This is a genomic window from Flavobacterium sp. XGLA_31, assembly GCF_051547105.1.
Taxonomy (GTDB): domain Bacteria; phylum Bacteroidota; class Bacteroidia; order Flavobacteriales; family Flavobacteriaceae; genus Flavobacterium.
The window spans coordinates 1-55,693 of sequence record NZ_JBPTTM010000004.1 but is presented as its reverse complement, the minus strand read 5'-3'; the positions used below and the strand labels follow the sequence as shown (position 1 = coordinate 55,693).

The window sequence follows — 55,693 nt, the reverse complement described above, 5'->3', positions numbered from 1 at the left end:
AGTCTACATGGTTTCTTTCAAAAGTTTGACTTATGATTTCAGCAATAACTCGGGATGTGTTAGGTGTTAATTCTGAAGGCTTAACTACCACTTGATTTCCGGCGGCTACCGCTGCGATTAAAGGGGATAAGGACAATTGATAAGGATAATTCCATGGAGCAATAATCAGCACTTTACCATATGGCTCTTGGTACAGATAGTCGGAGGAAGGAAAATTCAAAAGAGAAGGCAAAACCCTTTTTGGTTTTGCCCACTGATGCATGTTTTTGATAGTATAGTTTAATTCAGCTAGAATATAACTGGTTTCACTGAAGACCGACTCAAAAGGCGGTTTCTTAAAATCGGCATATAATGCTTGTATAATTTTTTCCTCATACGACTGAAGGGTAATCAACAGTTTGATCAGGGTTTGTTTTCTGTATTGAATATCCGATTTGAAATGCATTGTCCAATTGGGTTTGTCAGGCAAGGGGTGCTTTTTAATTCAACAAAATCTGACTCTTGCTTATAAAAAGGCCCATCGAAATCCGGTATACAAATCGGCCTGCTTGCTGTCGTTGGCGATTGCCGTTATGATTGAACTCGATCCGATGTAGAATCCTCTGAATCTGAAACCAATTCCCACGCTTGTTCCCGACACATCGTTATTAGATATCGGTAAATAGGTTTCGAACATACCTAAATTCAGTCTTGGGGTTACGGAGAAAATATTGAGTGCTGTAACCTGATCGTTGTCATCGTCATTATTCATTTTTCTTTGCAAATAACCTGTAACATAAACTTTGGGCACTATTTTAAAATCACCATACAAACTGATCAATGCGGGCAATTTTACTTTAAAATCTTTTTGACCACCTACTTTAGTCAGGTATCCATCATTGAGTAAAATAGTTTCTACTTCTCTCAAATTATCAACATTATCAAATTGACTTAAATCTAAAGGATTACTACTGGGAATATTTAAAACATAATTAGTTGATTGGTTATTGCTGTCTTTGAAAGTCATGCTTCCCAGATTTTTTAGAGCCAACCCGGCATTAATTTTATAATTTTTACTGCCTCCTTTCCATTGGTAATTGAAGCCAACATCTGTAGCCATACCATTTAGACCTCCAAAAATAGACTTTCCGTAATCGCTAAAATTGGTAAAACTATCGGCCAGATTTCCGGAGTAGGCAATGTTCAAAGTAGCAGGAGCATTGGTCGTAAGGTATGCCCCACTAAGATTTTCGGTAATCTGTCCGTTAAGATGATTCAAACCGAAATTAGAATACGAGCCCGGAAACAAAACCTTTAGCGTAAGTCCGGCGCTGAAACTATGGTTATCATTTTCGAATAAAATCCGGGCGGCCGAAAAGCCAATTTCACCATAGGCAGCACCATTCAAGCGCTGGTTAGTATTGCTGTTGAGAATGGTAGTATTCAAAATTAAATTATTATTGGCAATAGCATCGCCTATAGCAGGGTCAACATCAATGATGTTGAAATTAGCATGTGCTTTGGAAGTGACTGCAAAACCCCATTTCATCCAGCGCATGGCTACACTCGGGCCGGCTATTTCCGCATCAAAGCGCATGTTCACAGGCTCGGTTCCCGTAAAAATTAAATTTTCCAAATCAGTATCCGAATTTAAGTCGCTGAAACCAATTTTATTATTGGCCACATTAAAACTCATACCGTAAATGTTGATTTCAAATTTTTTGGAAAGGTGGGCGAACTCTGCCGGGTTTAAATTCCCGTTTAAAATACCAACACGATTGGAAGTGCTGATGCCGGAAAAATGGTCTTGAGCCAAAGCACTAAAACCAATAAATAAACCAAGAGTTACGATGATTTTCTTCATAGTAGATGTTGTTTGGGTTATTAACTAAAGGTAAATATACGATTTTACTTTTAAATTAAATTCCAAATGACATCTTTTGGTGTGGGAGCAATGATTTCAAGATTTTCCTTGCTGACCGGGTGGATAAAAACCAATTTTCGTGCATGCAGATGTATGCCTCCATCCGGATTGCTGCGATCGAATCCGTATTTCAAATCACCTTTGATGGGACAGCCAATAGCTGCCAGTTGTGCTCTGATTTGATGATGTCTTCCGGTATGCAAGTTGATTTCCAGCGCAAAATAATTGTCCAATTCTTTGATGATGGTATAATCAAGACTGGCTTTTTTACTTCCGGGGACTTCTTTTAAGTGGGCTTTAGAAGTATTGTTTTTTTCGTTTCGTTTGAGAAAATGTACCAAAGTATCAGTGGTCTTCGGTGGTTTATTCTTGACGACAGCCCAATAGGTTTTCTTTGTTTCGCGGTTGCTGAACAATTCATTCAAACGCGTCAGCGCCTTGCTCGTTCTGGCAAAAACAACAATACCTGTAGTAGGGCGATCTAAGCGGTGCACCACACCCAAAAATACTTCTCCGGGTTTGTTGTATTTTTCTTTGATGTATTCCTTAACTACGTCAGACAAGGGTTTGTCTCCGGTTTTATCGCCCTGAACAATATCTCCTACGCGTTTGTTTACCACAATAATATGGTTGTCTTCGTGAAGAACCTGTAGGTTGTTTTTAGTTGAGACTTGTTTCATTTTCAAATTTTCAAATCGTCAAATTTTCAAATCTGAATTAATACTGCTCATTCTTATTCGGGAAATCCTGCGATTTCACATCCTCCACATATTGTCCGATAGCTTTTGTCATTCCTTCGTATAAGTTCATGTAACGACGCAAAAATCTCGGGCTGAATTCGTTGTTCATCCCCAACATATCGTGTATAACTAAAACTTGTCCGTCAACACCGCCACCGGCTCCTATGCCAATCACCGGAATCGAAATGGTCTTAGCCACTTTCTCGGCCAAAGCCGCCGGGATTTTCTCCAACACCAATGCAAAACAACCGATTCGTTCTAATAATTTGGCATCTTCCAATAGCTTTTCGGCTTCCGCTTCTTCTTTGGCTCTTACTGTATATGTCCCGAATTTGTATATAGATTGTGGTGTCAAACCCAAATGCCCCATGACCGGAATTCCGGCATTCAGGATGCGTTTGATACTTTCTTTAATTTCACTTCCCCCTTCCAGTTTCACCGCGTGACCACCGCTTTCTTTCATAATTCTGATAGCCGAGCGCAAAGCTTCTTTTGGGTCGGATTGGTAACTTCCAAACGGTAAATCTACTACCACTAAAGCTCTGTCAATCGCTCTTACTACAGAAGAAGCATGGTAAATCATCTGGTCTAAAGTAATCGGTAATGTTGTCTCGTGTCCCGCCATCACATTACTGGCCGAATCGCCTACTAAAATCACATCAACACCTGCCGTGTCTACAATTTTAGCCATGGTATAATCATAAGCCGTCAGCATCGAAATCTTCTCACCATTGGCTTTCATGTCAAATAAGGACTTGGTCGTAATTCTTTTGTAATCTTTTTTTGCAGTTGACATAAGTGTTCGTTTTGGAACTGTAAAAGTATTAAATCTATTTCGGATGCAGCGCCCAATGCGAAATTATCTTATTTTTGTCTCCGAAATCAGGAGCGAAAGGCTCGGGCTCTGAATAAACCATGTTCCCGCTGTCCGCGCTACAGGGTAGCCACTCCCATCGGGGCTAAACAGTCCACCGTGAAGGAATTAGGAATGAAAACAGTAATCAGCAACGAACAACGATAAGACATGCCCAAAATATTAATCATCGAAGACGAAGCTTCCATCCGAAGAGTATTGGTTAAAATCCTTACCGAGGAAAGCGACACCTATACAGTTGACGAAGCCGAAGACGGCAAACAAGGATTTGAAAAAATCAAAGCCGAAGACTATGATTTGGTATTGTGTGACATCAAAATGCCTAAAATGAACGGCGAAGAACTGCTCGAAGCGGTCAAAAAAATCAAACCCGAAATTCCTATGGTCATGATTTCCGGTCACGGAGATTTGGAAACCGCGGTCAATACCATGCGACTCGGTGCCTTTGATTACATTTCCAAACCACCGGATTTGAACCGTTTGCTCAATACCGTTCGCAATGCTTTAGACAAAAAGCAATTGGTGGTGGAGAACAAAATCTTAAAGAAAAAGGTTTCCAAAAACTACGAAATCATCGGCCAAAGTGAGCCTATCAATCAAATCAAACAAATGATTGAAAAAGTGGCCCAAACAGATGCTCGAGTACTCATCACCGGTCCTAACGGGACAGGAAAGGAACTGGTAGCCCATCAACTGCACGAAAAAAGCGAACGTGCTCATGCACCTATGATTGAGGTAAACTGCGCCGCTATTCCTTCTGAATTGATTGAGAGTGAATTGTTCGGACATGTAAAAGGAGCCTTTACTTCGGCCGTAAAAGATAGAGCAGGAAAGTTTGAAGCCGCTGACGGTGGGACGATTTTCTTAGATGAAATTGGGGATATGAGTCTTTCGGCACAAGCCAAAGTACTGCGTGCTTTACAGGAAAGCCTGATTCAAAGAGTGGGAGCTGATAAGGATATCAAAATCAATGTTCGCGTAGTAGCCGCGACCAACAAAGACTTGAAAAAAGAAATTGCCGAAGGGCGTTTCCGCGAAGATTTATACCATCGTTTAGCTGTGATTTTAATTAAAGTGCCGGCATTAAACGACAGAAGAGATGACATTCCGTTATTGATAGAACACTTTGCCGTGAAAATTGCAGAAGAACAAGGGAACGCTCCTAAATCTTTTTCCAAAGACGCGGTTAAACTGCTCCAGGAATACGACTGGACGGGTAACATACGCGAACTGAGGAATGTGGTCGAAAGGCTCATCATCTTGGGCGGTAACGAAATATCAAAAACCGATGTAACATTGTTTGCATCAAAATAACCAGCAGCCAACAGCATTTTTGCTAAAGCTAAACGCTAACAAAATGAATTTAAAAAAAATAAACCCCAATCTGCAAAAAGCACTCATTGAAAACGGTTTAACCGAAGCCAATGAAATGCAACAGGAAACTTTTTCTACCATCAAAAGTGGCGCCGATGCCGTGATACAATCTCCCGGAGGAACCGGTAAAACCACAACCATTGTCTTGAATGTCATCCAACGATTAGAAAAATCGCAAGGCGAAAGTACCCGGGCACTCATCATCGTTGAAACCAAAGAGAAAGTGATGGAGATGGAAGAGCTGTTTTTGAAATACGGTACGTATACCGATTTAAGCATATTGGGAGTGCACGACAAAGGCGATATCGATTATGATAAGAACGTTATTTCTATGGGACTGGATGTGCTGATTGGCACGCCCAATAAAATCAACGCGATGTTTTCTTCAGCCGGATTTAATATTAACACGATTAAAATGTTTATAGTGGATGATGCTGATGTACTGTTCCGTTCGCGTCATGATGCCATCATTCAGCGGTTGTCAATGAGCATTGAAAAAACGCAACGACTGTTCTTTTGTTCCCAAATTACCGAAAGGGTAGAAGTGCTGGCCGATAAAATCATGATTGAACCTCTTTTCTTTGAGATGGAGGAAGAATAAATATACAAGTTAAAACGCTACTATGGGACTCATAAAAATATTTTCGGGAGAAGAAATCTTAGCCGTTACATTAAAAGAAAGATTGGAAGAAGCAAACATCAATGTGGTGCTCCGAGCCAATAACCAGGCCAACGTATTACCCAGCATTCAAACAGCCAAACCGGTGGAATTGTTTATTATGGAAGTCGATTACGGCAAAGCCAATCCGGTGATAGAAGCGTTTCGAATGAGTCTTTAATCGATTCGATACCATTTGAATACTAATGTTTCTTCTTTTGATCAACAGAACAGAAGAATAATTGCCTCATTCTTAAATTAACCTATCTTTGCCGCTTCAAAAAAAAAGCTCATGATAACGATAAACGACATAGCCGTTGAATTTGGCGGCACCACACTTTTCAGCGACGTAACTTTTGCCATCAACGAAACCGATAAAATTGCCTTGATGGGTAAAAACGGTGCCGGTAAATCAACACTTTTAAAAATTGTAGCCGGCGAAAACAAACCTTCTCGCGGCAATATCTCGGCGCCTAAAGAAGCAGTGATTGCCTACCTGCCACAGCATTTGCTGGCGGCTGACAATTGTACGGTTATGGAAGAAGCGTCGAAAGCCTTTGCTGAGGTGTTCAAAATGAAGGCTGAGATTGATGAAATCAATGAGCAACTCACCATTCGTACGGATTATGAAAGTGATGACTACATGAAGTTGATTGAGCGCGTATCAGAACTAAGTGAGAAATACTATTCTATAGAAGAGGTGAATTACGAGGCCGAAGTAGAGAAGGTGTTGAAAGGACTGGGGTTTGAAAGAGAGGATTTCAACCGACCTACCTCAGAGTTTTCGGGAGGCTGGCGTATGCGAATTGAGTTGGCCAAAATCCTGTTGAAACAACCCGACTTGATTTTGCTGGATGAGCCTACGAACCACTTGGATATGGATAGCATTCAATGGCTCGAAGATTTCTTAATCAATCAGGCTAAGGCGGTAATGGTGATTTCCCACGACCGTGCATTTGTAGATAATATTACCAACCGCACCATCGAAGTGACGATGGGTAGAATTTATGATTACAAAGCCAAGTATTCCCATTATTTGGAATTGCGTAAGGACCGTCGCGTGCACCAACAAAAAGCCTATGACGAGCAACAAAAATTTATTGCCGAAAACCAGGCTTTTATTGAGCGTTTCAGAGGGACTTTCTCCAAAACAGAACAAGTACAATCGCGCGTGAGAATGCTGGAAAAATTAGTTCCCGTAGAAATTGACGAAATAGATACTTCGGCACTAAAACTGAAATTTCCGCCTTCGGTACGTTCCGGCCAGTATCCGGTTATTGTGCGTGATTTGGAAAAATCCTATGGAGACCATTTGATTTTTAAAGACGCTAATTTGGTGATTGAGCGCGGACAGAAAGTGGCCTTCGTGGGTAAAAACGGGGAAGGTAAATCTACCATGATTAAAGCCATTATGAAGGAAATCGAAATCAACAGCGGAAGTGTTGAGGTGGGCCACAATGCCCAGATTGGGTATTTTGCACAGAACCAGGCTTCGTTGTTAGATGAAAACGCTACTATTTTTGAAACCATTGATAATATAGCGGTAGGCGAGGTGCGTACTCAAATTAAAAATATATTGGGGGCTTTCATGTTTCAGGGCGACGATATTCAGAAGAAAGTAAAGGTGCTTTCGGGAGGAGAGAAAACGCGTTTGGCCATGATAAAATTATTGTTGGAACCGGTGAATCTATTGATTCTCGATGAGCCTTCCAATCACTTAGACATGAAAACCAAAGACATCATTAAGGAGGCATTGAAAGACTTTGACGGAACGTTAATCCTAGTATCTCACGACCGTGACTTCTTAGATGGTTTAGCCGAAAAGGTGTTTGAGTTTGGTAACAAAAGAGTGAAAGAACACTTTGAAGACATCAAGGGCTTCCTGGAACATAAAAAAATGTTAACCCTTAAGGAAATAGAAAAATAATTTGCGTTACTTAGTTCAAGTATTACAATCAACCTAAAATTGAATATGAGCGAGCACACTATTTCCAGATTTGATCTTCACCATGTGGCTGATTTTTTGCCTTATCCTTTTATCATTGCTGAAGTGATTAACGGGGTGCATTACAACACTTTTTTGAATGAAAAGTTCAATGAAGAGATAGGCTATACCCCGGAGGAAATCCCTACGATACAAGCCTGGTATGAGCATGCCTATCCTGACGCTGCCTACCGGGAAGAGGTCATCAGAGCTTGGGATGAAGAGGAAATAAATTCCAAACAGGAAGGGAAAGTATTCGTCCGAAAGAAATCTCAGGTAACCTGCAAGAACGGTCATAAGAAATGGTACGAAATAAAAGCTGCAGTGGTAGACAAACTTCACGTGGTGGCTTTTATTGATTTAGATAAAGAAATTACTCTTCAGGAAGAACTAAAAAACATTAACTGCAATAACGATAGGATGCTATCTGTTTTGGGGCATGACCTTAGAGCTCCCATTTCCAATTTAACGGATATTTCGGCCATGGCATTGGAAAACAATATGTCGCAGGAAGATTTTACTCCCTTTATAAAAAAAATAAACAAACAATCTGCCCAGGTTCTGGACTTGTTAGAAACCACGTTGAACTGGTCAAAGGCCAACTTTAATACGATACAGGTCAGTAAGGAGCAGTTCAAAATAAAAGCAATTATTGCGTCTGTAGTAGCTATTTATAAAAATGCCTGTGCTGATAAAGCGATTGAGGTTAAGCTGGCCATTACAGAAGAAGCCACTTTGTTTTCAGATTTGGAAATTGTGACCATCATAGCACGTAATATGATTACCAATGCCATCAAGTTTACGCCGAGCCACGGACAAATTACCATAAGTTTTCAGGATAATACCTTAAAGGTTACCGATACCGGCGTGGGCATGACTGCCGACAGGATAAAAAATATCTTAGGCAACAGCTATGCTTCTGAAAGGGGGACTAATAATGAAATAGGGATGGGAATGGGGATGCAGCTGGTGCAGAACTTAGCCGAAAAAATAGAGGCCAAAATAACTATTGAAAGTAAGCCGGGACAGGGAACTGCTGTCAGTTTGATTTTTTAACGGCCGGTTTCCCATTTTTAGTACTGATAATGACCACTCCTTTGTTGCCTTTTTCGCCATACTGCTCTATGGCTTTCTCATGCTGTAACACTTCAATCGATTCAATATCCTGTTGGTTCAAAGGCGAATAGGGACTGGTAGGATTTGGCCCAAACACTTCTTTTTCGGAATAATACACCCCGTTGATGATGTACAAAGGTTCTTTTAAAATCACTATGGAGTCAATTTGAGAAGCCTCCATTTTATTAATCAATTGTAAGCTACTTACTTTATTGTCGACCACTATAATGGGATCATCCGGACGAGCATTCTTTGCTATGGTTTCTTTATTGATAAACATTTCCAAATCTTTTGATTCGGCTTTCCTTTTTACGGCCTCTTTGACATCATTTTTCCAGGTTGGTGCTTCACTTGCAACAGGTGAAAGGAGGTATTGTGCTTCACTGGCGGTTATTGATTCGGAAGTGATTTGATTCTGTTTTGGGTTAAATGTTTCATTCAAAGCTACTTGTTCTTGAGTAGCCGTCTTGATTTGTTTTTGCAGGAGTGCCGCAGCATTTTTCCGGATTACCGGCTTGGTGCTGTCTGTTACAACCAACGCTTCTTTTTCAGAAGTGATTGGCAAGATGGAATCTTTTTGGGAAATGGTTTCGTTGGTTTGTGTTTTTGGAGACTCATTTTGAAAGAACTGATATCCCAAAGTAACCAGCAGCAATACCGAAGCGGCTACGGCAATCTTTTTCCAGAGATGCGTTTCTTTTTTCAGTCTTTTGGTGTCGAGTTTTTCCTCCACACGATTCCATACTTTGTCCATTGCCGCAAAGGGAGGGGTTTCCGCATTATCGGCTGCAGCTTTGATTTGATGGAATAAATGATCTTGATTTTCCATGATTATTTCACTTTTTGATAGTAGAGAACATTGACCATTGCTTTCAGTTTGGTTTTGGCCACATTCAGTTGTGATTTGGAAGTTCCTTCCGAAATGTTGAGCATCACCGCTATTTCTTTATGACCAAAACCTTCAATGACAAAGAGATTGAAAATCGTCTTACAGCCTTCCGGGATGTGATTCAATAAGTTGAGCAGGTCTTCTTCCTCTAGAGGGGTTTCCTGTGTGCTCTCGGGTTGTAGGTATTGATTGTCTTCCAAATACAAATTGAAATTCACGTTTCGCTTCAGTTGTTGTAAACATTGGTTAACGGTGATTTTACGCGACCAGGCTTCAAAGGCTCCCACTTCTTTGAGTTGTTCTATTTTGGTAAAGATGGTATAAAAAGCGTCGGCTAATACTTCCTCAATCTCTTCTTCTTTTTTCAGATACCGTTTGCACGTTCGATACAGCTTGGGCGCCATGTACTCGTACACTTGCCGTTGTGCATCGCGTTGTTGTTTTTTACAGGCTGATATAAGCAATTCGTTAACCACTATAGATGTCTTTTTTAAGTAAGAGGGCTTGGGAGTGCAAAAGGTTGGGACAACAGAAAAAAAAGTTTTGTTTCAAAAAAAATCAAGCCAGGAGAAATAGAAATCTATGCCTTTGGCCAGTATGATTATGAGTAAAAAGAAAAACCATAAGGAATAGATTGTGAGTTAGATACCTTCAAATGTATGTTTATTTATCCGGATGGTCAATGGGTGGACGATAATAATTAGTCCTATTTAGACAGCCGTAATTTATAAATGAACGAAACCGAGGCTTCGGTGTCGTTGTCTTCACAAAGCAGGAATTCAATTTGAGTCTCGGTTTCCCTGTATAAGGTAAGTCCTTCAAATTTATGAGTATCCGAAATCTGAAAGGTAAAATCAACGGTAAAAGTCGCACGGTCAAGACAACCAAGAATACTTCCCAGTACGGCTCCGTCATCATAAGTGGAGGCGGTGTCTTCGGCAGCAGCCAGAAAATAGATTTTATCTCCCACGACTATTGCGTCGGTAAAAGAGGTCGCTACTTGTTGGATGGGAGGCAAGTTTACAGGAAGAAACCGAATGGGGTTCTCCATGATGATAATCCCGTTTTTGGCATTGCTGCCGTTTCCTCTTTGGAACAAATGCAGTTTTTCTTCTATATACAAAGCACCTTCAATGTTGAGTTCATCATCTGCAATGTGGCAGCTTGACTTGATGTCTTGGTACAGTCCGGCCATATTTTCCACAGCAATTGCCCGGGTAGCCAAGTCATAAGTAAACTTCAGTTCACGTTTGGCCGTAGATCCGGAACCGAAAAGGTGCAGCTGATTGCCCTCCAAAGTGATGGCTTCAAAGTCTAGTTTATCTTGTTTCGGTATGTTTTCCAGGCTGTTTGCTGTCAGCGGAATCTTTGATAACACCGCTTGGGGCACATCATAGAGATAAAGAAACGAACCCGAATCCGAGAGAATGAAAAGCGAATCCTGAGTATAAACCAAGCCCGAAGCGGAACTGATGCCTTTGAGAGGTATAAAGGTTGAAAGTTCAAAATTTCCCATAACTTTACAAATATATATACTTAATGAAATGAAAAGCATTAATCCCGATGATTTTAGAGTAGTGGCTCCCATTGACTTGAAAAGCATTCCGACGGAATTGCCTATGGAGGCCGACAAAGAGGAAATACAGGAAAAACTGTTGGGTGTACAGCAAAAACTGAGCAAGCGTCAGGATGCCATGTATGCCCACAACCGTCATGCCGTTCTGATTTGCCTGCAGGGGATGGACACCAGTGGGAAGGACAGTCTGATTCGGGAGGTATTTAAAGAATTCAATCCCAGAGGGGTAGTCGTACACAGCTTTAAAACGCCCAACGCTGCCGAATTGGAACACGATTATCTGTGGCGTCATTATCTGGCACTGCCCGAGAAGGGGAAGTTTGCGGTGTTTAACCGCACCTATTACGAGAACGTGCTGGTTACCCGGGTGCACCCCGAATATGTGCTCAACGAAAACCTACCGGGTATTGAAAAGGTGGAAGACATTACGCCGCAATTCTGGAAAAACCGTTTGGCGCAAATCAATCATTTTGAACAACATCTCAGTCAAAACGGCACTTTGATACTCAAGTTTTATTTTCATCTCAGTAAAGAGGAACAACGAAAGCGATTGCTGCACAGGCTGGAGAACCCGGAAGACAACTGGAAGTTCTCGGTGGGCGATTTGAAAGAAAGGGAACACTGGGACGACTACATGCGGTATTATGAGGAAGCCATCAATGCGACGGCGAATGACGTTGCCCCTTGGTTTGTGGTACCGGCTGACGATAAAGAAATGTCAAGATACATTGTGGCCAAAATTATCTGGGAGGAAATTCAGAAACTGACCGACATCTCTGAACCGGAACTCGATGCAAATGTTAAATCCAACATCAATTTTTATAAAAACCAATTGAAAGAATAAAACCTCTTATCTTTGCGGACTCAAAAAAAAGCAAAGTGAATTTCGCACAATACACCAAAGAATTCCGATACAACCTGCATTTGGCTTACCCTGTCATACTGGGGATGCTGGGGCATACCCTAATCGGAATCGTTGATAATATCATGGTGGGGAAATTAGGCAGTACCGAATTAGCGGCCGTCTCCCTGGGGAACAGCTTAATCTTTGTGGCCATGTCACTCGGAATAGGTTTTTCTACCGCCATCACACCCATAGTAGCTGAGGCCGATGCCGAAAAGAACAGCGGTAAAATCCGTTCGGCTTTTCACCACGGCTTGTTTCTGTGTACTATTTTAGGGTTCCTGCTTTTTGGGTTGGTGGTGTTGGCCAAACCTGTTATGGAATTACTACACCAGCCTGAGGAAGTCATTACGCTGGCCAAACCCTATCTGGATTGGGTGGCTTTTTCTTTGGTTCCGTTGATTATTTACCAAGGATACAAGCAGTTTGCCGACGGGCTTTCGATGACCAAAATATCCATGTATGCCATAGTGATGGCCAATATTCTACACGTCATCATCAACTACTGTTTGATTTACGGCGTATGGATTTTCCCGAAAATGGGCATCCTCGGAGCGGGACTTGGTACCGTGATTTCCCGTATTGCGATGGTTACTTTCATGCACATCATCCTGTCCCGAAAAGAAGAATTGAAGTCGTATTTCCACAACTTCAGCTTTGATGAAATCAAAAAAGAAATGGTGAAGAAGATTGTCAACCTCGGTTTACCTTCCGCCATGCAAATGTTGTTTGAAGTGGTGTTGTTCACGGCGGCCATATGGCTCTGTGGGAACATTGGTAAAACCAGCCAGGCAGCCAATCAGATTGCGCTGAGTTTGGCTTCCATGACCTTTATGTTTGCCATGGGATTGAGCGTGGTTTCCATGATTCGCATCAGCAACCAAAGAGGATTGGGCGATTACAAGCAGCTCATCGTAGTAGCGCGTTCTATCTTTTTATTGGCCATCATCATCGAGATTATCTTTGCCGTGATGTTTGTAGCCCTGCATCAGGTGTTGCCGTATTTGTTTTTAAATATGGAAAACGAAGCCCAATTGCTCGACAATCAGGAAGTGATTACCATTGCGGCCCGATTGCTTTTGGTAGCTGCGGTATTCCAGATTTCTGACGGAATTCAGGTGGTCGTGCTCGGCGCCTTACGCGGATTACAGGATGTGAAGATACCGATGTACATTACTTTTGTGGCCTATTGGCTGGTGGGTTTCCCGATTTCATTTTACTTGGGCGAGCATACTCCGTTGAAAGCAGCGGGAGTATGGATAGGACTTTTAGCCGGTTTAACAGCGGCGGCTTTATTTTTGTATCTTCGCTTTCATTATCTGACCAAAAAACTGGCGAAACTAAATTCCTAATTTATAATTCAAATCAAAATGCAATTACCAAAATTTGTACTGGCTGACAACTCCGATTTTCCCGAAGATATCTTTGTGATTCACTTGGATTTCCCTCGTTTTATCATCAATTTAAAAGACGATGAGGTGGAGTTTCTCGAAGATTTGGAAGGCGAAGACGAAACCGAACTCGAATCCGAAATGGAACATTTGATTACCTTGGCAGGGGAGTTTTATGATAAAGAAATGGAAGCCTACGAGGACTAATCCTCAGAAAATACCATACCAAAGGAACGCACGCGTTCCTTTTTTTGTATCCACCGGTTGGGGATTAACGGATTCTTTTAAAAGTGGTCTTTTTCAATTCGTCCTTTAGCTTTCGGCATGGACTGAAAACCACCTTGGTTTTGGTGATATTCGATTTGCCTAAAGGAGCCTCACTCTCAGCAGCTGTTCCCTGTAAGGTCAAGGCAAACGAACCTAAAAAATCAATGTCCACGATATTTCCTTTCAGAAGTGACTCGCTGATGACTTTGGTTAATCCGACAATCACACCATAACAATCGGCCTCACTGACCGTAGAACGCGAAGCCACTATTTGTGATAAAACATCTAAATCAACGCGTCCCTGACTCACGGCACAAGGGTAAAATTTCACTTCTGGTGGGCTAACCTGCATGTTCTTTTTGGGAATCATTTTAAACGTAACAGCCATATTTTTTCAATTTATAAGGTTACTGTTTTAATTTGTTACTGACCAGTGCTCAGAAAGATGTACATCTTTCAGTCAAATGATGTACATCTTTTTAAAAAATGTTCAGCATCATTTTAAAAACAACTAAAGAGCATTGGAAAAAAGAATACGTACGAATTGGTCAATTATTCCTTTTTGAAGTAAAAGGCAAGCAAATTCTGTGCCGCAGCAAAAGGGGAGAGTTGATTTTGAAGGACAGCTTGCCGGGTACTCTCCAGTAGTGAAGCAATATCGGGATGTTGGTAAAAATTTTGCTTGAGCTGTTCGTTGATGGTTTCCATCATCCAGTACAGGCTTTGTTCCTGACGTTTGCGGTCGAAGTACTGGTTGGTTTTGACCAAATCCAAATAGGAGGAAACCGTTTGCCATACTGCATCAATACCGGTTTTTTCATAAGCACTGCACGTGGAAACCGTCGGGGTCCAACCCGAACTTTTGGCCGGGAACAAATGCAACGCCCTATTGAATTCGGTTTTCGCCAGTTTGGCTTTGGCTACATTATCGCCATCGGCTTTGTTGATAATCACGGCGTCGGCCATTTCCATAATCCCGCGTTTGATGCCCTGCAGTTCATCACCGGCTCCGGCAATTTTGAGCAACAAAAAGAAATCGACCATGCTGTGTACGGCTGTTTCGCTTTGGCCCACACCAACAGTTTCAATAATCACCGTATCAAATCCGGCGGCTTCACAGAGGATAATGGTTTCCCGGGTTTTTCGGGCCACACCGCCCAGGGTTTCACCTGAAGCGCTGGGGCGGATAAAAGCGTTTTTGTCTTTGACCAGTTCTTCCATACGGGTTTTATCGCCCAAAATGCTGCCATGTGAAATGGTACTGCTCGGGTCTACCGCCAGCACCGCGACTTTTTTGCCAATGGAGGTTAAATAGCTGCCGAAGGCTTCTATGAAGGTGCTTTTTCCCACACCGGGTACTCCGGTAATGCCCAGGCGTACCGACTGATTCGCGTGTGGCAAACAGGCGTTGATGATGGTATTGGCTTTCGCCAAATGATCGGGATGGGTGCTTTCCACTAAGGTAATAGCCCGACTCAAAGCTACTTTGTCTCCGGCTAAAATACCGTCAATCAGCTCTTGGGCACTGGGCTGTATTTTGCGTTGCCGCACAATTTTGGCCATAGCCGACGGGCTGAGAACTTCGGGTTGCGGAATGCCCTCTTTCTCGTGTAAGGCACTTTTTTTATTGGGCTCTGGATTCAAAGGAAAATCGTTTGGGTAAATTTAGTAAAATAATGCGTGCCCAAAAATGGAAACGTCTCCTTTTTTAAGAAACCTTTAGCAGCTTAAATTCGCGTTTTTGCTTTTTTTGCTGTTCCTTTGCACAATAATTTGATACTTTCGAATGGATAACATTCTACTGGTTTTTCTTTGCCTGATTATGGGATTAGGCATGCAACGCATTCCCACTTTCCCTAAAAACGGCCATTTAGCCCTTAACCAATTTGTCATTTACATCGCCTTGCCGGCCTTGGCGTTGTACTATATTCCCAAAGTTTCTGTTTCGACAGATTTGCTGTATCCGTTGGGAATTGCCTGGATTGGCTTTCTGTTGTCTTTTGTTTTTTTCTATACGATTGGAAAAAGACTGGGCTGGCCCAACCGACTCATCGGATGTTTGGTCATCACAGCCGGTTTGGGAAACACCTCTTTTGTTGGGTTTCCTATCATTCAGGCCCTTTATGGTGACGAAGGACTAAAGACGGCCATTATAGTAGACCAGCCGGGTTCCTTTGTGGTTATGGCCACGTTGGGTATTATCACTGCCGGAATCTTTGCCAAAGGAGAACCCAGCCGAAACGAAATCCTCAAAAAGATTCTACTGTTTCCTCCGTTTATTGCTTTTGCCTTAGCTTGTATGTTGAATGTGCTGAAAGTAGATTTTAATGCCCATTTTCAAACCGTTTTTCAAAAACTGGGGGCTACGGTGACGCCGGTTGCTTTAGTGGCCGTAGGACTGCAGCTGAAGGTGGACAAACGCAGCCAGCACTGGAAATTCCTTCGTTTAGGCTTGCTGTTCAAACTGTTCATTACTCCGCTCTTTTTCTTTGTGTTGTACAAAATCATTTTGCACGGCAACAGCTTACCGGTAAACGTTTCAATCATGGAATCGGCCATGGCGCCTATGATTACCGGTGCCATATTGGCTTCTAACTATGGACTGAAACCCAAATTGAGCAGCATGATGGTGGGTATTGGTATTCCATTGTCCTTTGCCACTTTAGCTTTTTGGTACTTCATTTTAAACACGTTTTAAAGAAAATGGATTCAATAGTTAATGCTTCTTCCAAGAATAAAGACCTGGCGCAAAAAACAGTCTATTCTATTTTGTTTTCCATCAGTTTTGCGCACTTGCTCAACGATTTGATTCAGGCGGTTATTCCGTCGGTGTATCCCATCTTAAAAGCCAATTACAACCTGTCCTTTTCTCAGATTGGGCTCATCACTTTTGCTTTTCAGTTGACCGCTTCTTTGTTTCAGCCCTTTGTAGGGTATTATACAGACAAGTACCCGAAACCTTTTTCGCAGATTTACGGCATGTTGTTTTCTATGCTGGGTGTGATTTGTATCGCGTATGCGGATAATTTCTACTGGATCTTGCTGGCCGTGATGCTCATCGGAACGGGTTCTTCTGTTTTTCATCCCGAGTCGGCCCGAATTTCCAACATGGCTTCGGGAGGCAAGCGCGGTTTGGCGCAGTCTATTTTTCAGGTAGGCGGGAATTTCGGTACCGCACTGGGGCCGCTTTTGGTGGCTTTGATAGTGGTGCCCAACGGGCAGAAATACCTGTTGTGGTTTGTTATTGCCGCAGCCATCGGACTGGTGATTATCAGTAAAATTGCCTATTGGTACCGCGACAACCTCATTTACAAGCAGCAGAAAAAAGTGGTCTTTGCCGACTTTCAGCGCCTTACGAAAAGCAAAGTCAAGTGGGCTATTGTGATCCTGCTGGTGGTTATTTTCTCCAAGTTCTTCTATTCGGCCTGTTTGTCAACCTACTATACTTTTTATGTTATTGACAAGTTTCATCTGAGCATTAAGGAAGCGCAATTCCATATGTTCCTCTATTTGATTGCGTACGCCGCCGGCACCATATTGGGCGGACCGCTGGGAGACAAAATCGGAAGGAAATATGTGATATGGCTCTCGGTCTTCGGCGCAGCGCCGTTTGCGTTGTTACTCCCTTACGTCAACTTATTCTGGACTGATGTGCTGATGATTGTCATCGGGATTATCATATCCTCAGCCTTTCCGGCCATATTGGTGTATGCGCAGGAACTACTCCCTAAAAAACTGGGCATGGTGTCCGGATTGTTTTATGGCTTTGCCTTCGGAATGGGGGCCTTAGGTTCTGCCGTATTGGGCAAGTTAGCCGATTATACTTCGATACAGTTTGTCTATCAGGTATGTTCCTTCCTGCCGTTGATAGGCATTAGCTGCTACTTTTTGCCCAACTTAAAGAAGCGATAAACCACCTGCTGCTGACTATCGGTAACGAATGACTTGACGGGATGTGGCGTGAGTCGTTGCCATTTTACGCCATCAAAAGACCCGGCAATTATGGGTTGACTGTTCCGTTCATTTTAAATGATGGAGACTAAAAAGGATTTGTCTTTTCCTTTTGTTATCCTTACTTTTACTACTCAATTTTCAACACATGACACTTCATCCCGAAATACTGCAAAAACTCACCGCTATTGTTGGTGAATCCTATATTTTTACTGATATCGCTACCCGTAATCGCTATGGTCACGATGAAACCGAAGATTATGTCTTTCCACCGCATGTGGTGCTCAAACCGGCTAATGCTCAGGAGATTTCCGCTATCCTGCAAGTAGCGAACGAATATAAAATTCCGACCACTCCCATTGGAGCCCAAACCGGATTGAGCGGCGGAGCATTGTCCGTTTATGAGGGAATTGGGTTGTCTATGGAACGCCTCAATAAGATTGTGGAAATTGATGAGCAAAATTTGCAGGTAACTGTAGAGCCGGCCGTGATTACGCAGGTTTTGCGCGAAGCGGTTGCTGAAAAAGGACTCTTCTATCCGGTTGACCCAAGCAGTATGGGCAGTTGCTGGATTGGAGGGAATATAGCCGAGAACTCAGGCGGTGCCAGAGCCTTGAAATATGGGGTAACCAAAGACTACGTTTTGAATCTGGAAGTGGTTTTAGCCAACGGCGATATTATTTGGACGGGTGCCAACACGCTCAAAAACTCTACAGGTTATAACCTTACCCAATTGATGGTAGGCAGCGAAGGAACATTGGGCGTAATTACCAAAGCGGTGTTAAAGCTGTTGCCCAAAAACAACCACAATGTATTGATGTTGGTTCCCTTTTACAAAGCCAACGAAGCCTGTGAAGCGGTTTCAGCCATTTTTAGAGCGGGAATCATTCCGAGTGCTTTAGAGTTTATGGAACGCGATGCGATAGATTGGACGCTTCGATTAGTGGAAGGCATCAGCGTGACGGTAAAACCGGAACACCAAGCCCATTTGCTGATTGAAGTCGACGGGAATTACCCGGAAGTGTTGATGCAGGAAGCTGAAAAAATTCTTTCGGTGGTAGAGCAGTTTGGTATCGATGAAGTCCTGTTTGCCGACACCGAAGACCAAAAGAACGCCTTGTGGAAAATGCGTCGCTCTGTGGCCGAGGCGGTAAAATCCAACTCAATTTACAAAGAAGAAGATACGGTAGTGCCCAGATACATGCTGCCTGAACTGTTGGCGGGCATTAAACGGATAGGCGATAAGCACGGCTTTAAATCGGTATGCTATGGACATGCCGGTGACGGCAATTTGCACGTGAACATCATCAAAGGAGAGATGTCCGATGACAATTGGCGCACTCAGGTACCGGTGGGCATTCGTGAAATCTTTGAATTGACGGTTTCGCTCAAAGGAACGCTGTCGGGAGAGCACGGTATTGGGTACGTACAAAAAAACTTCATGGATATTGCATTCTCACGAGGGCATTTGGAACTCATGGAAAGCATCAAACGCGTCTTCGACCCAAACAATATTTTAAATCCCGGGAAGATTTTCCCCGATGAATTATAAAAGGAAGCCCTTCAGTTCTCAAAACGGAAGGGCTTTTTTTTAGTCTCTTTTCGGAGTTTGTTTTTTGATTCGTTTTTCCTCTTTCTTTTCTTTTGCAGTCTTCAGGGGTTCTTTCTTAACTGATTTCTGCACGTCTCTTCCTTTGGCCATGATTATTTTTTTACGTTGGTGTCAAGTAAAGGTAATCACTATTTGTTTAATCCCAATAAGGTTAGCGTTTTTTCGTCAAACAGCGTGCGGAAAGCCGTTTGCTGGTTTTCCTCATCCCAATTGATAAATTTCCAGTCTCCGTTGGCGGCATCATCCGTTATGGCTATAAAAAGGGTATTTCTCTTGACGTTAAAGCTATTTCTTTTCGGCTCGTAAACAACATTCTCGGTGCGGTTTACAGTCTTAAGCCACGCTGTCTTCGCTGTCACTTCTTCAGGCGTTAACGGGCTTTCAAAGAAGTAGCGCACCGGATTCCGACAGCTGATCACGCAGAACGAGAGGCCTCCGATTTGTTGTATTTTACGGGTGACAAAAGGAACTGACTCCAACTGATACCGCAATCGGTATATGTCATTTTGATAAGATTGGTCCAATTGTTCCAGCATTTTATCTTTGCCAATCGTTTCCACCATTTTAGGATAGGATAGTGCAACGATGGTTTCAAAATCCATTTCATAGTGGGCTGTAAAGAGTTTTTGAGTGGCAGACAGCAATCGTGTGGTGCTTTGCGAAAAGCCGTTCAAAGCCAACAGCAGAAACAGTACCGGGAGTAATTTTGTTTTCATGGCTAAAACATTATTTATCCAAAGTTAAAAAAAAATCCCCAGCGGTATTCACCGTGGGGATTCTATTGATGTGGAGGGTCATTATTCGTTTACGATAACCCATTCGCCTGAAGCGATCATGCTTTCGGCTTTTTTGTATTTCATGGTTTCGGTTTTACCGCTCATGACATGTTTCACCGTGACGTTGTCATTGCGGTTGATTTTCGGCTGGTCGCGAACGATGGTTTCAGTTACCTGCGGACGCTGTTGGGTTTGTCCGGCTTCTCTATTGCGGGCAGCCAATTCATCCGAGTTCAGTACTTCGTCTTTACTTTCGGTATAGTTTTGTTTCTCGCGTATTTGTTTTGCTTCCTGAATGTTTTGGTTTTGCTGAGGCAGGTCGCCTTTGAATAAGAAGGAAATCACTTCTTTGTTTACTCCATCCAACATGGTTCGGAATAAGTTAAAGGCCTCTAATTTATAAATCAGCAATGGATCTTTTTGCTCATGCACCGCCAATTGTACCGATTGTTTCAACTCGTCCATTTTGCGTAAGTGCTTCTTCCAAGCTTCGTCCACAATGGCTAAGGTGATGTTCTTTTCGAAATCGGCTATCAGTTGGGCTCCGTTGGTTTCAAAAGCTTTTTTCAAATCGGTTACCACATTGAGTGTTTTGATACCGTCAGAGAACGGTACAATAATGCGCTCAAATTGGTTGCCTTCTTTTTGGTATACATCGGCTATAATCGGGAAGGCTTCTCGGGCACTTCTTTCGGTTTTTTCGGTATAATAAGCTAATGCAGCTTTGTATAGTTTGCCGGTGATGTCTATTTCCGATGATTTTTCAAACTCAGTCTGCGTTACAGGAGAAGTGATAGAGAAGTAACGGATTACTTCAAACTCAAAGCTTTTGAAATCGTTTTTGCTTTTGTTTTCACTAACGATTAACTCGCAGGTGTCGTACATCATATTAGCAATATCCAGTTTCAAACGCTCTCCATGTAAGGCGTGACGACGACGTTTGTACACTACTTCTCTTTGGGCATTCATGACGTCATCATATTCTAATAAACGTTTACGGGTACCAAAGTTGTTCTCTTCTACTTTTTTCTGAGCGCGCTCAATCGACTTGGTCATCATAGAATGCTGAATCACTTCACCTTCTTTCAATCCCATACGGTCCATGATTTTGGCTACGCGTTCCGAACCGAACAAACGCATCAGGTTATCCTCTAAGGATACATAGAACTGGGAACTTCCCGGATCTCCCTGACGACCGGCACGACCACGCAACTGACGGTCTACACGACGTGAATCGTGACGCTCCGTACCAATGATGGCTAATCCCCCGGCAGCTTTTACTTCCGGAGTCAACTTGATGTCGGTTCCACGACCGGCCATATTGGTTGCGATAGTTACCACACCCGGTTTTCCGGCTTCAGCAACGATTTCGGCTTCTTTTTTATGCATTTTGGCATTCAATACGTTGTGGGCTACACCTCGTATTTTCAACATACGGCTTAATAACTCAGATATCTCTACAGAGGTGGTACCAATTAAGACAGGTCTTCCGGACTGTGACAATTGGGTTACATCTTCAATTACCGCGTTGAATTTTTCACGTACCGAACGGTAAATCAAATCTTCTTTATCGTGACGCGCAATTCCTCTGTTGGTTGGAATTTCTACCACATCCAATTTGTAAATTTCCCAAAGCTCACCGGCTTCTGTCACGGCTGTTCCCGTCATACCGGCCAACTTGCTGTACATACGGAAATAGTTTTGCAATGTAATGGTAGCAAAGGTTTGCGTGGCTGCTTCAATGGTTACGCTTTCTTTGGCCTCAATGGCTTGGTGCAATCCGTCCGAATAACGACGACCATCCATGATACGTCCGGTTTGCTCGTCTACAATCATAATCTTGTTGTCCATAATCACGTATTCTACGTCTTTTTCAAACAAGGTGTAAGCTTTCAACAGCTGAGTAAGGGTATGAATTCTTTCTGATTTGATGGCAAAATCCTGGAACAGGTGTTCTTTGGCTTCGGCTTCTTTATCTTTTTCCAGATTTTGTTTTTCGATGTTGGCAATTTCGGTTCCGATATCCGGTAACACGAAGAAGTTTTCATCAGTATCTTTGGATAAAAATTTGATTCCGTTATCCGATAGCTCTACTTGATTATTTTTTTCTTCAATAACAAAGTACAAGGCTTCATCTACTTCCGGCATTTTACGGTTGTTGTCGGCCATGTATTCGTTTTCGGTTTTTTGCAACAACTGTTTTACACCTTCTTCACTCATGAACTTAATCAGGGCTTTGTTTTTAGGCAAAGCTCTGTAGGCTCTCAATAATTGGAACCCTGCTTCTTTCATGTTCCCTTCTTTGAACAGACGTTTGGCTTCGGTTAAAAATCCGTTAGCCAATTGACGTTGTAAATTGTATAGGTTTTCGATTTTCGGTTTCAATTCATTGAACTCGTGACGGTCACCATCAGGTACCGGACCGGAGATAATCAACGGAGTTCTCGCATCGTCAATCAATACGGAATCCACCTCGTCAACTATGGCGTAGTTGTGTTTTCTTTGTACCAAATCTTCCGGTGAATGGGCCATGTTATCTCTCAGGTAGTCGAAACCGAACTCGTTGTTCGTTCCATATGTAATATCGGCTTCGTAAGCTTTTCTACGGGCGTCCGAATTCGGGGAGTGGTTATCGATACAATCCACAGTCAACCCATGGAATTCAAATAATGGCGCTTTCCAGGTGCTGTCACGTTTGGCCAAATAGTCATTTACGGTTACCAGGTGAACGCCGTTTCCTGTCAATGCGTTTAAGTAGAGTGGGAGTGTGGCCACCAATGTTTTTCCTTCTCCCGTTTGCATTTCGGCAATTTTACCTTCATGCAATACAATTCCCCCAATCAACTGTACGTCGTAGTGAATCATATCCCAGGTGATTTCTTTTCCGGCGGCGTTCCATGAATTGGCCCAAATGGCTTTATCTCCGTCTAAAGTGATATAGGATTTGGTAGCTGAAAGTTCACGGTCTTTCGCTGTAGCTGTTACGGTAATAGAAGTGTTTTCTTTGAAACGACGGGCTGTTTCTTTTACCACAGCAAATGCTTCGGGAAGAATTTCCATCAAAACCTTTTCTGAAATTTCATAGGCTTCTTTCTCCAAAGCGTCAATTGCATTGTAGATATCTTCTCGTAGGTCGATATCTGCGGTATTTTCCGCTTCGGTTTTTTTAGCTTCAATTTCGGCATCCTGCTTAGCGCGGGCTTGTTTTATTTTGGCTTTGAATTCTGAAGTTTTAGCTCTTAATTCGTCATGTGAAAGTGCCGCCAATACAGGCTCTAAAGCTTTTATTTTGTTAATATATGGCTGTGTAGCTTTGACGTCTTTTTGGGATTTGTCGCCTATAAAAGCTTTGATAATGCTATTAATGAAACTCATAACGGGTTTGTGTTTTTTTATATTCTAAAAGGTGTGCAAATTTAAACAAAAAAAAAGCCCGAATCGGACTTTTTTTTCTAGTGTGATTGTTTATTTTTTTAATATTCATCCTCATTCCAAAGATAATCTTCGTCGGTCGGATAATCGGGCCAAATTTCCTCCATTGATTCGTATATTTCGCCTTCGTCTTCTATCGATTGTAAATTCTCAACTACTTCTAGTGGAGCGCCTGTTCTGATAGCATAGTCGATAAGTTCATCTTTGGTTGCTGGCCATGGCGCGTCACTCAAATATGACGCTAATTCTAATGTCCAATACATCTCTGTCGATTTTTTAGTTTATGCAAAAATAAATTTTATACTGAAAAAGTCAAGTTTTTTTTCATTTATTTTTAAATATGTTTAAGAACGTCTTTTGGTCTATTCCATTTTCAACCGTAAGCGGCAGAAACAGGGGACAGAATACAATGACAGATTACTTTCTCGGTATCCACTTCACTTCATCCGCCTGCAGGTCAAAGGACAACTTCCGTGCCAAGACAAAAAGGTAGTCAGAAAGTCGGTTTAAGTACTTGATAACTTGTTCGTCGGTGGGTTCTAATTCGTGTAAATGCACTGCTAAACGCTCGGCTCTGCGGCATACACAGCGCGCAATGTGACAATATGACACAGTGGTGTGACCGCCGGGCAGTACAAAGTGTGTCATAGGAGGTAAAGCCGTATCCATTCGATCGATTTCGTTTTCCAATAAGGCAATATCCTCTTCCGAAATACGATTGATGTTTAGGCGAGGCTGTCCGTTTTTAAGAATTTCTTTTTCGGGCGGAGTGGCCAGTATGGCTCCTACAGTAAACAATCGGTCCTGGACTTCTATGAGTACGTTTTTGTATAACGGATTGATATCCTGGTCACGAATCAGTCCTATATGTGAGTTGAGTTCGTCAACAGTGCCATAACTTTCGATACGGATATGATGCTTAGGAACCCGTGTGCCGCCGAAAAGAGCAGTGGTTCCGGTATCACCGGTTTTGGTATAAACTTTCATCTCACTTGATTTTATTTGTTATAGGTGTTCGATGTAATTCGCTAAAAAAAGCTCATTTTATTTTATGAATGTAGCATTTCTTAATTCCGTCAAAGGTAGCAAAAAATAAAATGGATTATCAACTAGCCCTGATGGGAGTGGCACCTCGTATAACGGACAGCAGGAAAATGGATTCCTGATAAAGCCCGAGCCTTTAGCTTCTTATTTTAAAGATGGTCGGGATTAGGATTGTCGCTTTCAATCATACCGTCACGCAAACGGATGATGCGGTGGGCATATTTGGCAATGTCTTCTTCGTGGGTAACCAGTATCACGGTGTTGCCGTTTTTGTGAATATCGTTAAAGAGGTTCATGATTTCGACTGAGGTTTTACTGTCGAGATTCCCAGTAGGTTCGTCAGCCAGAATGATAGACGGTTTGTTGACCAACGCCCGGGCAATAGCTACACGTTGACGTTGTCCTCCCGAGAGTTGGTTGGGCTGATGGTCCATACGGTCCGCTAAATTAACCTGTGTCAGTACTTCGGTAGCGCGTGCATTTCTTTCGGATTTGGAATACCCGGCGTAAATCATGGGCAAAGCCACATTGTCTAAAGCAGTGGTTCTGGGCAGTAGGTTGAACGTTTGAAATACAAATCCGATTTCTTTGTTGCGGATTTCGGCTAAATCGTCATCGTGCATTTGGGAAACATCATTGTTGTTGAGGATATAGGTTCCCGAAGTAGGCGTATCCAAACAACCCAAAATATTCATGAGTGTTGATTTTCCGGAACCGGATGGTCCCATGAGGGCTACATACTCGCCTTTGTTGATTTGTAAATCAATGCCTTTGAGTACATTGATGATTTCGCTGCCAAGTACGAAATCACGTTTGATATTTTTGATGTCAATTAATGGATTTGCCATTTTACTAAGGGAATGCTGATTAACGATTTAAGATTTCAGAACGAAATATAGGTATAATTTTGAAACAGTTTGTTACAAATCTTAACAGCGTATCACAAAGTGCTCTTTGGGTTGTTCTTTTCTAAAGAATACTAATCCCCATTGAAACGTGTCAATAGTAACGGTTACTTTCGGATGATTCTTTATCGCTTCCCATGCAGCTTCCATGTCGGCCGACCAGTGAATATCATCAAAAATCCAAACACTGTCATTAGTAATCGTTGAAAGTAATAATTCGAAATAGTCTAAAGTTGCTTGTTTGGAATGGTTGCCGTCAAAATAAATTAAATTAAAAACAGCACGTTCTGCCTCTAAAGTTTTCAAATACGTCGAAAACTCGGTATTGACATATTGAACGTTTTCCAGCGGTTGCCGTTGCGCTGTGGCTAAAGTATTCGGACACCCTTCTAGAGTAATGATTTTGGCTTTTGGATTTAGCTCCGCTCTGTTCGGCTTCGCCCCGAGTCCCAATGAAAGAGCTGAAGTAGCCAGTCCCAAAGAAGTTCCGATTTCCAGAATGTTTTCCGGTTGAAAATAATTTGTAATTCTGAATAATAATTCGGCCCTTTTACTTGAAATTCCCGCGTTCTTCGCAATTTGATTAATGGCTCGGGTATTGCTTTTAAAAACGCGTGAACCTGCTCCGAAGTCGATAACTTCAATCGTGTTCTTGTTTTGTAAAAGGCTGTTGCGGTAGTTTTTTAATAGGGTATACTCTTGATACTTTTTGGTATCATAAAAACATTTGGTCACTAAGGCAAACACAAACGGCGAATGCACTCCGTGTTCGTTTTTGGAGTGGTAGATGAAATTTAGGTAGGCTCTAATTTGTTGTAACATTTTTAAGTGTTCAGTGTTCAGTATTCAGTGTTCAGAACTGATGACTGACCACTGCTAACTGACCACTATTGTTTTATTCCATTTTTGACGATAATTCAAACCAGCGTTCTTCTTTTGCTTCCAACTTGGTAATAATGGCTTGCAGTTCGTTGGCTTTGGTTGTGATATCAGCATCAGCTACTTTTCCTTCGGCGAATTGGTTCTCAATTTGCTTTTTCTCGTATTCCAAATCCTTGATTTCACGCTCTATTTTGTTGAACTCTTTTTGCTCATTAAAACTCAAACCGGTCGTAGTGGGATTGTTTTGTTTCCAATTGACTTTCTCAGTCGAAACATTGGATAAACCTTTGGGCTCCACCGAATCTTCATAAGCTCTAAAGTCCGAATAGTTTCCTGGGAAATCTTCTATCTGTCCTTCGCCTCTAAAGATGAATAAATGGTCTACAATCTTATCCATAAAGTAACGATCGTGTGATACGACCAACAAGCAACCCGGATAATCCAACAGGAAGCTTTCCAATACGTTCAATGTCACTATATCCAGGTCATTGGTAGGCTCATCCAAGATTAAAAAATTTGGATTCTGTATCAAAACCGTACACAAATACAATCTTTTCAACTCACCTCCACTCAGTTTTTCAACAAAGTCGTATTGTTTTTTTGAGTCAAATAAAAAGCGTTCCAGCAATTGCGAAGCCGAAATGATTTTCCCTTTGGTTAGCGGTATGTATTCGCCGTATTCTTTAATGATGTCAATAACCTTCTGTCCCGGTTTCGGATTGATGCCGCTTTGGGTATAGTAACCCACTTTAATCGTGTCGCCAATCACCACTTTGCCGGAATCGGGCACCATGGTTTTGGTAAGTATGTTAAGGAAAGTCGATTTACCCGTACCGTTTTTACCAATAATCCCGATGCGTTCTCCACGCTGGAAATCATAAGTAAAATTGTCGAGTATGACTTTGTCGTTAAACTTTTTATAGAGTTTGTGTAGCTCAATAATCTTGCTGCCCATGCGCTCCATATTAATCTCAAGCTCTACCACATTTTCTTTTCTTCTGCTTTCCGCGACTTCTTTGATCTTGTAAAAATCATCCTGACGCGATTTGGATTTGGTCGTTCTCGCTTTAGGTTGGCGACGCATCCAAGCCAATTCTTTTACAAATAAGTTTTGGGCTTTGTCTATGGTCGAATTCTCCATGGCAATGCGCTCTTCTTTCTTTTGTAAATAATAGGAGTAATTGCCTTTATAGGAATACATTTTACCGTTATCCAATTCAATAATTTCATTACACACCCGCTCCAAAAAGAAACGGTCGTGCGTGACCATAAATAAAGTGATGTTTTCTTTGGCAAAATAACTCTCCAGCCACTCAATCATCTCTAAGTCCAAGTGGTTGGTCGGCTCATCCAATATTAATAAATCTGGTCTGTTTATGAGAATGATGGCTAACGACAAACGTTTCTTTTGTCCTCCCGAAAGCGATTTCACTTTCAACTTTAAATCGTCCAATTTCAGTTTGGATAATATCTGTTTGAACTGGGTTTCAAAATCCCAGGCATTGTGCCGGTCCATTTCGTCAAAAGCCAATTGGTATTTCTCTTCATCTTCAGGGTTTTCCAAGGCTTTTTCATAACGCTCAATCACGTGCAGTATCTCATTGTCTGAAGCAAAAATACTTTCTTCAATGGTCAACTCGATCTGCAAATTATCTTTCTGCGACAGAAACGCCATCTTCAATCCTTTGCGCATCACCACTTGTCCGGTATCCGGCTCGTCTTCGCCATTGATGATGTTCATGATACAGGTTTTGCCCGAACCGTTTTTGGCAATAAAAGCAATTTTTTGGTCTTTATTAATACCGAAAGAGATGTCCTTAAACAAGGTTCTTTCGCCAAAAGATTTTGATATGTTCTCTACTGAAAGGTAATTCATGGAAACAATTTGAAAATTTGAAAATGAGCCAATTTGAAAATTGGAAGTGTGCAAAAGTACTATTTTAAAGTATTCCATCATTTTCAAATCTTCAAATCCTCAAATTTTCAAATTCCCATATCTTCAAATTTTCAAATCGAACCATTATATTTGCCCAATGCAACTATCAGTTATCATTCTGAATTATAACGTGCGCTATTTTTTAGAGCTCTGTGTCTTGAGTGTGCAAAAAGCCATTCAAAATATAGAAGCCGAAATTATAGTAGTAGATAACAATTCTTCTGATGACAGTTGCACCATGATGCAACAGCGTTTTCCTAATGTCAAGCTCATTCAAAACAAAGAAAACGCAGGTTTCCCCAAAGGCAATAACATTGGGGTGGCCCAAGCCAAAGGCGAATACATTTGCATCCTAAATCCCGATACGGTGGTGGCCGAAGATACTTTTGAAAAGGTGCTGGCTTTCGCCAAAAGTAAAACCGATTTGGGTATCGTAGGTTGCAAACTCATAGACGGCACCGGCAGGTTTTTGCCCGAAAGTAAACGCGGTATTCCAACTCCTTGGGTGGCTTTTACCAAGATTTTCGGCTTGTATAAAATGTTTCCAAAGTCTGCTTTATTTAACAAATATTACGCCCAACATCTTGGTGAAAACCAAACCGGAAAAGTCGAAATTCTCGTGGGGGCTTTTATGGTTATGAAGCGTGAATTGTACAATGAAGTAGGTGGTTTTGACGAAAACTGTTTCATGTATTCGGATGACATCGACTTGAGTTACATGGTTTTGCAAAAAGGAAAAGCCAACTACTATTTCCACGAAACAACGGTCTTGCATTATAAAGGAGAAAGCACCGTCAAAGACGGAACCTACATGAAGCGCTTTCAGGAAGCCATGAATTTCTTTTACCGAAAACATTTTAAAGTCTCATTCTTCTTCTCATTGTTCATGCAAATAGGGATTGTCTTCTTCTCTTTGGTTAAAAGGTTTCAGGGGAAATCAAAATCAAAACTGACACCTCAACAGTATATCCTGATTTCAAATAATGAAGCCACCAAAGAAATAGTGGAACAAAAGCTTCAAAAAAATGCAATCAGAAAAGCCCCTGAAAATGGAAAAATAGTATTTTCGCAAACGATTTCGAAAGGCAAAAACGAAGAAGTAATCTTGGATTTAAACGACATAAGCTTTCGGGAAGCACTCCTTTTTTTGGAGGAAAATAAAAGTAACTCGTTTACTTTTAAAATGTTACCTGCCGGAAGCCATTTTATCATTGGAAGCAACAGCAGTAACGACAGAGGCGAAGTAATTAATTTATAGAAAATCACAAAAATCGCTTTTTCTTTTAGTATTTTTGCAGGCGATTAGAGGCCTGTGGCCGACTAAACGAAGTTAAATAACAAACACAACTTTAGAGTATCAATATGGCAAAGTTTGAATTGAAATTACCTAAAATGGGAGAAAGCGTTGCGGAAGCAACGATTACAAATTGGTTAAAAAATGTAGGCGAAACCATTGCTGCCGACGAAGCCGTTTTGGAAATCGCTACCGATAAAGTCGACAGCGAAGTGCCAAGCGAAGTTTCAGGTACCTTAACCGAAATTTTATTCCAGGTAAATGATGTAGTAAAAGTGGGGCAAACCATAGCCATTATTGAAACGGAAGGCGGTAGCGTAGCTGCTGCTCCGGTTGCCGAAACAGTAGCCGCTCCGGTCGCTGAAGTAGTTAAAACCGTTGAAGCTGCACAGACCATTGCCGCTCCGGCCGACTTCAAATCGTCAGACAAATTCTTCTCCCCATTGGTGAAAAATATTGCTACAGCCGAAGGCATCTCGCTTACCGAATTGGAAAGCATTGCCGGTTCGGGTAAAGACGGTCGTGTGACGAAAGAAGACATTTTAAATTATATCAAAAACAGAGGCAGTCAACCTGCTGCCGCCGCTCCGGCTCCTAAAACAACCGCTCCAATCGCAACTCCGGTTTCGGTAAACGGTGGTGACGAAATTGTAGAAATGGACCGCATGCGTAAGCTGATTTCCGGCTACATGGTGGCGTCAGTACAAACGTCGGCACACGTGCAATCCTTCATCGAAGTGGATGTGACCAACATTGTAAAATGGAGAGACCGCGTGAAAAACGCTTTCGAAAAGAGAGAAGGAGAGAAATTGACTTTCACCCCAATCTTTATGGAAGCCGTGGCCAAAGCGTTGAAAGACTTCCCGGGAATGAATATTTCCGTTGATGGTGAGTTTATCATCAAACGTAAAAATATCAACTTAGGTATGGCGGCTGCGTTGCCAAACGGTAACTTAATCGTTCCGGTAATTAAAAATGCCGACCAATTGAACTTGGTAGGGATGGCCAAAGCCGTAAACGATTTAGGAAACCGCGCCAAAGCCGGTAAACTGAAACCGGACGATACCCAAGGCGGAACCTACACGGTAACCAACGTAGGTACTTTCGGTTCGGTATTCGGAACGCCAATCATCAACCAACCGCAAGTGGGAATCTTAGCCTTAGGGGCTATCCGCAAAGTGCCGGCGGTGATTGAAACACCGGAAGGTGACTTTATCGGAATCCGTCAAAAAATGTTCCTGTCGCACTCGTATGACCACCGTGTGGTTGATGGTGCTTTAGGAGGAAGCTTTGTAAAACGCGTAGCCGATTATCTGGAAGCCTTTGATGTGAACAGAGAATATTAAGTCATAAAATAAATGTATATCAAAACCTTTCAAGCTAATTGAAAGGTTTTTTTTGTTATTATTGTGTTCTTAATTAAAAGCTATGAAACAAAATTTACTTTACTCAGCATTCTTTATTATTCTACTGTGGCAAGCTTCATTTTCACAAACACTTTCATTAGATGCTACCTTTGGAACAGCAGGAAAGGTTACCAATACTTCCGTAACAAGCGGACAAACCATACAATTGCAAAATGACGGGAAAATAGTTTCCTGCTTTTTAGGTGATTTTTCTATTTCGGGAAACGTGAAACTGGCAAGGTTTAATAGTGATGGAACCGTTGATACTACTTTTGGTACAAATGGTTTTGTAAATACGATTATAGTCAATGAAGGAGGGCACACCAATATGATGAAATTACAACCTGACGGCAAAATATTGGTCACCGGAAGTTTTTCTTCAAACGGAAGTTCCAATGCAAGTTATTTAGATTTTTGCACGGCAAGGTACAATACAGATGGTTCGATAGACACTACTTTTGGTACAAACGGTTATGCCATAACGGGTTTTGAAGCGTTAAGTTATGAGGAAGCACAAGTCATAGAGATTCAAAGTGATGGAAAAATTTTGGTGGGTGGTCACAGTCACAAATACTATCAGTCATCCCCTAATTATTCAGCTGATTTTGCAGTAGTAAGGTATTTTCCCAATGGCTCAGTGGATACTTCTTTTGGTATAAATGGCAAATTCACTCATAATTTTGGTACACATACCATTCCTGCTTCAGGAGTTTATTCAAGTGATTTTGCAATTGCTATAAAGATTAATTCCGCTGGTAAAATAATTGTAGGAGGAAGCACAACCGTTGGAGAATCATTAGAAGACTACAGCAATTTAGGCATTATTTGCTTAAATGCAGATGGAACCTTAGATACCACCTTTGGTGACAACGGGCAAACGGTGATTAATTTTGGGGATAAAGATTATTTGACCAACATTAAGCTCACCGCTGAGGATAAAATTATTGCCACATGCGAACACCAATATCAAGTTGACGTTGACAACGATTTCGTAAATATAGGCTTGGTAAGGCTTTTGGCCAATGGCAATCCTGATCCCGATTTTGGAAGCAACGGAATAGTTGTAACCAATAAAAATTCGACCACTTTATGGGATGTAATTTATGATCTCACAGTCCTGCCCAATGGTAAAATTATTTGTGCCGGAGCATCGTGGAATGAAACGGGTTTAGTGGCTAATTTTCTATTAATCAAATTCAACACGGATGGCACTATAGATACTACATTTGATGATGTAGGTTACAAATTGGTGGATTTTGAAAATTCGAATGCTGTGGTTTCCTCTTTTTTAATTCAGCCTGATGGAAAATTTTTGTGCGCAGGAGTAATTGATTATTCAGTTGGTTGTTTTGCCAGATTGGATACAAATGCCTTATCTGTTAACCAGCCTGCAGCCAAATTATTTTCAGTTTACCCCAATCCGTTTTCGGAATCAATTACCATTGAAAACCAAGGAAAAACTTTAGCAAAAAACCGGGTAGAACTTTATGATATCACCGGAAAAAAGATTTTTGAGTATCAATCTGATGAGTCCCAAAGCTATACCATCCCGTTGCAAAAAGAGTTGGCAAAAGGAAATTATCTTTTAAAAATCAGCAATACAGAAGCTGCCGAAACCCTAAAAATCATCAAGCAATAAATACAAACCCTGACGTGAGTCAGGGTTTTCTTTTTCCCATATTTTCAAATATAAAGGCATCAAAAAAACAGCCTTGCTCCGTATAAAGAAAGAGAAGAGGTCAATCTCCTTCACACACCTCTTTACGCTACTTTTTGCCACCCTCTTTTTACTTTTACCAACTTGATTGTATCTTTTATCAACTTGATTCTAAGTTTTACAAACTTAATTGTATTTTTTACCAATTTGATTCTAATTTTTAAAAACTTGATTGTATTTTTTACAAACTTAATTGTAAGTTTTACTAACTTAATTGTAAGTTTTACTAACTTGATTATAATTTTTGTCAACTTGATTGTATCTTTTACAAACTTGACTATAAGTTTTAGAAACTTTGTTGTAAGTTTTACAAATGTACTTTTACTTTTTAACACATTTTTTTTGTCTTTTGCTATACTTACAGTACATTTTGGCTTCCTCATGGTATAATGGCGACATCTCATAGTGCTGTTTTGGTTCCTTATTTTATATCTCGTACTTATTTTGCTCCCTACAGTCAAAAGAGATTAAAAAAAACCAAATCTTTTTAAATTATCGACCAACGGTAACCGCAATATTTTATATTTGTCGACTTAACTTTTTACAATGGAATTAAAACTCAACAGGCCTATTTGTTTTTTCGATTTAGAAACCACCGGAATTGATGTGGCCAAAGATCGAATCGTCGAAATCTCCATTTTTAAAGTCTATCCCAACGGCAATAAAGAAAGCAAAACCTGGCTGGTGAACCCCACAATTCCCATTCCGGCAACTGCTACAGCCGTACACGGAATCTCCAATGAAAAAGTGGCTAACGAGCCAACATTCAAAGAGCTGGCGGGTCAGGTACATGCCATGATAAAAGATGCAGATTTGGCCGGATTCAATTCAGACCGATTTGATATTCCGCTATTGGCAGAAGAATTGCTGCGCGCAGAAGTCGACTTTGATATGAAGAACAGAGTCTCTGTTGATGTCCAAACTATTTTTCACAAAAAAGAAGAACGAACCCTTAGTGCCGCCTACAAGTTTTATTGCAACGGGAACCTCGATAATGCGCATTCGGCAGAAGCCGATACCATGGCAACCTACGAAATCCTGAAAGCACAACTCGATCGTTACAACGATTTAGAGAATGACATGAAATCATTATCCGAGTTCACCACCCGAAAAAAATCAGTTGACTTTGCCGGTTTCATTGCGCTGAATGCCGAAGGACAGGAAATTTTCACCTTCGGAAAACACAAAGGAGCCTTGGTAGATGAGGTTTTAGATAAAGAACCGGGCTATTTCGGTTGGATTCAAAACGCTGAATTTCCCTTGTATACAAAGAAGGTTTTAACCGGAATAAAATTGAGAAAACTAAACAATAAATTCAGTTAATTTCAATATACGGTATGAAAATCATCTGCATCGGAAGAAATTACGTCAAGCATATCGAGGAACTCAACAATGAGCGTCCTGACGAACCGGTTATTTTTCTCAAACCGGATACTGCCGTGCTTTCGGACAAAACAGCCTTTGTCATTCCCGAATTCAGTAACGACATTCACCACGAAGTAGAAATTCTGGTCAAGATAAACAAGGTGGGTAAATACATCGATGCTAAGTTCGCACACAAGTATTACGACCAGATAGGATTAGGAATTGATTTCACAGCAAGAGACCTCCAGGCCAAACTCAAAGAAAAAGGGTTGCCTTGGGAAAAAGCCAAAGCTTTTGACGGTTCAGCGATTATTGGTGACTTTCTTCCGAAAAATGACTTTGTTTCAACGGAAAATATTACTTTTGAGTTGACCAAAAATGGTGAATCGGTGCAACAAGGAAATACCGAACACATGCTTTGGAAAATTGATGAGATTATAGCACATGTTTCGCAGTATTTTACGCTTAAAACAGGAGATATTATCTTCACAGGAACTCCGGAAGGCGTCGGAAAAGTAAGCCCTGGCGATGTTTTGGAGGGATTTATAGAAAATAAAAAAGTATTAAGATTACACATTAAATAATGGCAATTAACTACAACCTAGCAAAAGTTTACGCGCTTTCAGACAATGATCCCGAATTTGTGATGCAAATCATTACGTTGTTTGTGACCGAAGTACCCGAAGACATGAAACAAATTGATTTGGGCATCAAAGAAAAAGACCATAAATTAGCATACAGCTATGCCCATAAAATAAAACCAACACTGGATTTATTAGGGATGTCGGTAGCATTTGAAGAAATTCTTCAGGTGGAGGCTTGGACCAAAAGAGAAGGCAAACGCAAAGAAATTGTTGATACCTTCGCCAGTATTCAAAGTCAGGTTGACAAAGCCGTTAAAGAAATCAAAAAGGACTTCGAGATCTAAAACAGTAAGCGAATAGTTCGAAAAATAGCGGATTATAGTAATGGCGATTTTCTGTTACTGCCACGTTTCTTTCTGAAATAAGGAGATGACATTATAACCGTTACTGTTGCGCTTTACGTTTAGAAATTCTTAAAAATTCCAATGCTTAAATTGAAATGAAAGCTACCATAGTTACTATTGGCGACGAAATCTTGATTGGGCAAATTGTGGATACCAATTCCGGGTATATTGCAAAAGCTTTAGACCGAATTGGAGTGCAAACCCAAGAGATGCTCTCTATCTCAGATGATAAACAGCACATTTTAAATACCTTCACCCAACTTCAGAATCAATCTGATTTGGTTATCATAACCGGCGGACTCGGCCCAACTAAAGACGATATTACCAAGAAAACGTTTTGCGAATATTTTGAAGATACCCTGGTAGTTGATCCCAGAGTGGAATCGCATGTTATTGAATTGATAGAGGGTTTCTACAAACGACCAATTACACAGTTGAATCGTGACCAGGCCTTAGTTCCGTCCAAGTGTACAGTGCTGTTCAATCAGATGGGAACGGCCCCCGGGATGTGGATGAAAAAAGAAAATACCATCTTTATTTCATTACCCGGAGTGCCTTATGAAATGAAATATATAGTCGACAATGAAATCGTTCCCAGAATCGTGAAAGAATTCAAACGACCTTATATCATTCATAAAACCTTAATGACTTACGGCCAAGGCGAAAGTATGATAGCCGAACGAATAGAAGCTTGGGAAAACAACTTGCCCGAATTTATCAAATTAGCCTATTTACCGGCTCCGGGAAGGGTGCGCTTGCGACTCACTGCTCGAGGGGAAAACAAAGAACTTCTGGAGCAAGCCATTCAGGAAAATGTGGCATCAGTAACTCAGATTATCGGAGATGTTATAGTCGGTTTTGAAGAAGAAGATACGATAGAAGTTGTCCTTGGAAGATTGCTTGCGCAACAGGGAAAAACCATAGCCACGGCAGAGAGTTGCACCGGAGGTAAAATAGCCCAAATGTTTACCGCTGTGGCAGGTGCATCACAATACTTCAAAGGTGGTGTGGTGACGTACTCCAAAGAAACTAAAATCAATATCTTAGGGGTTGAAGAAGCTCTGATAGAACAGTTTGATGTGGTGAGTGCTGAAGTAGCCGAAGCGATGGCTTTGGCAGTGCAAAAAAAGTTGAAAACAACCTATGCGATAGCCACTACCGGAAATGCCGGACCAACATCTGAAGCCGGAAAAGCCGAAGTTGGCACTGTTTTTATTGCGTTGGCTACTCCGAAGGAAGTTTTGGTAGAAGAGTTTAATTTTGGACAACCACGTGAAAAAGTGATAGATAGAGCGTCAAATAAAGCCTTTGAAATACTGCAGAAAGAAATTTTGAAAAATCTGCAATAATTTTTTTGTTACAATGATTTATTTTCCTTAAGTTTGCACCCTGATTTTGAATAACGATAAAAGAAAAGCATAATGTCAAGAGTTTGTGACCTTACAGGTAAAAGAGCGATGGTAGGAAATAACGTTTCTCACGCTATGAACAAAACTAAGAGAAAGTTTTCTGTAAACTTAGTTAAAAAACGTTTCTATCTTGCTGAAGAAGACAGATGGATTACGCTTAGAGTAGCGGCATCTACAATTAAAACAATCAATAAAAAAGGTTTAGCCGCTGTATTGAAAGATGCAAAAGCTAACGGATTCATTGGTTAATTCGTAACCTATTAAAAATAAAGTAAGATGGCAAAGAAAGGTAATAGAATACAAGTTATTTTAGAGTGTACAGAGCACAAAGCAACTGGTTTACCAGGAACTTCACGTTACATCACCAAGAAAAACAAAAAAAATACTCCGGACAGATTAGAGATTAAAAAGTTTAATCCAATCTTAAAGAGAATGACTGTTCACAAAGAAATTAAATAATTAGAAGTTTTTATACTGAAAATTTCAAAATACATTTAAACCATGGCAAAGAAAACCGTAGCAACGTTACAAACCGCTTCAAAAAGATTAACCAAAGCTATTAAGATGGTGAGATCTCCGAAAACAGGTGCATACACTTTTGTGGAAAGCATTATGTCTCCGGAAGAAGTAGATAGTTTCTTGACAAAGAAATAATTCAACAAACTCTATATATCAAAGCTACTTTCATTCGGAAGTAGCTTTTTTATTTTTATATTTGCTTCGCCAGTTCGCCTCGTTACCAAACGAGGCTCGAGTGCCGCATAAATTTTCGAATTTCAATCCGTTACCATGAGTTTTTTCAAAAGAATATTCTCCTCCGAGAAAAAAGAAACCCTCGATAAAGGGTTAGAACAAACTAAAACTTCCTTTTTTTCCAAACTGACAAAAGCTGTTGCCGGTAAATCAAAGGTGGATGATGAGGTTCTGGATAATTTGGAAGAAGTGTTAGTATCCTCTGATGTAGGCGTAAATACCACCCTGAAAATTATCGAACGTATTGAAGAACGTGTGGCCAATGACAAATACCTGGGCACCGATGAACTCAATCAGATTCTTCGTGAGGAAATTGCGGGTTTGCTTTCGGAAACTAAATCAGGTGAAGAGAGTGAATTCAACATTCCGGCTAATAAAAAACCGTATGTAATTATGGTCGTTGGTGTAAATGGGGTTGGAAAAACAACCACCATTGGTAAATTGGCCTATCAATTCAAAAAAGCAGGATTCAAAGTAGTGTTGGGAGCTGCTGATACCTTCCGTGCTGCTGCGATTGATCAATTGCAGATTTGGGCTGATAGGGTAGGCGTGCCTATTGTAAAACAGCAAATGGGAAGTGATCCGGCTTCTGTGGCTTTTGATACGCTGCAAAGTGCCGTGACTCAAAATGCTGATGTCGTGATTATCGATACAGCAGGGCGTTTACACAATAAAGTGAATCTGATGAACGAATTGACTAAAGTAAAACGCGTCATGCAAAAAGTGGTTGAAGATGCTCCTCATGATGTGTTATTGGTTTTAGACGGTTCAACCGGTCAGAATGCCTTTGAACAAGCCAAGCAATTCACTGCTGCAACCGAAGTAAGTTGTCTTGCGGTAACCAAGTTAGACGGTACTGCTAAAGGCGGAGTGGTGATTGGAATATCTGATCAATTCCAAATTCCGGTGAAATACATCGGAGTAGGAGAAGGTATTGAAGATTTACAGGTTTTTAATAAATTTGAATTCGTAGATTCGTTTTTTAAATAAAAGCATATGAATAAAATGGTACACTTTTTTAAAGAAGCCTCAGCTGTAAAGCTTATAGTGATTAGTATTGCAATAGCGGTGTTATCCTATTTCATTCAGAAACCATTACCCAATATTTTTATGGGATTGCGTTTGATCGCATTCCTTTTGTTTGTCTACGGTACCATTCGTTTACTAAATAAAAAATAGTTTACTGATACAAGGCAGAAATCTTTTGCCAAAGGACATCATCAAAGTCGGATAACGCCAGATTGACGTTGTCGGCTGCATCACCCATTCGGATGACCACCATCTTTTTACTCGGAATCACATAGATTTTCTGATCGTTTTTCCCTAAAGCCATAAACATATCATTAGGCCCGGAAGGAATGATACTGCCAGGGAACTGCAGTTGACTTTGCGGCATGTGATAACTGGCCTTCCCATTCAACCACCACAAATAGCCATACGATAAATTAATATTTTGCGAAGTATTGGTAGCCGTACTGAAATACCCCTGATTGACCACCTGAGTTCCGTTCCAGTTGCCGTTGTTTAAAGCCATCAACCCAAAACGGGCCATACTTCTGGTAGTACTCCAATATACAATATTATTTCCTGAAGCCAACCATGAACCGGTCATGCCGAGTTTGTCCCGTAACTTGTTGTTGAAATAGGTGCTCCAGCTTTGTCCTGTGGCTTGAGCTACTACATCTTGTAATTTAACATAGACATTACTGTAAGCCCATCGGGTCCCGGCATCAGCTTTATAATTCAGACTGGAAGGAGTCACATCGTCGCTGTATACGCCATTGACATAATCATCAATGCCCGAAGTCATTGATAATAAATCTTTACATGTAATAAGATTTTCCTGTGCCAAGGTTTCATTGGTCCAGCCGGTTCCTATATAATCCGAAACTTTGTTGTTGATGTTGATGTAGCCTTCCTGCTGCGCTATACCTGTTACGGTAGATGTCAGTGTTTTTCCGGCACTGGCCCAGTACCAAGGAGTAGTAGCACTGTGACCGTTAAAATAATTTTCCATCACGATTCGGCCATTGACCAAAATCATAAAGGATTTGGAGTGTTTCAATTCTAAATAATCTAACAAAGGTTGCACGGCATTTTGATTCCACCCTAAATCGGCCAACGCTTTAGTGTCCCAGGTATCACTGCCGTCATTCGGTGGGAAGTACATGGCTTCGGCTGTAGTGCAGGTTACTTCGGGGCCATAAGCCGTACCGGCATTATTGGTAGCATATGCTCGAATGTAATAGGTGGTGTTAGGAGTTAATCCGGTGATGGTTGAGGTAAAAGTTCCACTGCCTGTTCCGTCAGTAGTTTTACTGTTTGCAGTGGTGGGATTATGATTCGTGCTCCAGCAAACCCCTCTTTGTGTGATTGAAGCCCCTCCGTCAGCGGTAATAGTTCCGCCACTGACTGTTGTAGTATTTGTCGTTGCAGTACATGCAGTTGTCGTTAGGGTTGCCAATGTGGCTTCAGCACTGCTGCTGTCATTAGAACACGACCAAGTTAAACTCACAAAAAGAACCAGCAATACGGAAAGGTTTTTCATAGATTAATTTTTTTATTTGTCGTAAGACCTTAAAGATACAAATTGGTTTAATGTTGATAACAATATTTTGTTTTTAGCCGTCAAGAATCAATTTTACAATTAAATTTGCTCTCTAATCCAATATTCCCATATGATGAAAAAAGTGAGTTTGCTTATCGTTACTTTGCTACTGATTTCCTGTCATACAGCCGTCAAAAAAGAAGACTTAACCAAGCTTAACGGTTACTGGGAAATCAAGCAAGTGAAGCTGTCTAATGGCGAAAAAAAAGACTATGAGGTCAATGAAACAGTTGATTTTTTTGAAGTAAAAAACAATGCAGGCTTTCGTCAAAAAGTCATGCCGCAGTTTGATGGCAAGTTTACCACCAACGGTATCAAAGAGAATATTAAAATTGTAGTGGATAATAATGACTATTTCATTGAGTACAGCACTTCATACGGCAAATGGAAAGAAGAGATTATCGAAATAGCCGACTCGGTTTTGGTACTCCAAAACAAAGAAAAACTACAATACGAATACAAACGTTTCACCCCTTTTTCACTTAAATAACATGGCTAAACGACTCAGCAATGAAAGCGCAATAGGCGATGTCCTCAAAGAATTTATTCAGGTGAATAAGCTCGAAGGCGGCATGAATCGCATTGATGTGGAAGCGGCATGGAAATCATTGATGGGCAACGGTGTCAATAGCTATACCAAAGAAGTTGTCCTGAAAGGTTCGACGCTTTATGTCTCTTTGACTTCAGCGGTACTTCGTGAGGAGTTGAGCTATGGCAAAGACAAAATCATCAAAATCATCAACGAGGAATTGGGTAAAGAAGTGGTCAAAGAAGTAATACTTCGTTAAGTATTAATTTCCAAATCTTTGATGTAGTCCTGGTATTCGTAAAAAAAGTACTCAAACTGGGTCATCATTTCACTGAAAAAATCAAAGATTTCCGGCCAATACGCTCTGTTGTTTAAACTCACGCCCAACTTTTCCACCCAAATACGACTGATTACTTTGCCGTTTTCTAAGTAAAAATTGCGTTCCAAAATGGCTTCAGGGAGGTATTCTTCCAGCAAAATGGTTTGTAACGATTGAACTTTTTCAAAATAAATTTTGCGTTTTTCCTCATCTTTCGGTTCAATGTCTAACTGTACCTGAGCCTTTTTATTGTCAATGTAGAACTTGAAAGTAACGTCCTTAATCTTAGTATCATACAGCAACCATTTTCTCGGATAGGCTTCGGCAAAAGCGGTCCAGAATTCTTTTTTAATACGTTGGGCTTCTTCTTTACTGTACATTTTAGTGGATTAAAATTGGCGTGCTATACATTTTTGAGGTAACTTTATGTTTTAAAACCTACATCATGCACTTTGACGAGTTTCTCAAATATCCGCCAAAAATACAAAATGTCGAGTTACCGGCAACGCAGGCTCATGCCAAAATGGCTCCTTCCAACCGCCTGGAATTACTCAAATCTGTTGATTTCTCTAAAATCAATCCCCGTCAGGCTGCCGTCATGATGTTGTTTTATCCTAAAGATGCCCAAACGCATTTGGCACTCATACTCCGCAACTCCTATAATGGTGTGCATTCGTCTCAAATTGCTTTTCCGGGTGGAAAGGTTGAACATTTTGATGCCGACTTACAAGCCACAGCACTCAGGGAAACCCATGAAGAAGTTGGCATTCACCCCGATTGTATTCAGGTCATTCGCCCGTTTACCCAAGTGTACATTCCGCCAAGTAATTTTATGGTGTATCCGTTTATGGGGTACAGTCATCATGAGTTGCAGTTTGTTTTACAGGAAGAAGAAGTTGCCGGTTTGGTTGAATTGCCTTTGGCCGACTTTTTAGACGATAGTATTCTGAAGAATAAAATCATGAAAACCTCTTATGCCGATGCTTTTGAGGTACCCGGTTTTCAGGTGAATGAACATTTTATTTGGGGTGCTACCGCCATGATGCTCAGCGAACTTAAAGAAACATTGAAAATGGTTTTATAAATCTTAAGTTTTTGTAGCTTTGCCATCCTAAAATGAAATGGAATTATGGGATTGTTCAAACGAAATCCTTTTGGTCATATACTCTTTATCAAAAAATGGTTGATCCGCATCTTTGGGGTGATTACCCACCGACGCTACCGCGGATTTAACGAACTGCATATCGAAGGCTCTGAGATTATCAAAGGGCTGCCCGATAAAAACGTACTTTTTATCTCCAACCACCAAACTTATTTTGCCGATGTTGTGGCGATGTTTCACGTGTTTAACGCCAGCCTTTCGGGTAGGGTAGACAGCATTAAAAACGTGGGTTATTTGTGGCAACCCAAAATGAATATTTATTATGTAGCCGCTTCCGAAACGATGAAAGCCGGTTTGTTGCCGCGTATCTTGGCTTATGTGGGGGCCATCAGTGTAGAAAGAACCTGGCGTGCCGGGGGTAAGGACGTCACTGAAAAGCGCGAAGTCAACCCGAACGATACCGAAAACATTCGCATAGCCTTAGAAGACGGTTGGGTGATTACTTTTCCGCAGGGCACCACCAAGTCGTTTAAACCCGTGCGTAAAGGGACGGCCCATATCATCAAACAGCACAAACCCATCGTAGTGCCTATAGTGATTGACGGTTTTCGTCGTTCGTTTGACAAAAAGGGACTGCGCATGAAAAAGAAAAACATACTGCAGTCGTTTATCATCAAGCCACCTTTGGAAATTGATTATGAAAACGAAACGATAGAAGAGATTGTAGACAAAGTGGCCTATGCCATAGAGCAACATCCTTCGTTCCTGAACGTGATACCTGCCGAAGAACTGGCCGAACAAGAGCGCCTCAACAAGCTTCGCCAATGGCATGTAGATAAAACAAAAATCCCTCAATAGAGGGATTTTTTATTGCAGTTGGGTTGCTTCAAAGCAAATAATTCGTGTTCCGATGTCGGATTTTGGGGTTTCGTAGTGGGCTTGTCGTGGTCCGATACCCATTTTAAAGCTTCAGTTATTGGGTTGTAGGAGTCCGAGGCCTGTTTGAGTGAGTCAGAAGACCGTTTGAGTGAGTCCGAAGCACGTTTGAGTGAGTCCGAAGCCTGTTTGATTGAGTCCGAAGCCCGTTTGACGGCTGGGAGACCTTGGAAATACTGGAAAGTTGGTTTTGGGAGGGGGTTTAAAATACTACTCGAAGGATTGACTTTTTTGAACTTTGGGTTTTGTATGGTAGTGGAAGGGATTGCTTTTGTATGAAACGGAAGGTCTTTGTTGTGTTTTGTGTGGTCTTTGTGGTTGAATAGTTGCTCTTTTTTGATTTTTGACCTCTCTTGGTCGTGTTTTGGCTTCTCTTGCTAGGGTTTTGGCATGTGTTTGTTGGGTTTTGGTATGTGTTTGTTGTGTATTGGCTTCTCTTGGTTGTGTATTGCCTTCTCTTTGTTGTGTATTGCCTTCTCTTTGTTGTGTTTTGGTTTCTCTTTGTTGTGTTTTGACTTGTCTTGGTGGTATTTTGGTTGGTTTCTTATTTTTTGCTGAGGGAGGCATGAGGAAGTGTTGGTGATGTTGCCGCGGTTGTAGCGTGTTTTATTGTATAAGCAAAGGCAGCCCGAGGGCTGCCTTTTAGGTGTGGTATTAAGAATGAAAAAATGTGCTTGGTTGTTTGATTTTAGAGACCATGCGAAAGGATTGACTTGGTCGAACCTTTAGTTTCGCGCGGAAGCGGGGGGAGTATTTACTTGTTTTCAGAAACACTTTTTATGTGTTCTAATACTCGATTATGAATTTTATGGATAATTAAATCACTCCATTGTTTCCAATATATTTCAGGTTTAATATTGTCGTAATACCATGTTGTACCTTCGAGTAATGTTTTCTCATTTGACAGTTTTATGAGTTTAAATTGCCCTCTTTTAGAAACGAAATAATCGTGTAAATGTGGAGCATCGATATTCCAAAAACTTAATTCTTTCATTGGCGCCGGTTGCTCAACAACATCGAACTTTAGCAGTTTATTTTCATTCCAAACAGTAACAGGTTCTACAAAACTTCCTGTAGTGAAATTACAATGTCTCACAGCGCCAACTCCATGACCAACAATGACTGCGTTTATTGGATAAGCAATTCCAGTTTTAAAAATGAATTCTTTTGGTTCATCTAATTGAGGAAACTCAATTACATTTTTCCAGACAGTACTTACGTCAGCATTGATAACTATTGATGTTGTAACAGAAGTTATACTCGGATTTATTTTTTTCTCAACAAAAGATGTCAACGGAATAAATGCCAGTAATATCAATAAAGCTGTTGGAGTAGAGGCAGGTTTTTTTTAAATAATTGAATATCCGATTAAACTACCAATCCAAGTAAAGAAAATACCAATGGGTGCTGCCATTACTATGCAAATTAAACCTTCAATAGCAAAAGCAATTAATCCTAATGTAAATATTCCAAGACTTTTATATCCTATCCAAATAGCTTCTTTTCTTGTTATTTCTCTTTTGTAACCATAGAAAACGGTAGAACCAAAACCTATGAAAATAGGAGTTAATATAAAGAGCGCCATTCCATATTCACCGATACCGTATATTCCCCATATTGTCATTAATCCAGCAATTAGAATTGTTATTCCAATTGAAAGCCATTCTCGTTTTGTCTGTGTCAAATTATTTAAATATTCCATTTTTCTTGTTTATGAAAACGTTTTCAAAATTACCGACTTTTGTTTCGCGCTGTAGCGGGGGGTATTATTAAAAGTAATTAGTAAACAAAATCAGTTTGCAGTCGTTCTTATTAACTATTATACTTAATTCACCATCATTAACTTTATGCGGTTCTCCTAAGTATGTAGTTATGAACCATAACTTCTTTGTTTTGTCTTCACTAATCTGAATGTACTTTTCTATGTAAAATTTGTTTTTGGGATAGTTCATTAAAGCAAGACTTATTGCAAAATGTCTAGCTTTTTCTTTAGTATCTAAAACATCATAATAAAACCTTTTTTTATCTTCAAAACTCAGATTTTTTGTTTTAAGTAATAAATCTACATGCTCTTGAAAACTCTTTTGTCTTGCGAAACTTGTACTGTCAATTGTTTTATTGTTTTCTTGAGCTATACATTGAAATTTAGAAAAAATTAAAAACAGAATAGTAATTATAATTTGTTTTTTCATGCTGTATAGTTTCTCTTTAATAAGTTGGTTTACTCTTGTTGGTAACTTGCAAATACCTTCAGTTTGATGTCTTTTTTTAAAGTATACTGCAATATACAAAAAAGAGTACAAAAACAAGTTTAATGCTATATCAGTAAAATGGCTGTTTCAAACCTTTAACGGTTTGTTTTATACTATTATTTCGGGGTGCTTTTAACTTTCTTTTACCACTTTTCTTGGGGAATAAGGGTTATGTTTGCGCTATGGGAACGAAGCGATTCTTAGCGTGGGGTAAAATTGGGGTACTGCTGTTGCTGTGGAGCACTATGGCCGTGGCCAAAACGGTGGTGCCCGGTAGCCTTGCTCCCGAAACCAAGGCGTTAACGCTGGTGAAAGGCAAGCCAGTCTTGGCTAAAGAGTTGTTGCAACCCCAAGTCCTTTTGGTTAGAGTGGGCGTGGAGCACGCGGCCAAACCGATGCCGTCGGGCGATGTGGTATTGACCGGGTCTCTAATCCTAAGCCGCGCGGTACATTACAGCGGCACTGCTACGACTGTTCTGCAAGACGTGGACCGCTGCGAAAGTGTTTCCCGTTACTTATTTCCGTATCATTTTTTTTGGTAAAGCTCCGGTTTAGACTTTCGTTTTAACCGCTGTTGTCTCCCGTGTGAGGAAGGCAACAGGATTTCTTTATTTAAAAAATATATCATGGATACACCTGTAATTATTATTGGTATTGTGCTGCTGGCGATAGTAGTCGTGCCGGTTTATTTTGTCCTTAAGGGGAAGAAAATAGACGAAAAACAAATCAAAACCCTTTTTGCCCAATACAGTCAGAACAACCGGTATCGGTTTCAGTTGATGGCTACGCACCACCGTAAAGCACTGGCTATTGACCCGGTGAACCGGGGGTTGCTTTTTATTGATTTTAATTTGAGCGAACCTTATGTGGCTTTCCGCGATTTGACGGAGACCAAAGAATGTGCTGTAGCGACCGACAATCCGCAGGGGTTGACCAATGTGGTCAAAAAAGTAGAATGGATTTTCTTTTCGCGAACGGGGCTTTCACAGCACCATGACCTGGTGTTTCACGACAAGAACCGTCCATATATTGTACCGGTTTACGGTCACGAAGAACAAAGGCTGGCCGAGGAATGGCAGCAACTGATTCATAAACACCTGTAACAGAAAAGCGGCTTGGAAGCCGCTTTTTTTATGTAAATGGGTTTGATATCATAATCAAAATAACACAAAAGAAGAGTCCCGCTATTAGCAGCGGGACTTTTTATTTGCAGCTGTTTGATTATTCTTTAAGGTAGTCTTTGTATTGTTTTATCTCGGCTTTTATTCGACCGTTGATATCCATTTTAGCACCGGTAAAAACAAAGATGGTGGTGCCAAATTCTCGGGCATTAGGGTTGGTTATAGCCCCGGCGACGGAGGATGATTCAAAGAAGGGCGAGGTTTTCTGAAGTTCGGTTTTACTGTTATCGGCTTCTTTTATCCGGATTATGTTTTTGTATTTTTTGGTAAGGTCAAACCAATTAATATAATCGGCATTGAATGAAACGGCCTGTATTTTTTGTTTTGTATAGTAATTGATGGCGCCGGCCTGCCCGTAGTTATCACAAAGGATAAGGGTTTGGTGCTGGTTGGGTAATTTTTGGTAAACCGAGTCTGTTTTTTGCGCCAGTTCTTTCCAGCCCTGCATATCGGCAAAATCTTGAGGCAGGGTATGATCTTTTCCGTCTTCCCAACGAAGTAATCCCAATTTTTTATAAAGTTCAGGATGTTTTAAAATATAGTTTGGAGTTTTATTTGGAAAAGCGATGTTATAAACCGGTATAAAAAGCAGTAGCGGCAGCGCAATGGCAACCGGCTGCAGGTATTTTTTCCATCCTGTTTTCAGCCATTCGCCTAAAACAACTGCGCCAAAAGCAATGTAAACAGGATAAAGTCCTATGGCATAATAATCTTTTGCTTTGAAATACATAAAGACGATGATGGTTAGGAAAAAGGAAAAGAAAAATAAACGAAAAGGCTTAAAAGGTTTGTAAAACAACAATCCCACAAAGCCTGAAATAATCACAAAGAAAGCTCCGATAAAAAAGAGCAATTGATGCTGTAAAAAATCAAATCGGTCTACGTTTACCAGTTGTGTAGCGGCCAATTCTTTGAGATGGTGCACTACCGGAAAGTGATTGTTGTATTGCCAAAGGAGGTTGGGGGCCATTAGGAAAAAACCAATGAGTAAAGCTGTATAGAATTGTTTTTGGGCAAACATCATACAATGTTTGGTTAACAACAACACGGGTAACAGCCCGATGAGAAGAAAAATGATGTTGTATTTGTTAAGAAAGCCCAATGCAAAAGTCAAAGCTCCCATAAAGAGCCATTTGGTGTTTTGAGTTTGGATATAACGGATGACGATGAAATAAAAAGTAACCCAGCATAACACGTCAAAAGAATTGGGTTGGTATAAAATATTGAGTCGTAAAACAGCCGAAAACAAAATACAAACAGCCCCTAACACTAAGGAAAACAAACTGCCATTTAAGGATTCGATGGTTTTCCAAACGATGTAAATAGTAAGGGCGCCAAACAAGGCAGGGAAAAACTTAACCCAAAAAACATCGTTTCCTAAAAGCAAAATTAATTTAGAAACCCAGGAAGTAAAAGGCGGCACCGAGATATACCCCCAGTCTAAATGTCTGCCTTGGTCGAGATGCAGGTATTCATCACGGTGCAAATCGTATTCGGGACTGATTAAAAAACAGTGCAGTATAAATTTCAGTGCAATGAACCCTAATAATAGTATAGTCTTTTTTCCCATTTGTTATGTTTAAAAAAAGTCCCGCTTGGGGACTTTCTTCTTATAAATCTATTTTCTGTAACTCTTTGTAATTCTTGTTGAGTTTGCGCAGCAGGATACCGTAGATGAGTCGGTAAAACAACCAAATGAGTCCTACCATCACGCCCATAATCAGCAAAACAAATCCGATGGTTTTGCAGAGTACCGTGGTGCCGTTGTCGCCGTGTATCTGATTGAGGTAAGCGGCGTATTTTGAATCGTAATTCATTTGTACATAAAAAACCACCAGGGTCCCCACCACAAAGAATACGATGTTGAACCATACATAGTACTGTACTGTTTTTCGGGTTTTGAGGATGTCGCCCATCAACTGTTTGGTAGAGGTGGTGGCCGAGATGCGGCGGTAGTTGCGGTAAAACAAATAAATAAACACGGCCACCACAACATAGCTGATGATGTTGTAAACGGTGTTGATTTCTTTGATGTAGTCAAATATTTCGTTGCCGTATTTTTTCTTGAGGTAGCCATCGCCCAGATACAGCAGGCTGATGATGTTCCAAAACACGAACTCCAGGATACTGATAATCAAAATCCATTTTACAATAGAGGATGATCGTTTATGTATCATGGTGTATATCTCAGTTTCGGTGACCTGTGTAAAAGAATGGGTGTCTTTTTTCCAGGCTTTTTTTAATAAATCCAACTCTTCCATAATCCTTAGGGATTTAATATTTTTTTTAATTTTCCTTTAATTCGGTTCATTTTTACTCGGGCATTGACTTCACTAATTCCCAGGGTTTCGGAGATTTCGGTATAATCTTTATCTTCTAAATAGAGAAATACCAAGGCTTTCTCTATATCATTCAGTTGGTGTACTGCCTGATACATTAACTTAATTTGCTCTTCTTCCTCAAAGTTATACTCCTCCTGTGACAAGAAATGCTTTTGCCCTTCGTAGCTTATAGTGGCTACAGAGCGGGTACTTTTTCGGTATAAGGTAATAGCAGTGTTGAGTGCCACGCGGTACGCCCAGGTAGAAAATTTGGACTCCCCTCTAAACTTCGGAAAGGCTTTCCAAAGCTGAATGGTAATTTCCTGAAACAAATCGTTATGTGCATCCTCGCCGTTGGTGTACAACCTACATATCTTGTGGATGATGTTTTGGTTTTCCTTCAGCTGTTTTACAAAGGATTGTTCTAAGTGGTCACTCATAGCCTCGTTAGTAGGGCGGCAGCCCATTTTGTTACAAATACAAATCTAAGAATTTTAAATTAGGGATAGAAGATTCAATTTTGTTTACCTTTGTAGCTCAAAAATCACAAGCATATACCATGAAAATAGGGCATTACAATACACTTACCATAGCACGCGAAACCAAAGTCGGACTTTTTTTAACCGATGGCAAAGACGACGTTTTACTTCCGTTGAAGTATGTCCCGAAGGAATATACCGTAGGAGATGAAATGGTGGTGTTTGTGTACCTGGATCATGAGGAACGCCCGGTGGCGACTACGCTCGAGCCTTATATTTTGATGGATGAGTTTGGATTGTTGCGGGTGAATTATGTGAACAAGTTTGGTGCCTTTTTAGACTGGGGCTTGGAAAAAGATATTTTCGTGCCGTTTAAAGAACAAGCCCGCCCAATGGAAAAAGGCAAGCGCTATTTGGTTTTTGCTTACATCGATGAGAAAACCAACAGAATCGTAGCTTCGAGCAAAACCAATCAGTTTTTGAGTAACGAAAACCTAACGGTAGGTGTAGGCGATGAAGTAGATTTAATCATCTCTCACATTACCGAAGTAGGGATTAATGTGATTATTAACGACCAGCACAAAGGGTTACTCTATAAAGACCAAGTGTATGATGATATCCGCACCGGTGACCGCATGACGGGGTATATCAAAAACATTCGCCCCGATCATAAGATTGACGTGACGCTGCAAAAAATAGGATACGAAAACATTGAACCCAATGCCAAGAAAATCCTGGACGAACTCAGAGCCAGCAGAGGATTTTTAAGATTGAATGACAACAGTCATCCGGAAGACATTAAAACGGTGTTGAAGATGAGTAAAAAGACGTTCAAAAAAGCAATAGGGTCGCTTTACAAAAACAAGCAAATAGAGATTAAAGACGACGGCATTTATTTGGTGAAAGAATAAACTAATGCTCTATTCAGCACCAACAAGCTCCAGTTCACTTGGGATTTCAGAAGCCGTTGTTTTGGGTTTTTTATAAAACAAGTTACTCACCATATTTAGTGTAGCATAAGGACGGTTGGAGTATTTGTTACCCAAACATACTACAGTAATGGTATCTTTTCTCACCGGTACGAAAGAAGTATTGTTTCCGTGCCACCAGCCGTTGTGGTAAATCATTTTTTCTCCTGTAGGTTGTAAAAAGCGCATGCGCATTCCCAATCCGTAATCTTTTACCGGTTTGGCGGTATTCCCAGCGCTATAGCCTACATAAGCTTCCTGTAACAGTTTTTGGTCTATAAAATCAGGTGAATAAGTAGCCAAATCGAATTTTACCAAATCGCGTGGTGTAGAGTAAATATTTTTGTCGCCATACAAAGCGTCAAACTGATCCCAAGGAAATTGTGCGTTGCCTTTGTACGACTTAGAAGCCGTTTCTCTGTCGGTGTCGTAATTGAATACGTAAGTGCTTTTCATTCCCAAAGGTTTGAAAATTAACGACTGCATGGCCTGACGGTAGTTTTGTCCGGTAGCTTTTTCGATGATAAGGGCTAACAATACATAATTGGTATTGCAGTAATCAAATCGGGTATTGGTATGAAATAACTGTCTGAACTTGTGCTTGGCCAATAAATCCAAAATATCCTGATTAGATAATACCTTTCTGTTGTTCCATTGTTTTTTTAATAAAGCGCTGAAACTGGAATAAGGCTGAATACCGCTGCGGTGATTCAACAACATTCTGATGGTGATGTCTTTGTATGGAAATTGCGGAAGCCAATCGGTTACTTTTTGATCCAGCATGATGTTGTCTTGCTGCACTAATTTCAACACGGCTGTGGCAGTCAATACTTTACTTACGGAAGCTAAATGAATTCCGGTTAAAGAATCAATCTCTTTGTGGGTACGGGTATCGGCGTAACCTTGGTAGTTTTCATAAAGAATACGACCGTTTTTAGCCACTATAAAACCACCGCTGTAATAAGGCGATTTAATCCATTTGTTGTAAAAAGAATCGATTTTAGGAGTTACCGAACGAATGTAGTGGTCAGAAACTCCGCCCATTTTCACATGAAAAGGAATGGTGATAGAAGTACTGTCTCTATTTTCAGCATGACCAAAAAAAGCAGTAGGTCTTTTTTCTCTTGGTCCGGAAATATAGAAAAACAGTGATAAAAAGAATGTGACTAGGGCTACTTTCATAATCTTAATTCATTGCAATAATAACAATTATTTAATACATACGAAAATAAAACACAAAAATCAAACCAAAACTTAGGTTGTATATCTCTGTAAAACAACCTACTTTTGCGCCAACAACAACACAATATAATGAATACAATCACTACTACTCAGTTCCAATTTCCGGGACAAAAATCAGTTTACCGCGGTAAAGTCCGTGAAGTTTATAACATTAATGACGAATTGCTGGTGATGATAGCCACTGACAGGCTTTCGGCTTTTGATGTTGTGATGCCCAAAGGGATTCCTTATAAAGGACAAATTCTGAATCAAATTGCTACCAAGTTCATGCACTTGACACAAGATATAGTCCCTAATTGGCTTATCGCCACACCCGATCCCAATGTAGCTGTTGGGCACTTATGTGAACCCTTTAAAGTAGAAATGGTCATCAGAGGTTATCTTTCGGGACATGCTGCCCGGGAGTATGCTTCAGGTAAAAGAACCCTTTGCGGTGTTACAATGCCTGAGGGATTAAAAGAGAATGATAAATTCCCAACACCTATAATAACACCTACCACTAAGGCTGATAATGGTTCGCATGATGAAGATATTTCCAGAGAAGCGATATTGGATAATGGCATCGTTACCGAAGCCGATTATGTAGTGTTGGAACAATATACCAGAGCTTTATACCAAAGAGGCACAGAAATAGCCGCCGCTCGAGGGTTGATTTTGGTGGATACCAAATATGAATTCGGGAAAACGAAAGACGGTAAGATTGTCTTGATTGACGAAATCCACACCCCGGATTCCTCTCGTTATTTCTATGCTGATGGTTACCAACAGAGACAGGACAGAGGAGAAGAACAAAAGCAATTGTCAAAAGAGTTCGTGCGTCGTTGGTTAATTGAAAACGGATTTCAGGGAAAAGAAGGACAGCAAATACCAGACATGACCGACGAATACATTGAAACCGTTTCCGAACGCTATATAGAGTTGTATGAAAACATACTGGGAGAGAAATTTGTTAAAGCAGACATCTCAAACATCAACCAGCGTATCGAACAAAATGTATTGCGGTTTTTACAATCGTAAACTTTTTGTAAAGTTATAATGATGAACCACGCCAAGGCGTGGTTTTTTTGTGCAAAATGTTAAATTTTTGTTATAGTTAACAGATTGATGCAACGAAAAGTAGGGTGTGGTCGTCTTATCAGCAATCATAACTTTTAAAACAAAATCATCATGAAAAAAACAATCATTTTTGCAGGTTTAGCCTTAGTGGCTTTTGCTAATGTTTCATTGGCATCTAATTTATCAACTGTTGCACCGCCAACGGAGATAACAGTGAACACAAACACTCCTTTGTGTAATGCCATCTATAAAGGAGACCTGGTAACAGTTAAAAAATTCGTTGAGTATGGTGCCGATGTGAATGAAACATCTAACGGAATGACACCATTAATGTTTGCAGCCCGTTACAACAAAGTAGAAATTATCAAATACCTGCTTGAAAAAGGGGCTGACAAAAATGTTAAAGACGAAAGAGGGAATAATGCAGCCAAATATGCTGAATTATCCAACTCACAAGATGCTTTAGCACTTTTGAAACAAGCATAAACCTTACATTTAAAGCACGGTTTCACTCCTGATACCGTGCTTTTTCTCTTAAATATTGTTTATTCCTGAAAGTTTCAAAAGTTAAAATAATGTTAAATTTAAGTACTATGCAATACAAGATACCTTTTTTTAGACATATATTTGCATAGGATATTAATCCAATAAAATAAAACATCAATCATATAAAATCAATCATCATGAAAACATCAATCATTTTTTTAGGACTAATTGCTGTAACATTTACAACCAATACCAATGCAGCAAATGTGTTTAATACACAAAATGTAAATCAACAGGAGCTGGTAGCGTTATGTGCAGACAGTCTGCAACAAGAAAATCAATTACTTATCGTAAACCAACAATTTTCAAAAGAAACTATTGAAAACAATGGAAGCGAAGAAGTGGTTTTTAACCCTAATTCAGTAATCACAACTGCTTATGCAAAATCAACAGCAGAAGTAACGGCAGAAGACAAATTAATTACAGAAGCTAAAGAAGATGCAATTCAGCCGCTTTGTATTGAAACCACATTGCAAGACAGAATTGCAGAAGACAATGCCATAATCGAAAGTACAGCAGGAAACGAACTGTACGCTTTGGATTTTGAAAAAATCAATAGAGCTGTGAAAACAAGCAAAGTTCCTAATCACAACTTGGCTGTTTCTGTCGATTTAAAATTATAAGTTTAGGTTGAACTTTCGCTGAGCCAAGCGAAAGTAAAAAGGATTCCGATTCGGAATCTTTTTTTATTTTTAATACTATTTAAAATAGGAAAAAGTATCGTTGTTTTCTATTTTGAGCAAACTTTCATAAATCAGTTTAATAACGTTTTCCACATCTTCACGGTGTACCATTTCAACCGTTGTGTGCATATACCGCAGAGGGAGTGAAATCAAAGCCGAAGCTACACCACCGTTACTGTAAGCAAAAGCATCGGTGTCTGTTCCTGTAACCCGTGAGGTGGCATGACGTTGGAAAGGAATTTTCTTTTCCTCAGCAGTACCTACAATTAAATCTCTTAAGGTATTGTGAACGGCTGGCGCATAAGCAATAACAGGGCCTTTACCCATTTGTAGGTCGCCTTCAATTTTCTTGTCAATCATGGGAGTAGTAGTGTCGTGACACACATCAGTGACAATGGCTACATTGGGTTTGATGGTATTGGTAATCATTTCGGCACCACGCAGCCCAATCTCTTCCTGAACGGAGTTGGTGATGTATAAACCAAACGGAAGTTTCTTCTTATTCTCTTTTAATAAACGGGCCACTTCTGCAATCATAAAGCCTCCCATTCGGTTATCGATGGCACGACAAACAAATTTGTTGTCGTTCAAAATCATGAATTCATCCGGATAAGTAATCACACAGCCCACATGCACCCCCAGTTTTTCCACTTCTTCTTTAGTAGAGCAACCACAATCGATGAAGATATTGTGCAATGTGGCCGACTCTTCTTTGCCGCGGTTTCGGGTATGAATGGCAGGCCAGCCGAACACGCCTTTTACAATCCCTTTTTTGGTGTGAATGTTGACACGCTTGGAAGGAGCGATTTGATGATCGGAACCGCCATTTCGAATAACGTATATCAAACCGTTATCTGTAATGTAATTTACATACCAGGAAATCTCGTCTGAGTGTCCTTCTATGACTACTTTATAGGAAGCCTCCGGGTTAATAACCCCCACAGCCGAACCATAAGTATCCGTGATAAAAGTATCCACATAAGGTTTCAGGTAGTTCATCCATATTTTTTGACCATTCGATTCATAACCTGTAGGTGAGGCGTTATTCAAATAGCTTTCCAGAAACGAAAGGGATGATTTGTTGAGTATAGATTTTATTGCCATAAATATTTTTTTTTGCTAAAATATAAATTTGGCATTAGAGTTGTTAATGATATTCTATTAATTTTACCCTAATATTAGTAGCCATGAAATCGAAGATTCACGAATACCCAAAAGACCAATTTAATATCATGAGTAAAAAGTTACTCTTTCTTGTTGTTGCCATCCTGTTTTCAATCGCTTCTGAAGCTCAGGTGGTGACCGATTCGATTTCTAAAAAAGAAGTATCTACAGAAGAAAACGATACTATTTTAGATGAACCGGTGGTGTTGCAGGAAGTAATCATATATAAGGACAAGTTAACCCCCGAAGAAAAGAAAGCGTTTCTTTTGTTGCAAAACAGAGTATTCAAAGTATATCCCTATGCCAAAACTGCGGCCGACAGATTAACGTTGCTCAATAGGAATATGGATAAAATGAAAACCAATCGCGAAAAAAAGAAGTACTTTAAAATAGTGGAGGACTATATAGAGAACGAGTTCACGGCACAATTAAAAAAACTGTCCCGCAAACAGGGACAAATTCTGGTGAAGCTAATTCACCGCCAAACCGGTTCCACTACCTATGAATTGATTAAAGAATACAAAAGCGGATGGAAAGCATTTTGGTCCAATAACACCGCGCGTTTGTTTGATATTAATCTCAAGACAAAATTCGAGCCCTATGAAGTCAATGAAGACTTTCTCATCGAAACCATTCTCGACAGGGCCTTTACCCGAGGCAGACTGGTACCTCAAAAAGCTGCGAATCCGGTAGATGTGGATGAACTTACAGAATACTGGGTTACTAAAGCCGCCAAAAAGTAAAAAACAGTAATACTTGTATTTACAAGCGGGAGGATGTGTTGTGCTGACAAGACATCCTCCCGCTGTTCGTTATCACCTTTTCCTTTTTCGTTTTAAAGGAAATCCGTTGCCTTTGGAGCGGGGCTGTAGGTGTTTTGTTCGGTAGTTGTTCGGTAAAAGAGCTGTTTTGCCGAAGGTGTACCGAAGAAGCATCGAAGAAGTACCGAAGAAAACCCCTTAAAATTGGCTCAAAGCAGACAATTTAGGACAAAAGCAGACAAAAGCGGACAATTCCGGACAAAAGCGGACAGGTTTTCGGTTGGGTTACCGGGGTGTTTTATCTTTGGATTTTGAAAGTCTCGACCAACTGCATTTGCAAATTACATGATATCAGTGGATTAAAAAAAAGATAAAAAAAGGGGGAAAAAGATTTGGATTG

General features: G+C 40.6%; 61 protein-coding genes (1 of these 61 cut by a window edge). 34 read left to right on the top strand and 27 right to left on the bottom strand.

Annotated features, from left to right (window positions below; translation table 11 throughout):
- The 4 genes in view from ACSVH6_RS09065 to panB are tightly spaced (at most 60 nt apart) and all read right to left on the bottom strand, a layout consistent with a single transcriptional unit that may run on beyond the window.
- Window positions 1–445, bottom strand: partial view of an aldehyde dehydrogenase gene (locus ACSVH6_RS09065; protein WP_438077687.1) — the beginning only. Its footprint begins 887 nt before the window's first position; 445 of the gene's 1,332 nt are visible here — the first part of the coding sequence; the start codon lies at window positions 443–445; its stop codon lies beyond the left edge, outside the window.
- Window positions 446–505: 60 nt separating this feature from the next.
- Window positions 506–1,843 carry a hypothetical protein gene (locus tag ACSVH6_RS09060; RefSeq protein WP_438077685.1) on the bottom strand — a complete coding sequence of 446 codons (1,338 nt, stop codon included), beginning with the start codon at window positions 1,841–1,843 and terminating at the stop codon, window positions 506–508.
- 50 nt (window positions 1,844–1,893) lie between these two features.
- Window positions 1,894–2,583 carry an RluA family pseudouridine synthase gene (locus tag ACSVH6_RS09055; protein WP_438077683.1) on the bottom strand — a complete coding sequence of 230 codons (690 nt, stop codon included), beginning with the start codon at window positions 2,581–2,583 and terminating at the stop codon, window positions 1,894–1,896.
- Window positions 2,584–2,620: 37 nt separating this feature from the next.
- The gene (panB, locus tag ACSVH6_RS09050; protein ID WP_438077681.1) at window positions 2,621–3,439 is read right to left on the bottom strand and encodes a 3-methyl-2-oxobutanoate hydroxymethyltransferase; all 819 of its coding nucleotides are present in this window, start codon (window positions 3,437–3,439) and stop codon (window positions 2,621–2,623) included.
- Between the two features lie 228 nt (window positions 3,440–3,667).
- Here panB and ACSVH6_RS09045 point away from each other — a divergent pair, with 228 nt between their 5' ends.
- From ACSVH6_RS09045 to ACSVH6_RS09025, 5 genes are all read left to right on the top strand, one after another.
- Window positions 3,668–4,831 carry a sigma-54-dependent transcriptional regulator gene (locus ACSVH6_RS09045; protein ID WP_438077679.1) on the top strand — a complete coding sequence of 388 codons (1,164 nt, stop codon included), beginning with the start codon at window positions 3,668–3,670 and terminating at the stop codon, window positions 4,829–4,831.
- A gap of 43 nt (window positions 4,832–4,874) precedes the next feature.
- Entirely contained in the window at window positions 4,875–5,492 is a 618-nt protein-coding gene (locus tag ACSVH6_RS09040; protein WP_438077677.1) for a DEAD/DEAH box helicase, read from the top strand.
- Window positions 5,493–5,514: 22 nt separating this feature from the next.
- Window positions 5,515–5,730, top strand: coding sequence for a DUF2007 domain-containing protein (locus ACSVH6_RS09035; RefSeq protein WP_438077675.1), 216 nt, complete (start codon window positions 5,515–5,517; stop codon window positions 5,728–5,730).
- A gap of 111 nt (window positions 5,731–5,841) precedes the next feature.
- A complete protein-coding gene (locus ACSVH6_RS09030) occupies window positions 5,842–7,476 on the top strand; it encodes an ABC-F family ATP-binding cassette domain-containing protein (RefSeq protein WP_438077673.1) in 1,635 nt (544 codons plus the stop codon).
- Between the two features lie 45 nt (window positions 7,477–7,521).
- A complete protein-coding gene (locus ACSVH6_RS09025) occupies window positions 7,522–8,589 on the top strand; it encodes a PAS domain-containing sensor histidine kinase (protein ID WP_438077671.1) in 1,068 nt (355 codons plus the stop codon).
- On the opposite strand, the gene ACSVH6_RS09020 is transcribed toward ACSVH6_RS09025, so the two are convergent.
- From ACSVH6_RS09020 to ACSVH6_RS09010, 3 genes are all read right to left on the bottom strand, one after another.
- Window positions 8,573–9,478, bottom strand: a complete 906-nt coding sequence (locus ACSVH6_RS09020; protein WP_438077669.1) for a hypothetical protein — start codon at window positions 9,476–9,478, stop codon at window positions 8,573–8,575. The genes ACSVH6_RS09025 and ACSVH6_RS09020 overlap by 17 nt on opposite strands.
- 2 nt (window positions 9,479–9,480) lie before the next feature.
- Entirely contained in the window at window positions 9,481–9,942 is a 462-nt protein-coding gene (locus tag ACSVH6_RS09015) for an RNA polymerase sigma factor (protein WP_438078013.1), read from the bottom strand.
- A 302-nt stretch (window positions 9,943–10,244) separates the two neighbouring features.
- A complete protein-coding gene (locus tag ACSVH6_RS09010; protein WP_438077667.1) occupies window positions 10,245–11,054 on the bottom strand; it encodes a DUF6929 family protein in 810 nt (269 codons plus the stop codon).
- Between the two features lie 28 nt (window positions 11,055–11,082).
- Between ACSVH6_RS09010 and ACSVH6_RS09005 the strand changes: the two genes are divergently transcribed.
- Genes ACSVH6_RS09005 through ACSVH6_RS08995 form a run of 3 tightly spaced genes read left to right on the top strand, consistent with a single transcriptional unit; the run spans window position 11,083 to window position 13,616 of the window.
- Window positions 11,083–11,958 (top strand): PPK2 family polyphosphate kinase, encoded by an 876-nt coding sequence (locus ACSVH6_RS09005; protein ID WP_438077665.1) that lies wholly within the window; start codon window positions 11,083–11,085, stop codon window positions 11,956–11,958.
- A gap of 35 nt (window positions 11,959–11,993) precedes the next feature.
- Window positions 11,994–13,370 (top strand): MATE family efflux transporter, encoded by a 1,377-nt coding sequence (locus tag ACSVH6_RS09000; protein ID WP_438077663.1) that lies wholly within the window; start codon window positions 11,994–11,996, stop codon window positions 13,368–13,370.
- Between the two features lie 18 nt (window positions 13,371–13,388).
- Window positions 13,389–13,616 carry a hypothetical protein gene (locus ACSVH6_RS08995; protein ID WP_438077661.1) on the top strand — a complete coding sequence of 76 codons (228 nt, stop codon included), beginning with the start codon at window positions 13,389–13,391 and terminating at the stop codon, window positions 13,614–13,616.
- Between the two features lie 64 nt (window positions 13,617–13,680).
- Here the strand turns inward: ACSVH6_RS08995 and ACSVH6_RS08990 are convergent, their stop codons facing one another.
- Together ACSVH6_RS08990 and meaB are read right to left on the bottom strand one after the other, a co-directional pair.
- Complete coding sequence (locus tag ACSVH6_RS08990; RefSeq protein WP_438077659.1) at window positions 13,681–14,064, bottom strand: HU family DNA-binding protein; 384 nt, start codon at window positions 14,062–14,064, stop codon at window positions 13,681–13,683.
- 164 nt (window positions 14,065–14,228) lie between these two features.
- On the bottom strand, window positions 14,229–15,320 hold the full coding sequence (meaB, locus tag ACSVH6_RS08985; RefSeq protein ID WP_438077657.1) for a methylmalonyl Co-A mutase-associated GTPase MeaB: 1,092 nt from the start codon (window positions 15,318–15,320) through the stop codon (window positions 14,229–14,231).
- 142 nt (window positions 15,321–15,462) lie between these two features.
- Here meaB and ACSVH6_RS08980 point away from each other — a divergent pair, with 142 nt between their 5' ends.
- The 3 genes from ACSVH6_RS08980 to ACSVH6_RS08970 all read left to right on the top strand — a co-directional run bounded on the left by ACSVH6_RS08980 (window position 15,463) and on the right by ACSVH6_RS08970 (window position 19,179).
- Window positions 15,463–16,374: an AEC family transporter gene (locus ACSVH6_RS08980; protein ID WP_438077655.1), complete on the top strand. Its 912-nt coding sequence runs from the start codon at window positions 15,463–15,465 to the stop codon at window positions 16,372–16,374.
- 5 nt (window positions 16,375–16,379) lie between these two features.
- On the top strand, window positions 16,380–17,588 hold the full coding sequence (locus ACSVH6_RS08975; RefSeq protein WP_438077653.1) for an MFS transporter: 1,209 nt from the start codon (window positions 16,380–16,382) through the stop codon (window positions 17,586–17,588).
- Between the two features lie 187 nt (window positions 17,589–17,775).
- Window positions 17,776–19,179 (top strand): FAD-binding oxidoreductase, encoded by a 1,404-nt coding sequence (locus ACSVH6_RS08970; protein ID WP_438077651.1) that lies wholly within the window; start codon window positions 17,776–17,778, stop codon window positions 19,177–19,179.
- Between the two features lie 188 nt (window positions 19,180–19,367).
- Here the strand turns inward: ACSVH6_RS08970 and ACSVH6_RS08965 are convergent, their stop codons facing one another.
- From ACSVH6_RS08965 to ACSVH6_RS08935, 7 genes are all read right to left on the bottom strand, one after another.
- Window positions 19,368–19,955: a hypothetical protein gene (locus ACSVH6_RS08965; protein ID WP_438077650.1), complete on the bottom strand. Its 588-nt coding sequence runs from the start codon at window positions 19,953–19,955 to the stop codon at window positions 19,368–19,370.
- A gap of 81 nt (window positions 19,956–20,036) precedes the next feature.
- Entirely contained in the window at window positions 20,037–23,390 is a 3,354-nt protein-coding gene (secA, locus tag ACSVH6_RS08960) for a preprotein translocase subunit SecA (protein WP_438077649.1), read from the bottom strand.
- Between the two features lie 98 nt (window positions 23,391–23,488).
- The gene (locus ACSVH6_RS08955; protein ID WP_002986941.1) at window positions 23,489–23,710 is read right to left on the bottom strand and encodes a DUF2795 domain-containing protein; all 222 of its coding nucleotides are present in this window, start codon (window positions 23,708–23,710) and stop codon (window positions 23,489–23,491) included.
- A 154-nt stretch (window positions 23,711–23,864) separates the two neighbouring features.
- Window positions 23,865–24,434, bottom strand: a complete 570-nt coding sequence (locus ACSVH6_RS08950) for a cob(I)yrinic acid a,c-diamide adenosyltransferase (RefSeq protein ID WP_438077646.1) — start codon at window positions 24,432–24,434, stop codon at window positions 23,865–23,867.
- A gap of 206 nt (window positions 24,435–24,640) precedes the next feature.
- Window positions 24,641–25,339, bottom strand: a complete 699-nt coding sequence (locus tag ACSVH6_RS08945; protein WP_438077643.1) for an ABC transporter ATP-binding protein — start codon at window positions 25,337–25,339, stop codon at window positions 24,641–24,643.
- An 81-nt stretch (window positions 25,340–25,420) separates the two neighbouring features.
- The gene (locus ACSVH6_RS08940; RefSeq protein ID WP_438077641.1) at window positions 25,421–26,218 is read right to left on the bottom strand and encodes an O-methyltransferase; all 798 of its coding nucleotides are present in this window, start codon (window positions 26,216–26,218) and stop codon (window positions 25,421–25,423) included.
- A gap of 73 nt (window positions 26,219–26,291) precedes the next feature.
- Entirely contained in the window at window positions 26,292–28,154 is a 1,863-nt protein-coding gene (locus ACSVH6_RS08935; protein ID WP_438077639.1) for an ABC-F family ATP-binding cassette domain-containing protein, read from the bottom strand.
- A 157-nt stretch (window positions 28,155–28,311) separates the two neighbouring features.
- Between ACSVH6_RS08935 and ACSVH6_RS08930 the strand changes: the two genes are divergently transcribed.
- From ACSVH6_RS08930 to ACSVH6_RS08875, 12 genes are all read left to right on the top strand, one after another.
- Window positions 28,312–29,472, top strand: coding sequence for a glycosyltransferase family 2 protein (locus ACSVH6_RS08930; protein WP_438077637.1), 1,161 nt, complete (start codon window positions 28,312–28,314; stop codon window positions 29,470–29,472).
- 104 nt (window positions 29,473–29,576) lie between these two features.
- Entirely contained in the window at window positions 29,577–30,854 is a 1,278-nt protein-coding gene (locus ACSVH6_RS08925; protein WP_438077635.1) for a dihydrolipoamide acetyltransferase family protein, read from the top strand.
- 82 nt (window positions 30,855–30,936) lie between these two features.
- Window positions 30,937–32,553, top strand: a complete 1,617-nt coding sequence (locus ACSVH6_RS08920) for a T9SS type A sorting domain-containing protein (protein ID WP_438077633.1) — start codon at window positions 30,937–30,939, stop codon at window positions 32,551–32,553.
- Window positions 32,554–33,177: 624 nt separating this feature from the next.
- Window positions 33,178–33,954 carry an exonuclease domain-containing protein gene (locus ACSVH6_RS08915; protein ID WP_438077630.1) on the top strand — a complete coding sequence of 259 codons (777 nt, stop codon included), beginning with the start codon at window positions 33,178–33,180 and terminating at the stop codon, window positions 33,952–33,954.
- A 14-nt stretch (window positions 33,955–33,968) separates the two neighbouring features.
- Complete coding sequence (locus ACSVH6_RS08910; protein ID WP_438077628.1) at window positions 33,969–34,580, top strand: fumarylacetoacetate hydrolase family protein; 612 nt, start codon at window positions 33,969–33,971, stop codon at window positions 34,578–34,580.
- Window positions 34,580–34,924, top strand: a complete 345-nt coding sequence (locus ACSVH6_RS08905; protein WP_438077626.1) for an Hpt domain-containing protein — start codon at window positions 34,580–34,582, stop codon at window positions 34,922–34,924. The genes ACSVH6_RS08910 and ACSVH6_RS08905 overlap by 1 nt, the downstream gene beginning before the upstream one ends.
- A gap of 155 nt (window positions 34,925–35,079) precedes the next feature.
- Window positions 35,080–36,333, top strand: coding sequence for a CinA family nicotinamide mononucleotide deamidase-related protein (locus ACSVH6_RS08900; protein ID WP_438077624.1), 1,254 nt, complete (start codon window positions 35,080–35,082; stop codon window positions 36,331–36,333).
- Between the two features lie 72 nt (window positions 36,334–36,405).
- Window positions 36,406–36,642 carry a 50S ribosomal protein L28 gene (gene rpmB / locus ACSVH6_RS08895; protein WP_169524749.1) on the top strand — a complete coding sequence of 79 codons (237 nt, stop codon included), beginning with the start codon at window positions 36,406–36,408 and terminating at the stop codon, window positions 36,640–36,642.
- Window positions 36,643–36,669: 27 nt separating this feature from the next.
- Window positions 36,670–36,852 carry a 50S ribosomal protein L33 gene (gene rpmG, locus ACSVH6_RS08890; RefSeq protein WP_112112007.1) on the top strand — a complete coding sequence of 61 codons (183 nt, stop codon included), beginning with the start codon at window positions 36,670–36,672 and terminating at the stop codon, window positions 36,850–36,852.
- Window positions 36,853–36,894: 42 nt separating this feature from the next.
- A complete protein-coding gene (locus ACSVH6_RS08885; RefSeq protein WP_438077622.1) occupies window positions 36,895–37,047 on the top strand; it encodes a DUF4295 domain-containing protein in 153 nt (50 codons plus the stop codon).
- Between the two features lie 135 nt (window positions 37,048–37,182).
- Window positions 37,183–38,136, top strand: coding sequence for a signal recognition particle-docking protein FtsY (gene ftsY / locus ACSVH6_RS08880; RefSeq protein WP_438077620.1), 954 nt, complete (start codon window positions 37,183–37,185; stop codon window positions 38,134–38,136).
- A 6-nt stretch (window positions 38,137–38,142) separates the two neighbouring features.
- The gene (locus tag ACSVH6_RS08875; RefSeq protein ID WP_438077618.1) at window positions 38,143–38,325 is read left to right on the top strand and encodes a hypothetical protein; all 183 of its coding nucleotides are present in this window, start codon (window positions 38,143–38,145) and stop codon (window positions 38,323–38,325) included.
- 1 nt (window position 38,326) lies between these two features.
- Here the strand turns inward: ACSVH6_RS08875 and ACSVH6_RS08870 are convergent, their stop codons facing one another.
- Entirely contained in the window at window positions 38,327–39,388 is a 1,062-nt protein-coding gene (locus ACSVH6_RS08870) for a serine hydrolase domain-containing protein (protein ID WP_438078011.1), read from the bottom strand.
- Window positions 39,389–39,824: 436 nt separating this feature from the next.
- On the opposite strand from ACSVH6_RS08870, the gene ACSVH6_RS08865 reads away from it, so the two are divergent.
- Window positions 39,825–40,244 carry a hypothetical protein gene (locus ACSVH6_RS08865; protein WP_438077616.1) on the top strand — a complete coding sequence of 140 codons (420 nt, stop codon included), beginning with the start codon at window positions 39,825–39,827 and terminating at the stop codon, window positions 40,242–40,244.
- A gap of 1 nt (window position 40,245) precedes the next feature.
- The gene (locus ACSVH6_RS08860) at window positions 40,246–40,542 is read left to right on the top strand and encodes a DUF721 domain-containing protein (RefSeq protein ID WP_438077614.1); all 297 of its coding nucleotides are present in this window, start codon (window positions 40,246–40,248) and stop codon (window positions 40,540–40,542) included.
- On the opposite strand, the gene ACSVH6_RS08855 is transcribed toward ACSVH6_RS08860, so the two are convergent.
- Entirely contained in the window at window positions 40,539–40,982 is a 444-nt protein-coding gene (locus tag ACSVH6_RS08855; RefSeq protein ID WP_438077612.1) for a DUF4268 domain-containing protein, read from the bottom strand. The genes ACSVH6_RS08860 and ACSVH6_RS08855 overlap by 4 nt on opposite strands.
- Before the next feature lie 65 nt (window positions 40,983–41,047).
- On the opposite strand from ACSVH6_RS08855, the gene ACSVH6_RS08850 reads away from it, so the two are divergent.
- Both ACSVH6_RS08850 and ACSVH6_RS08845 read left to right on the top strand, forming a co-directional pair.
- A complete protein-coding gene (locus tag ACSVH6_RS08850; protein ID WP_438077610.1) occupies window positions 41,048–41,686 on the top strand; it encodes an NUDIX hydrolase in 639 nt (212 codons plus the stop codon).
- A gap of 45 nt (window positions 41,687–41,731) precedes the next feature.
- Window positions 41,732–42,562 carry a lysophospholipid acyltransferase family protein gene (locus tag ACSVH6_RS08845; protein WP_438077608.1) on the top strand — a complete coding sequence of 277 codons (831 nt, stop codon included), beginning with the start codon at window positions 41,732–41,734 and terminating at the stop codon, window positions 42,560–42,562.
- Window positions 42,563–42,850: 288 nt separating this feature from the next.
- Here ACSVH6_RS08845 and ACSVH6_RS08840 read toward each other — a convergent pair whose 3' ends face one another.
- The 4 genes from ACSVH6_RS08840 to ACSVH6_RS08825 form a co-directional block, all read right to left on the bottom strand.
- Window positions 42,851–43,207: a hypothetical protein gene (locus tag ACSVH6_RS08840; protein ID WP_438077606.1), complete on the bottom strand. Its 357-nt coding sequence runs from the start codon at window positions 43,205–43,207 to the stop codon at window positions 42,851–42,853.
- 187 nt (window positions 43,208–43,394) lie between these two features.
- Window positions 43,395–43,958, bottom strand: a complete 564-nt coding sequence (locus ACSVH6_RS08835; RefSeq protein ID WP_438077605.1) for a hypothetical protein — start codon at window positions 43,956–43,958, stop codon at window positions 43,395–43,397.
- A gap of 30 nt (window positions 43,959–43,988) precedes the next feature.
- Complete coding sequence (locus ACSVH6_RS08830) at window positions 43,989–44,342, bottom strand: hypothetical protein (RefSeq protein WP_438077603.1); 354 nt, start codon at window positions 44,340–44,342, stop codon at window positions 43,989–43,991.
- 67 nt (window positions 44,343–44,409) lie between these two features.
- Window positions 44,410–44,832: a hypothetical protein gene (locus ACSVH6_RS08825; RefSeq protein ID WP_438077601.1), complete on the bottom strand. Its 423-nt coding sequence runs from the start codon at window positions 44,830–44,832 to the stop codon at window positions 44,410–44,412.
- 242 nt (window positions 44,833–45,074) lie between these two features.
- Here ACSVH6_RS08825 and ACSVH6_RS08820 point away from each other — a divergent pair, with 242 nt between their 5' ends.
- Window positions 45,075–45,434: a hypothetical protein gene (locus tag ACSVH6_RS08820; RefSeq protein WP_438077599.1), complete on the top strand. Its 360-nt coding sequence runs from the start codon at window positions 45,075–45,077 to the stop codon at window positions 45,432–45,434.
- Between the two features lie 84 nt (window positions 45,435–45,518).
- Complete coding sequence (locus tag ACSVH6_RS08815; protein ID WP_438077597.1) at window positions 45,519–45,995, top strand: hypothetical protein; 477 nt, start codon at window positions 45,519–45,521, stop codon at window positions 45,993–45,995.
- A 118-nt stretch (window positions 45,996–46,113) separates the two neighbouring features.
- Here the strand turns inward: ACSVH6_RS08815 and ACSVH6_RS08810 are convergent, their stop codons facing one another.
- The 3 genes from ACSVH6_RS08810 to ACSVH6_RS08800 are packed head-to-tail and all read right to left on the bottom strand — an operon-like array spanning window position 46,114 to window position 48,834.
- Window positions 46,114–47,643: a glycosyltransferase family 39 protein gene (locus ACSVH6_RS08810; protein WP_438077596.1), complete on the bottom strand. Its 1,530-nt coding sequence runs from the start codon at window positions 47,641–47,643 to the stop codon at window positions 46,114–46,116.
- A gap of 40 nt (window positions 47,644–47,683) precedes the next feature.
- Entirely contained in the window at window positions 47,684–48,334 is a 651-nt protein-coding gene (locus ACSVH6_RS08805; protein WP_438077594.1) for a hypothetical protein, read from the bottom strand.
- Between the two features lie 5 nt (window positions 48,335–48,339).
- A complete protein-coding gene (locus ACSVH6_RS08800) occupies window positions 48,340–48,834 on the bottom strand; it encodes an RNA polymerase sigma factor (RefSeq protein WP_438077592.1) in 495 nt (164 codons plus the stop codon).
- Window positions 48,835–48,953: 119 nt separating this feature from the next.
- Here ACSVH6_RS08800 and ACSVH6_RS08795 point away from each other — a divergent pair, with 119 nt between their 5' ends.
- A complete protein-coding gene (locus ACSVH6_RS08795) occupies window positions 48,954–49,784 on the top strand; it encodes a CvfB family protein (RefSeq protein ID WP_438077590.1) in 831 nt (276 codons plus the stop codon).
- A gap of 9 nt (window positions 49,785–49,793) precedes the next feature.
- On the opposite strand, the gene ACSVH6_RS08790 is transcribed toward ACSVH6_RS08795, so the two are convergent.
- The gene (locus tag ACSVH6_RS08790) at window positions 49,794–51,023 is read right to left on the bottom strand and encodes a serine hydrolase domain-containing protein (protein ID WP_438077588.1); all 1,230 of its coding nucleotides are present in this window, start codon (window positions 51,021–51,023) and stop codon (window positions 49,794–49,796) included.
- Window positions 51,024–51,152: 129 nt separating this feature from the next.
- Here ACSVH6_RS08790 and ACSVH6_RS08785 point away from each other — a divergent pair, with 129 nt between their 5' ends.
- From ACSVH6_RS08785 to ACSVH6_RS08775, 3 genes are all read left to right on the top strand, one after another.
- Window positions 51,153–52,100, top strand: a complete 948-nt coding sequence (locus ACSVH6_RS08785) for a phosphoribosylaminoimidazolesuccinocarboxamide synthase (protein WP_438077586.1) — start codon at window positions 51,153–51,155, stop codon at window positions 52,098–52,100.
- A gap of 150 nt (window positions 52,101–52,250) precedes the next feature.
- Window positions 52,251–52,625, top strand: coding sequence for an ankyrin repeat domain-containing protein (locus tag ACSVH6_RS08780; RefSeq protein WP_438077584.1), 375 nt, complete (start codon window positions 52,251–52,253; stop codon window positions 52,623–52,625).
- Window positions 52,626–52,822: 197 nt separating this feature from the next.
- Window positions 52,823–53,308 carry a hypothetical protein gene (locus ACSVH6_RS08775; protein WP_438077582.1) on the top strand — a complete coding sequence of 162 codons (486 nt, stop codon included), beginning with the start codon at window positions 52,823–52,825 and terminating at the stop codon, window positions 53,306–53,308.
- A 75-nt stretch (window positions 53,309–53,383) separates the two neighbouring features.
- Here the strand turns inward: ACSVH6_RS08775 and ACSVH6_RS08770 are convergent, their stop codons facing one another.
- Window positions 53,384–54,472: a M42 family metallopeptidase gene (locus ACSVH6_RS08770; RefSeq protein ID WP_438077580.1), complete on the bottom strand. Its 1,089-nt coding sequence runs from the start codon at window positions 54,470–54,472 to the stop codon at window positions 53,384–53,386.
- 83 nt (window positions 54,473–54,555) lie between these two features.
- Between ACSVH6_RS08770 and ACSVH6_RS08765 the strand changes: the two genes are divergently transcribed.
- A complete protein-coding gene (locus tag ACSVH6_RS08765; protein WP_438077578.1) occupies window positions 54,556–55,275 on the top strand; it encodes a DUF4294 domain-containing protein in 720 nt (239 codons plus the stop codon).
- Window positions 55,276–55,693: the final 418 nt, after the last annotated feature.

Excerpts from the sequence above, each read along its gene's own strand:
- ftsY (WP_438077620.1), top strand. The coding sequence starts at position 37,183 with ATGAGTTTTTTCAAAAGAATATTCTCCTCCGAGAAAAAAGAAACCCTC.
- ACSVH6_RS08860 (WP_438077614.1), top strand. The coding sequence starts at position 40,246 with ATGGCTAAACGACTCAGCAATGAAAGCGCAATAGGCGATGTCCTCAAA.
- ACSVH6_RS08925 (WP_438077635.1), top strand. The coding sequence starts at position 29,577 with ATGGCAAAGTTTGAATTGAAATTACCTAAAATGGGAGAAAGCGTTGCG.
- ACSVH6_RS09040 (WP_438077677.1), top strand. The coding sequence starts at position 4,875 with ATGAATTTAAAAAAAATAAACCCCAATCTGCAAAAAGCACTCATTGAA.
- ACSVH6_RS08830 (WP_438077603.1), bottom strand. The coding sequence starts at position 44,342 with ATGGAATATTTAAATAATTTGACACAGACAAAACGAGAATGGCTTTCA.
- ACSVH6_RS09055 (WP_438077683.1), bottom strand. The coding sequence starts at position 2,583 with ATGAAACAAGTCTCAACTAAAAACAACCTACAGGTTCTTCACGAAGAC.
- ACSVH6_RS08865 (WP_438077616.1), top strand. The coding sequence starts at position 39,825 with ATGATGAAAAAAGTGAGTTTGCTTATCGTTACTTTGCTACTGATTTCC.
- ACSVH6_RS09035 (WP_438077675.1), top strand. The coding sequence starts at position 5,515 with ATGGGACTCATAAAAATATTTTCGGGAGAAGAAATCTTAGCCGTTACA.
- ACSVH6_RS08780 (WP_438077584.1), top strand. The coding sequence starts at position 52,251 with ATGAAAAAAACAATCATTTTTGCAGGTTTAGCCTTAGTGGCTTTTGCT.
- ACSVH6_RS09030 (WP_438077673.1), top strand. The coding sequence starts at position 5,842 with ATGATAACGATAAACGACATAGCCGTTGAATTTGGCGGCACCACACTT.
- ACSVH6_RS08995 (WP_438077661.1), top strand. The coding sequence starts at position 13,389 with ATGCAATTACCAAAATTTGTACTGGCTGACAACTCCGATTTTCCCGAA.
- ACSVH6_RS08815 (WP_438077597.1), top strand. The coding sequence starts at position 45,519 with ATGGATACACCTGTAATTATTATTGGTATTGTGCTGCTGGCGATAGTA.
- ACSVH6_RS08875 (WP_438077618.1), top strand. The coding sequence starts at position 38,143 with ATGAATAAAATGGTACACTTTTTTAAAGAAGCCTCAGCTGTAAAGCTT.
- ACSVH6_RS08900 (WP_438077624.1), top strand. The coding sequence starts at position 35,080 with ATGAAAGCTACCATAGTTACTATTGGCGACGAAATCTTGATTGGGCAA.
- ACSVH6_RS08790 (WP_438077588.1), bottom strand. The coding sequence starts at position 51,023 with ATGAAAGTAGCCCTAGTCACATTCTTTTTATCACTGTTTTTCTATATT.
- ACSVH6_RS08820 (WP_438077599.1), top strand. The coding sequence starts at position 45,075 with ATGGGAACGAAGCGATTCTTAGCGTGGGGTAAAATTGGGGTACTGCTG.
- panB (WP_438077681.1), bottom strand. The coding sequence starts at position 3,439 with ATGTCAACTGCAAAAAAAGATTACAAAAGAATTACGACCAAGTCCTTA.
- ACSVH6_RS08855 (WP_438077612.1), bottom strand. The coding sequence starts at position 40,982 with ATGTACAGTAAAGAAGAAGCCCAACGTATTAAAAAAGAATTCTGGACC.
- ACSVH6_RS08805 (WP_438077594.1), bottom strand. The coding sequence starts at position 48,334 with ATGGAAGAGTTGGATTTATTAAAAAAAGCCTGGAAAAAAGACACCCAT.
- ACSVH6_RS09005 (WP_438077665.1), top strand. The coding sequence starts at position 11,083 with ATGAAAAGCATTAATCCCGATGATTTTAGAGTAGTGGCTCCCATTGAC.
- ACSVH6_RS09060 (WP_438077685.1), bottom strand. The coding sequence starts at position 1,843 with ATGAAGAAAATCATCGTAACTCTTGGTTTATTTATTGGTTTTAGTGCT.
- ACSVH6_RS08990 (WP_438077659.1), bottom strand. The coding sequence starts at position 14,064 with ATGGCTGTTACGTTTAAAATGATTCCCAAAAAGAACATGCAGGTTAGC.
- ACSVH6_RS08955 (WP_002986941.1), bottom strand. The coding sequence starts at position 23,710 with ATGTATTGGACATTAGAATTAGCGTCATATTTGAGTGACGCGCCATGG.
- ACSVH6_RS09015 (WP_438078013.1), bottom strand. The coding sequence starts at position 9,942 with ATGGCGCCCAAGCTGTATCGAACGTGCAAACGGTATCTGAAAAAAGAA.
- secA (WP_438077649.1), bottom strand. The coding sequence starts at position 23,390 with ATGAGTTTCATTAATAGCATTATCAAAGCTTTTATAGGCGACAAATCC.
- ACSVH6_RS09010 (WP_438077667.1), bottom strand. The coding sequence starts at position 11,054 with ATGGGAAATTTTGAACTTTCAACCTTTATACCTCTCAAAGGCATCAGT.
- ACSVH6_RS08845 (WP_438077608.1), top strand. The coding sequence starts at position 41,732 with ATGGGATTGTTCAAACGAAATCCTTTTGGTCATATACTCTTTATCAAA.
- ACSVH6_RS08930 (WP_438077637.1), top strand. The coding sequence starts at position 28,312 with ATGCAACTATCAGTTATCATTCTGAATTATAACGTGCGCTATTTTTTA.
- rpmB (WP_169524749.1), top strand. The coding sequence starts at position 36,406 with ATGTCAAGAGTTTGTGACCTTACAGGTAAAAGAGCGATGGTAGGAAAT.
- ACSVH6_RS08915 (WP_438077630.1), top strand. The coding sequence starts at position 33,178 with ATGGAATTAAAACTCAACAGGCCTATTTGTTTTTTCGATTTAGAAACC.
- ACSVH6_RS08800 (WP_438077592.1), bottom strand. The coding sequence starts at position 48,834 with ATGAGTGACCACTTAGAACAATCCTTTGTAAAACAGCTGAAGGAAAAC.
- ACSVH6_RS08980 (WP_438077655.1), top strand. The coding sequence starts at position 15,463 with ATGGATAACATTCTACTGGTTTTTCTTTGCCTGATTATGGGATTAGGC.
- ACSVH6_RS08905 (WP_438077626.1), top strand. The coding sequence starts at position 34,580 with ATGGCAATTAACTACAACCTAGCAAAAGTTTACGCGCTTTCAGACAAT.
- ACSVH6_RS08840 (WP_438077606.1), bottom strand. The coding sequence starts at position 43,207 with ATGCCTCCCTCAGCAAAAAATAAGAAACCAACCAAAATACCACCAAGA.
- ACSVH6_RS08950 (WP_438077646.1), bottom strand. The coding sequence starts at position 24,434 with ATGAAAGTTTATACCAAAACCGGTGATACCGGAACCACTGCTCTTTTC.
- ACSVH6_RS08850 (WP_438077610.1), top strand. The coding sequence starts at position 41,048 with ATGCACTTTGACGAGTTTCTCAAATATCCGCCAAAAATACAAAATGTC.
- ACSVH6_RS08810 (WP_438077596.1), bottom strand. The coding sequence starts at position 47,643 with ATGGGAAAAAAGACTATACTATTATTAGGGTTCATTGCACTGAAATTT.
- ACSVH6_RS08935 (WP_438077639.1), bottom strand. The coding sequence starts at position 28,154 with ATGAATTACCTTTCAGTAGAGAACATATCAAAATCTTTTGGCGAAAGA.
- ACSVH6_RS08825 (WP_438077601.1), bottom strand. The coding sequence starts at position 44,832 with ATGAAAAAACAAATTATAATTACTATTCTGTTTTTAATTTTTTCTAAA.
- ACSVH6_RS09020 (WP_438077669.1), bottom strand. The coding sequence starts at position 9,478 with ATGGAAAATCAAGATCATTTATTCCATCAAATCAAAGCTGCAGCCGAT.
- ACSVH6_RS08970 (WP_438077651.1), top strand. The coding sequence starts at position 17,776 with ATGACACTTCATCCCGAAATACTGCAAAAACTCACCGCTATTGTTGGT.
- ACSVH6_RS08785 (WP_438077586.1), top strand. The coding sequence starts at position 51,153 with ATGAATACAATCACTACTACTCAGTTCCAATTTCCGGGACAAAAATCA.
- rpmG (WP_112112007.1), top strand. The coding sequence starts at position 36,670 with ATGGCAAAGAAAGGTAATAGAATACAAGTTATTTTAGAGTGTACAGAG.
- ACSVH6_RS08940 (WP_438077641.1), bottom strand. The coding sequence starts at position 26,218 with ATGTTACAACAAATTAGAGCCTACCTAAATTTCATCTACCACTCCAAA.
- ACSVH6_RS08885 (WP_438077622.1), top strand. The coding sequence starts at position 36,895 with ATGGCAAAGAAAACCGTAGCAACGTTACAAACCGCTTCAAAAAGATTA.
- ACSVH6_RS08795 (WP_438077590.1), top strand. The coding sequence starts at position 48,954 with ATGAAAATAGGGCATTACAATACACTTACCATAGCACGCGAAACCAAA.
- ACSVH6_RS08910 (WP_438077628.1), top strand. The coding sequence starts at position 33,969 with ATGAAAATCATCTGCATCGGAAGAAATTACGTCAAGCATATCGAGGAA.
- ACSVH6_RS08975 (WP_438077653.1), top strand. The coding sequence starts at position 16,380 with ATGGATTCAATAGTTAATGCTTCTTCCAAGAATAAAGACCTGGCGCAA.
- ACSVH6_RS09045 (WP_438077679.1), top strand. The coding sequence starts at position 3,668 with ATGCCCAAAATATTAATCATCGAAGACGAAGCTTCCATCCGAAGAGTA.
- ACSVH6_RS08920 (WP_438077633.1), top strand. The coding sequence starts at position 30,937 with ATGAAACAAAATTTACTTTACTCAGCATTCTTTATTATTCTACTGTGG.
- ACSVH6_RS08775 (WP_438077582.1), top strand. The coding sequence starts at position 52,823 with ATGAAAACATCAATCATTTTTTTAGGACTAATTGCTGTAACATTTACA.
- ACSVH6_RS08945 (WP_438077643.1), bottom strand. The coding sequence starts at position 25,339 with ATGGCAAATCCATTAATTGACATCAAAAATATCAAACGTGATTTCGTA.
- ACSVH6_RS09025 (WP_438077671.1), top strand. The coding sequence starts at position 7,522 with ATGAGCGAGCACACTATTTCCAGATTTGATCTTCACCATGTGGCTGAT.
- ACSVH6_RS08765 (WP_438077578.1), top strand. The coding sequence starts at position 54,556 with ATGAAATCGAAGATTCACGAATACCCAAAAGACCAATTTAATATCATG.
- ACSVH6_RS08965 (WP_438077650.1), bottom strand. The coding sequence starts at position 19,955 with ATGAAAACAAAATTACTCCCGGTACTGTTTCTGCTGTTGGCTTTGAAC.
- ACSVH6_RS08770 (WP_438077580.1), bottom strand. The coding sequence starts at position 54,472 with ATGGCAATAAAATCTATACTCAACAAATCATCCCTTTCGTTTCTGGAA.